Annotated in this window: 56 protein-coding genes, 1 tRNA gene and 1 CRISPR repeat array (1 of these 58 running past the window's edge); of the genes, 51 read left to right on the top strand and 6 right to left on the bottom strand. The window is 38.1% G+C overall.

Features of this window, described 5'->3' with window-relative positions; all coding sequences use genetic code 11:
- The 4 genes from Hs30E_RS00290 to rpsR all read left to right on the top strand — a co-directional run.
- A protein-coding gene (locus Hs30E_RS00290) for a MutS-related protein (protein WP_172207056.1) crosses the window boundary here: on the top strand, nucleotides 1-1,178 show its 3' portion. It extends 490 nt beyond the left edge of the window; 1,178 of the gene's 1,668 nt are visible here — the last part of the coding sequence; its start codon lies off the left edge, out of view; it ends in the stop codon at nucleotides 1,176-1,178.
- Between the two features lie 215 nt (nucleotides 1,179-1,393).
- Nucleotides 1,394-1,687 carry a 30S ribosomal protein S6 gene (rpsF, locus tag Hs30E_RS00285; RefSeq protein WP_172207054.1) on the top strand — a complete coding sequence of 98 codons (294 nt, stop codon included), beginning with the start codon at nucleotides 1,394-1,396 and terminating at the stop codon, nucleotides 1,685-1,687.
- A 96-nt stretch (nucleotides 1,688-1,783) separates the two neighbouring features.
- On the top strand, nucleotides 1,784-2,293 hold the full coding sequence (gene ssb, locus Hs30E_RS00280; RefSeq protein ID WP_172207052.1) for a single-stranded DNA-binding protein: 510 nt from the start codon (nucleotides 1,784-1,786) through the stop codon (nucleotides 2,291-2,293).
- Nucleotides 2,294-2,482: 189 nt separating this feature from the next.
- Nucleotides 2,483-2,728 carry a 30S ribosomal protein S18 gene (rpsR, locus tag Hs30E_RS00275; RefSeq protein WP_003140392.1) on the top strand — a complete coding sequence of 82 codons (246 nt, stop codon included), beginning with the start codon at nucleotides 2,483-2,485 and terminating at the stop codon, nucleotides 2,726-2,728.
- Nucleotides 2,729-2,796: 68 nt separating this feature from the next.
- Here rpsR and Hs30E_RS00270 read toward each other — a convergent pair whose 3' ends face one another.
- On the bottom strand, nucleotides 2,797-3,108 hold the full coding sequence (locus tag Hs30E_RS00270) for a DUF960 domain-containing protein (protein WP_172207050.1): 312 nt from the start codon (nucleotides 3,106-3,108) through the stop codon (nucleotides 2,797-2,799).
- A gap of 381 nt (nucleotides 3,109-3,489) precedes the next feature.
- Between Hs30E_RS00270 and Hs30E_RS00265 the strand changes: the two genes are divergently transcribed.
- From Hs30E_RS00265 to Hs30E_RS00255, 3 genes are all read left to right on the top strand, one after another.
- Nucleotides 3,490-4,725 (top strand): esterase/lipase family protein, encoded by a 1,236-nt coding sequence (locus tag Hs30E_RS00265; RefSeq protein ID WP_228461950.1) that lies wholly within the window; start codon nucleotides 3,490-3,492, stop codon nucleotides 4,723-4,725.
- A gap of 90 nt (nucleotides 4,726-4,815) precedes the next feature.
- Complete coding sequence (locus Hs30E_RS00260) at nucleotides 4,816-5,388, top strand: TetR/AcrR family transcriptional regulator (protein ID WP_172207046.1); 573 nt, start codon at nucleotides 4,816-4,818, stop codon at nucleotides 5,386-5,388.
- 76 nt (nucleotides 5,389-5,464) lie between these two features.
- Nucleotides 5,465-6,172 (top strand): pseudouridine synthase, encoded by a 708-nt coding sequence (locus Hs30E_RS00255; RefSeq protein ID WP_172207044.1) that lies wholly within the window; start codon nucleotides 5,465-5,467, stop codon nucleotides 6,170-6,172.
- Here the strand turns inward: Hs30E_RS00255 and recX are convergent.
- Complete coding sequence (recX, locus tag Hs30E_RS00250; protein ID WP_172207042.1) at nucleotides 6,169-6,963, bottom strand: recombination regulator RecX; 795 nt, start codon at nucleotides 6,961-6,963, stop codon at nucleotides 6,169-6,171. The two genes, Hs30E_RS00255 and recX, sit on opposite strands and share 4 nt — an antisense overlap.
- A 169-nt stretch (nucleotides 6,964-7,132) precedes the next feature.
- Between recX and cas10 the strand changes: the two genes are divergently transcribed.
- The 23 genes from cas10 to Hs30E_RS00135 all read left to right on the top strand — a co-directional run bounded on the left by cas10 (nucleotide 7,133) and on the right by Hs30E_RS00135 (nucleotide 29,718).
- A complete protein-coding gene (cas10, locus tag Hs30E_RS00245; protein WP_172207039.1) occupies nucleotides 7,133-9,415 on the top strand; it encodes a type III-A CRISPR-associated protein Cas10/Csm1 in 2,283 nt (760 codons plus the stop codon).
- Nucleotides 9,415-9,804, top strand: coding sequence for a type III-A CRISPR-associated protein Csm2 (csm2, locus tag Hs30E_RS00240; protein WP_172207037.1), 390 nt, complete (start codon nucleotides 9,415-9,417; stop codon nucleotides 9,802-9,804). The genes cas10 and csm2 overlap by 1 nt, the downstream gene beginning before the upstream one ends.
- On the top strand, nucleotides 9,804-10,463 hold the full coding sequence (gene csm3, locus Hs30E_RS00235) for a type III-A CRISPR-associated RAMP protein Csm3 (protein ID WP_172207035.1): 660 nt from the start codon (nucleotides 9,804-9,806) through the stop codon (nucleotides 10,461-10,463). The genes csm2 and csm3 overlap by 1 nt, the downstream gene beginning before the upstream one ends.
- A gap of 1 nt (nucleotide 10,464) precedes the next feature.
- On the top strand, nucleotides 10,465-11,358 hold the full coding sequence (gene csm4 / locus Hs30E_RS00230) for a type III-A CRISPR-associated RAMP protein Csm4 (RefSeq protein WP_172207033.1): 894 nt from the start codon (nucleotides 10,465-10,467) through the stop codon (nucleotides 11,356-11,358).
- Nucleotides 11,355-12,635: a type III-A CRISPR-associated RAMP protein Csm5 gene (csm5, locus tag Hs30E_RS00225; RefSeq protein WP_172207031.1), complete on the top strand. Its 1,281-nt coding sequence runs from the start codon at nucleotides 11,355-11,357 to the stop codon at nucleotides 12,633-12,635. The genes csm4 and csm5 overlap by 4 nt, the downstream gene beginning before the upstream one ends.
- Nucleotides 12,636-12,955: 320 nt before the next feature.
- Nucleotides 12,956-14,185 (top strand): type III-A CRISPR-associated CARF protein Csm6, encoded by a 1,230-nt coding sequence (gene csm6 / locus Hs30E_RS00220; protein WP_172207029.1) that lies wholly within the window; start codon nucleotides 12,956-12,958, stop codon nucleotides 14,183-14,185.
- The gene (cas6, locus tag Hs30E_RS00215) at nucleotides 14,182-14,928 is read left to right on the top strand and encodes a CRISPR system precrRNA processing endoribonuclease RAMP protein Cas6 (RefSeq protein ID WP_172207027.1); all 747 of its coding nucleotides are present in this window, start codon (nucleotides 14,182-14,184) and stop codon (nucleotides 14,926-14,928) included. The genes csm6 and cas6 overlap by 4 nt, the downstream gene beginning before the upstream one ends.
- 505 nt (nucleotides 14,929-15,433) lie before the next feature.
- The gene (locus tag Hs30E_RS00210; RefSeq protein WP_172207025.1) at nucleotides 15,434-15,640 is read left to right on the top strand and encodes a hypothetical protein; all 207 of its coding nucleotides are present in this window, start codon (nucleotides 15,434-15,436) and stop codon (nucleotides 15,638-15,640) included.
- Nucleotides 15,628-15,927: a type II toxin-antitoxin system RelE/ParE family toxin gene (locus Hs30E_RS00205; RefSeq protein ID WP_172207023.1), complete on the top strand. Its 300-nt coding sequence runs from the start codon at nucleotides 15,628-15,630 to the stop codon at nucleotides 15,925-15,927. Before Hs30E_RS00210 ends, Hs30E_RS00205 begins: the two co-directional genes overlap by 13 nt.
- A gap of 41 nt (nucleotides 15,928-15,968) precedes the next feature.
- Nucleotides 15,969-16,286: a CRISPR direct-repeat array (repeat unit 36 nt; unit sequence AAATAGCCCCATTCCTCGTTAAAAGGGGACGAGAAC).
- 48 nt (nucleotides 16,287-16,334) lie between these two features.
- On the top strand, nucleotides 16,335-17,672 hold the full coding sequence (gene rlmD, locus Hs30E_RS00200; protein WP_172207021.1) for a 23S rRNA (uracil(1939)-C(5))-methyltransferase RlmD: 1,338 nt from the start codon (nucleotides 16,335-16,337) through the stop codon (nucleotides 17,670-17,672).
- Complete coding sequence (locus Hs30E_RS00195) at nucleotides 17,669-18,166, top strand: GNAT family N-acetyltransferase (protein ID WP_228461949.1); 498 nt, start codon at nucleotides 17,669-17,671, stop codon at nucleotides 18,164-18,166. The genes rlmD and Hs30E_RS00195 overlap by 4 nt, the downstream gene beginning before the upstream one ends.
- Before the next feature lie 57 nt (nucleotides 18,167-18,223).
- On the top strand, nucleotides 18,224-18,475 hold the full coding sequence (locus Hs30E_RS00190; RefSeq protein WP_172207019.1) for a DUF1912 family protein: 252 nt from the start codon (nucleotides 18,224-18,226) through the stop codon (nucleotides 18,473-18,475).
- Nucleotides 18,476-18,545: 70 nt separating this feature from the next.
- A tRNA-Leu gene (locus Hs30E_RS00185) sits at nucleotides 18,546-18,631 on the top strand.
- Between the two features lie 55 nt (nucleotides 18,632-18,686).
- Complete coding sequence (locus Hs30E_RS00180; protein ID WP_172207017.1) at nucleotides 18,687-18,986, top strand: YbaB/EbfC family nucleoid-associated protein; 300 nt, start codon at nucleotides 18,687-18,689, stop codon at nucleotides 18,984-18,986.
- Between the two features lie 212 nt (nucleotides 18,987-19,198).
- Nucleotides 19,199-19,837 carry a TetR/AcrR family transcriptional regulator gene (locus tag Hs30E_RS00175; RefSeq protein ID WP_172207015.1) on the top strand — a complete coding sequence of 213 codons (639 nt, stop codon included), beginning with the start codon at nucleotides 19,199-19,201 and terminating at the stop codon, nucleotides 19,835-19,837.
- A 131-nt stretch (nucleotides 19,838-19,968) separates the two neighbouring features.
- Nucleotides 19,969-21,243, top strand: coding sequence for an MFS transporter (locus tag Hs30E_RS00170; RefSeq protein ID WP_172207013.1), 1,275 nt, complete (start codon nucleotides 19,969-19,971; stop codon nucleotides 21,241-21,243).
- A gap of 301 nt (nucleotides 21,244-21,544) precedes the next feature.
- Nucleotides 21,545-22,348, top strand: coding sequence for a hypothetical protein (locus Hs30E_RS00165; RefSeq protein ID WP_172207011.1), 804 nt, complete (start codon nucleotides 21,545-21,547; stop codon nucleotides 22,346-22,348).
- 358 nt (nucleotides 22,349-22,706) lie between these two features.
- Entirely contained in the window at nucleotides 22,707-23,918 is a 1,212-nt protein-coding gene (locus tag Hs30E_RS00160) for an ATP-binding protein (RefSeq protein WP_172207114.1), read from the top strand.
- A 51-nt stretch (nucleotides 23,919-23,969) separates the two neighbouring features.
- Nucleotides 23,970-24,371, top strand: a complete 402-nt coding sequence (locus tag Hs30E_RS00155; RefSeq protein ID WP_172207009.1) for a hypothetical protein — start codon at nucleotides 23,970-23,972, stop codon at nucleotides 24,369-24,371.
- Nucleotides 24,372-24,600: 229 nt separating this feature from the next.
- A complete protein-coding gene (locus tag Hs30E_RS00150; RefSeq protein ID WP_172207007.1) occupies nucleotides 24,601-25,113 on the top strand; it encodes a hypothetical protein in 513 nt (170 codons plus the stop codon).
- Between the two features lie 35 nt (nucleotides 25,114-25,148).
- Nucleotides 25,149-27,815 carry a valine--tRNA ligase gene (locus tag Hs30E_RS00145; protein WP_172207005.1) on the top strand — a complete coding sequence of 889 codons (2,667 nt, stop codon included), beginning with the start codon at nucleotides 25,149-25,151 and terminating at the stop codon, nucleotides 27,813-27,815.
- A 153-nt stretch (nucleotides 27,816-27,968) separates the two neighbouring features.
- Entirely contained in the window at nucleotides 27,969-29,180 is a 1,212-nt protein-coding gene (locus Hs30E_RS00140; RefSeq protein ID WP_172206995.1) for an AAA family ATPase, read from the top strand.
- Complete coding sequence (locus Hs30E_RS00135; RefSeq protein ID WP_172206993.1) at nucleotides 29,173-29,718, top strand: RloB family protein; 546 nt, start codon at nucleotides 29,173-29,175, stop codon at nucleotides 29,716-29,718. The genes Hs30E_RS00140 and Hs30E_RS00135 overlap by 8 nt, the downstream gene beginning before the upstream one ends.
- A 40-nt stretch (nucleotides 29,719-29,758) precedes the next feature.
- On the opposite strand, the gene Hs30E_RS00130 is transcribed toward Hs30E_RS00135, so the two are convergent.
- Nucleotides 29,759-30,469: a TraX family protein gene (locus tag Hs30E_RS00130; protein WP_172206991.1), complete on the bottom strand. Its 711-nt coding sequence runs from the start codon at nucleotides 30,467-30,469 to the stop codon at nucleotides 29,759-29,761.
- The gene (locus tag Hs30E_RS00125) at nucleotides 30,459-32,765 is read right to left on the bottom strand and encodes a Xaa-Pro dipeptidyl-peptidase (RefSeq protein ID WP_172206989.1); all 2,307 of its coding nucleotides are present in this window, start codon (nucleotides 32,763-32,765) and stop codon (nucleotides 30,459-30,461) included. The genes Hs30E_RS00130 and Hs30E_RS00125 overlap by 11 nt, the downstream gene beginning before the upstream one ends.
- Before the next feature lie 149 nt (nucleotides 32,766-32,914).
- Between Hs30E_RS00125 and gla the strand changes: the two genes are divergently transcribed.
- Complete coding sequence (gla, locus tag Hs30E_RS00120) at nucleotides 32,915-33,805, top strand: aquaglyceroporin Gla (RefSeq protein ID WP_172206987.1); 891 nt, start codon at nucleotides 32,915-32,917, stop codon at nucleotides 33,803-33,805.
- A 108-nt stretch (nucleotides 33,806-33,913) separates the two neighbouring features.
- Here gla and Hs30E_RS00115 read toward each other — a convergent pair whose 3' ends face one another.
- The gene (locus tag Hs30E_RS00115; protein ID WP_172206985.1) at nucleotides 33,914-34,636 is read right to left on the bottom strand and encodes a CPBP family intramembrane glutamic endopeptidase; all 723 of its coding nucleotides are present in this window, start codon (nucleotides 34,634-34,636) and stop codon (nucleotides 33,914-33,916) included.
- Between the two features lie 100 nt (nucleotides 34,637-34,736).
- Between Hs30E_RS00115 and Hs30E_RS00110 the strand changes: the two genes are divergently transcribed.
- A complete protein-coding gene (locus Hs30E_RS00110) occupies nucleotides 34,737-35,405 on the top strand; it encodes a sortase domain-containing protein (protein WP_172206983.1) in 669 nt (222 codons plus the stop codon).
- Here the strand turns inward: Hs30E_RS00110 and Hs30E_RS00105 are convergent.
- Nucleotides 35,402-36,301 carry a sulfite exporter TauE/SafE family protein gene (locus Hs30E_RS00105; RefSeq protein ID WP_172206981.1) on the bottom strand — a complete coding sequence of 300 codons (900 nt, stop codon included), beginning with the start codon at nucleotides 36,299-36,301 and terminating at the stop codon, nucleotides 35,402-35,404. The two genes, Hs30E_RS00110 and Hs30E_RS00105, sit on opposite strands and share 4 nt — an antisense overlap.
- Before the next feature lie 185 nt (nucleotides 36,302-36,486).
- Here Hs30E_RS00105 and Hs30E_RS00100 point away from each other — a divergent pair, with 185 nt between their 5' ends.
- The 19 genes from Hs30E_RS00100 (at nucleotide 36,487) to Hs30E_RS00010 (ending at nucleotide 57,456) form a co-directional block, all read left to right on the top strand.
- The gene (locus tag Hs30E_RS00100; protein ID WP_172206979.1) at nucleotides 36,487-37,149 is read left to right on the top strand and encodes a CppA N-terminal domain-containing protein; all 663 of its coding nucleotides are present in this window, start codon (nucleotides 36,487-36,489) and stop codon (nucleotides 37,147-37,149) included.
- Nucleotides 37,146-38,111, top strand: a complete 966-nt coding sequence (locus Hs30E_RS00095) for a serine hydrolase domain-containing protein (protein WP_172206977.1) — start codon at nucleotides 37,146-37,148, stop codon at nucleotides 38,109-38,111. Before Hs30E_RS00100 ends, Hs30E_RS00095 begins: the two co-directional genes overlap by 4 nt.
- Nucleotides 38,112-38,222: 111 nt before the next feature.
- A complete protein-coding gene (locus Hs30E_RS00090; RefSeq protein WP_172206975.1) occupies nucleotides 38,223-38,528 on the top strand; it encodes a TIGR04197 family type VII secretion effector in 306 nt (101 codons plus the stop codon).
- On the top strand, nucleotides 38,528-38,869 hold the full coding sequence (locus Hs30E_RS00085; RefSeq protein ID WP_172206973.1) for a DUF3958 family protein: 342 nt from the start codon (nucleotides 38,528-38,530) through the stop codon (nucleotides 38,867-38,869). The genes Hs30E_RS00090 and Hs30E_RS00085 overlap by 1 nt, the downstream gene beginning before the upstream one ends.
- Before the next feature lie 15 nt (nucleotides 38,870-38,884).
- Complete coding sequence (locus Hs30E_RS00080) at nucleotides 38,885-40,459, top strand: CdiA family toxin C-terminal domain-containing protein (RefSeq protein WP_172206971.1); 1,575 nt, start codon at nucleotides 38,885-38,887, stop codon at nucleotides 40,457-40,459.
- Between the two features lies 1 nt (nucleotide 40,460).
- The gene (locus Hs30E_RS00075) at nucleotides 40,461-40,856 is read left to right on the top strand and encodes a hypothetical protein (RefSeq protein WP_172206969.1); all 396 of its coding nucleotides are present in this window, start codon (nucleotides 40,461-40,463) and stop codon (nucleotides 40,854-40,856) included.
- A gap of 110 nt (nucleotides 40,857-40,966) precedes the next feature.
- Complete coding sequence (locus tag Hs30E_RS11045) at nucleotides 40,967-41,794, top strand: CdiA family toxin C-terminal domain-containing protein (RefSeq protein ID WP_228461948.1); 828 nt, start codon at nucleotides 40,967-40,969, stop codon at nucleotides 41,792-41,794.
- A gap of 10 nt (nucleotides 41,795-41,804) precedes the next feature.
- Nucleotides 41,805-42,191: a ribonuclease toxin immunity protein CdiI gene (cdiI, locus tag Hs30E_RS00065; RefSeq protein ID WP_172206967.1), complete on the top strand. Its 387-nt coding sequence runs from the start codon at nucleotides 41,805-41,807 to the stop codon at nucleotides 42,189-42,191.
- Between the two features lie 104 nt (nucleotides 42,192-42,295).
- Nucleotides 42,296-43,117: an EndoU domain-containing protein gene (locus tag Hs30E_RS00060; protein ID WP_172206965.1), complete on the top strand. Its 822-nt coding sequence runs from the start codon at nucleotides 42,296-42,298 to the stop codon at nucleotides 43,115-43,117.
- Between the two features lie 247 nt (nucleotides 43,118-43,364).
- Nucleotides 43,365-46,478, top strand: a complete 3,114-nt coding sequence (locus Hs30E_RS00055) for a DEAD/DEAH box helicase (RefSeq protein ID WP_172206963.1) — start codon at nucleotides 43,365-43,367, stop codon at nucleotides 46,476-46,478.
- A 94-nt stretch (nucleotides 46,479-46,572) separates the two neighbouring features.
- Nucleotides 46,573-47,280: a hypothetical protein gene (locus Hs30E_RS00050; RefSeq protein ID WP_172206961.1), complete on the top strand. Its 708-nt coding sequence runs from the start codon at nucleotides 46,573-46,575 to the stop codon at nucleotides 47,278-47,280.
- 137 nt (nucleotides 47,281-47,417) lie between these two features.
- The gene (gene murC / locus Hs30E_RS00045; protein WP_172206959.1) at nucleotides 47,418-48,752 is read left to right on the top strand and encodes a UDP-N-acetylmuramate--L-alanine ligase; all 1,335 of its coding nucleotides are present in this window, start codon (nucleotides 47,418-47,420) and stop codon (nucleotides 48,750-48,752) included.
- A gap of 78 nt (nucleotides 48,753-48,830) precedes the next feature.
- A complete protein-coding gene (locus tag Hs30E_RS00040; RefSeq protein WP_172206957.1) occupies nucleotides 48,831-49,322 on the top strand; it encodes a GNAT family N-acetyltransferase in 492 nt (163 codons plus the stop codon).
- Between the two features lie 196 nt (nucleotides 49,323-49,518).
- Nucleotides 49,519-50,454: a class I SAM-dependent methyltransferase gene (locus tag Hs30E_RS00035; RefSeq protein WP_172206955.1), complete on the top strand. Its 936-nt coding sequence runs from the start codon at nucleotides 49,519-49,521 to the stop codon at nucleotides 50,452-50,454.
- A gap of 106 nt (nucleotides 50,455-50,560) precedes the next feature.
- Nucleotides 50,561-51,748 carry an acetate kinase gene (locus Hs30E_RS00030; RefSeq protein WP_172206953.1) on the top strand — a complete coding sequence of 396 codons (1,188 nt, stop codon included), beginning with the start codon at nucleotides 50,561-50,563 and terminating at the stop codon, nucleotides 51,746-51,748.
- A gap of 476 nt (nucleotides 51,749-52,224) precedes the next feature.
- Nucleotides 52,225-52,953: a UMP kinase gene (gene pyrH, locus Hs30E_RS00025; RefSeq protein ID WP_172206951.1), complete on the top strand. Its 729-nt coding sequence runs from the start codon at nucleotides 52,225-52,227 to the stop codon at nucleotides 52,951-52,953.
- A 23-nt stretch (nucleotides 52,954-52,976) separates the two neighbouring features.
- Nucleotides 52,977-53,534 (top strand): ribosome recycling factor, encoded by a 558-nt coding sequence (gene frr / locus Hs30E_RS00020; RefSeq protein ID WP_172206949.1) that lies wholly within the window; start codon nucleotides 52,977-52,979, stop codon nucleotides 53,532-53,534.
- A 384-nt stretch (nucleotides 53,535-53,918) separates the two neighbouring features.
- The gene (locus tag Hs30E_RS00015) at nucleotides 53,919-55,682 is read left to right on the top strand and encodes an ABC transporter ATP-binding protein (protein ID WP_172206947.1); all 1,764 of its coding nucleotides are present in this window, start codon (nucleotides 53,919-53,921) and stop codon (nucleotides 55,680-55,682) included.
- Complete coding sequence (locus Hs30E_RS00010) at nucleotides 55,675-57,456, top strand: ABC transporter ATP-binding protein (RefSeq protein WP_172206945.1); 1,782 nt, start codon at nucleotides 55,675-55,677, stop codon at nucleotides 57,454-57,456. The genes Hs30E_RS00015 and Hs30E_RS00010 overlap by 8 nt, the downstream gene beginning before the upstream one ends.
- Nucleotides 57,457-57,671: the final 215 nt, after the last annotated feature.

The raw sequence follows: 57,671 nt of genomic DNA, 5'->3' as shown, positions 1-57,671 counted from the left end.
TTTACATCTTTTGTGCTTGTTTGCCTTTTGTAGCGATGCTATCAAGGGTTGTTTTGCCACTAGAATTTGCTGTGCTACTTATACTTGCTTCATTGGTTTTCAATATCTGTTATTATCAATTCAAAAAAGTTGCTTTGGAAGTTGAACTTAATAGTATGGCATACTTGGTGCAAACGGTCTCAATTGCTAGGAAAATCAGCAAAATTCAGACACCATTTCAAACAGAATTACAGCAAAATCTGACAACAATTCGCTCAATTTCAAAGTTTGGCTTTTCTTTCCGTGTAAAATCAGAGTCGGAAATGGAAATTCTTGTTGATTATCTGAATGCGATTATTATGTTGCCGTTTATTTCCTATCATCTCGTTTTGTCGAAAATCATTCATCACGATAAAGAGGCGCAGGCTGTTTGGCATTTGCTTGGCGAGCTTGAGGTCGCGCTTGCCGTTTTGAACTTGCGACTGTCAAGCAACGTTGCTATCTGTCAGCCGACCTTTACAGAAAACTTTCAGGTACTTGCTGAAAATGTCGCCCATCCACTTTTGACGAATCCTGTTGCTAATCCCGTCAACTGGCGGAAGAATACGCTGATTACAGGCTCGAATGCTTCTGGCAAATCAACTTATGTTAAGGCGATTGCGATTAACTGTATTTTGGCAAATACGATTAACTTAGCATTTGCCAGCCATATCAGTTTGCCGAGAGCCACTGTGCTGACTTCTATGGCAATAGAGGACGATATTTTTGCGGGAGATAGCTATTTTGTGGCGGAAATCAAGTCTGTTAAGCGCGTGCTTGATTTAGTGGCGAGCGCTCAGCCGTGCTTGTGCTTTGTTGACGAGATTCTCAAAGGCACGAACACGATTGAGCGAATTTCGGCTTCAAGCGGTATCATTGAGTGGTTGTCGAAACACAAGCAAACTCTGGCATTTGTCGCAACGCACGATATTGAATTAACAGAAATTTTATCTGAAAATTGTGAAAACGTTCATTTTGAGGAGCAAGTGACCAAGGAAAATGGCGTGACTTTTGACTATTCTTTACGTCAAGGTCCTGCGACAACACGTAATGCGATTGAACTTTTACAAGTTTTGCAATATCCAAAGGAGATTGTACTTGAGGCAAAAGTCATGGCAAAGTTTTTTGATGAGAATCGAAAATGGCAAGTCTTGAAATAGCATGGTTTTGATTAAATAAAATAGGAAATATTAGAAAAGTGCTATTCCAATTGCTTGTCATTGAATTTGTTTTAGGTGTGAGTGTGACGATATAGTCCATTTAATAAAAAAATTTGCCAAAATCCTAGAAAGTATGATATAATTAATAATTGTGAGTATCCCTCACTTACTCGGGGAAATGCCTCGAGTCATTAGACCAAAAGGAGGAAACATCAATGACTAAGTACGAAATTCTCTACATTATTCGTCCCAACATTGACGAAGATGCGAAAGCAGCGCTTGTTGAGCGTTTTGACGGTATTTTGACAGAAAATGGTGCCACTATTTCTGAATCAAAAGATTGGGAAAAACGTCGTCTTGCGTATGAAATCAATGATTTTCGCGAAGGTTTTTACCGCATTGTGACATTGGAAGCTGAATCAACTTCTGCTGCAACAAGCGAGTTCGACCGTCTTGCGAAAATCAATGGCGACATCTTGCGTCACATGATTACTAAAGTAGAAGCTTAATTAGGAAGCGAAAAAAGCCTGTTTTGGCTTGTTTGTTAGAAGTCAAGGCTTTATCGCACTGATTAGCTTCCTCTAGGAAATCAGGAAGGACAAAACATGATTAATAATGTTGTTTTAGTGGGTCGTTTGACCAAGGACGTTGAGCTTCGTTATACCCCGCAAAACCAAGCGGTTGCGACATTTACCTTGGCGGTAAATCGCACGTATAAGAATGCGCAAGGTGAGCGGGAAGCCGATTTTATCAATGTTGTCATCTGGCGTCAATCAGCAGAACTGTTGGCAAATTGGGGTAAAAAAGGTGCGCAAATTGGGATAACGGGTCGCATTCAAACGAGAAATTATGAAAATCAGCAAGGTCAGCGTGTTTACGTGACTGAGGTTGTCGCTGATAATTTCCAAATGCTTGAAAGTCGTGTGCAACGCGAAGGCGGCGGGACGGGTGGTGGCTATGCGCCAACACCGCCTCAACCTAATACATCAAACTTCGGTGGCAATCAGCCATCACAAACTCAAAGTTCACCTGCAACGCCCGATTTCGGTCGCGACAGCGATCCGTTTTCTGGTGGCACACCCATGAACTTGAGTGATGATGATTTGCCGTTTTAATCACAGGTTGGAAAGCTGAAAAAACAGGCTTTCCAAGAATAATAAAAACATGATACTGAAAAGCGGTGCGCCCAAGGCGCAAACTTTCGTAGAAAATTAGTGTTTTGCCGTAAGGGAGCGTAGCTCGTGCGGACAAAACGTCTATTTTGCTAGAAAGTTAGCTTGAAGTTCAAATAAAGGAGAAAACACATGGCACAACAACGTCGTGGTGGCTTTAAACGCCGCAAAAAAGTTGACTTTATCGCAGCTAATAAAATCGAAAACGTTGACTACAAGGACACTGAGCTTTTGAAACGTTTCATCTCTGAACGTGGTAAAATTTTGCCGCGTCGCGTGACGGGGACGTCAGCTAAAAACCAACGTAAAGTGGTAACAGCTATCAAACGCGCACGTATCATGGCTTTGCTGCCTTTCGTAGCGAATGATTCTGAATAAGAATGATTGAAAGTGGGTTCTTTAGGGAACTTGCTTTTTTTGATATAAAAAAAGCTGATGACAGGTCATCAGACTTCCATAGGTGTCATAATTGTTTCACGCCCCATATTGTCAACAGCATGAAAAAGTCGTGGCCAAGCACTATCAAATTTATAGTTGAAATCAAAGATAATCGCTGTGTTTGGATCGTCATCTTGTGAGAAACGAACAGTAAGCAAGCCTTGATGATTGAGTAATTCAAAATTCAGCACAGGTTCTAGCGCAAAAACACCCTTGAGATTGTTGTCAATGATGCGCCAAAAAGTGTCAATAATTTCACTAGGGATGGACTCAATTGTGCCAAAACTCGCATAACGCGCAGTTGTATTTGTAAAAGCCATAGTTTGCCTCGCTTTGCATTTTTATACTCGTTCAAAAATGCAAGATTTTGAGATAGGACAGCCTTATCTGTTTTATTTTTATGCTTGAACGAGTATATATTTAGATTATATTTTAAAAGTCAGAAAAGGTCAAGGGATAAGATTACTAGGACAGTTTGATTCTTATAAATTCTAAAAATATAATAAAAATATAAGAAAATCGAAAACAAAAGAGATTCAATAAAATAACGTAAAGAAAAAAAGTTATTTAATAACAAATGATTTGAAAAATGATATTTTTTTGATATAATAGGTATAACTAGTTAATAAATAAACGTAATTCGGATTACAAAAGTGTTATTTTAAATAAAATAACTAATAGAAAGGAAAGATTATAAAACGATGGCATTATTCTCTAATGTAACGAAGCAAAAATCAAAAATTTTCTCATTGAAATGTTTATTGGTTGCAACTTTATTTTCATTTGGCTTTTTGAATGAAGATAAAGTTCAAGCAGACAATTCTGATCCTAATATATTTGTCCATGGTCTGACAGGTTTCGGACATGGTGAACTCGGAGAGGACTTGTATTATTGGGGAGGAACGACTCAAAATATTATTGGCGATTTGTCTGATAATGGCTATCAAAGTTTGGAGGCTGTTGTCAGTCCCTTTGGTAGTAATTGGGATCGTTCAATCGAGTTGTATTACTACATCAAAGGTGGCACTGTTGACTATGGTGCTGCTCATGCTGAGGAACACGGTCACGCACGATATGGCAGAACTTTCCCAGGAATTTATCCGACTTGGAATGCAGAAAACAAAATTCATTTGATTGGTCATAGCCAAGGTGGTCAGACAAGTAGGATGCTTGAAACATTGCTCCGCGAGGGAAGTCAAGAAGAAAAAGAGTATGCACAAGCACATGGGATTGAGTTGCCAGAAATTTTTTCTGGTAATAAAGAGTGGGTGCGTAGTATAACAACTATCGCAACACCTCACAATGGCACGCAAGTTGCTTCGCTTGCTAAAGACTTACTTCATGAAGTTATTTATGGTTCAGCTTTTATTGCGAATGGTAGTCTTGTCAATTTGTCTTATGATTTTAAACTAGATCAATGGGGCTTACGCCAATTGCCGAATGAAAGCAGTTTGGCTTATTTGAAACGTGTCTTTAGTAGTAGTATTTGGAATGCTAACGAAGATATTGTTTTGTATGATTTGACAACTGAAGGCGCTCAGAAATTGAATGAGAAAACAAGTTTGAGTGATGATGTTTATTACTTTTCTTATTCAGGAAATGCAACTTATAAAGGGGTATTATCATCAAATTATTATCCTTCTCTCACAATGTTCCCGCTTTACTCTATTTCCGCCGCTTATATCGGTGCAACTGGCGGAAAAGAATGGCGTAGTAATGATGGTCTAGTGCCAGTTATTTCAGCACTTTATCCGCAAGGTCAAGCCTTTAAAAATGCTGATGGCAACCCAACAAAAGGTGTCTGGTATGTCGAACCAACAATTGAAGGTTGGGAACACATGGACTTTGTTGGACAAGATTATGTACAAGCACCATTACTTAAAAATAAAGTTAAAGCATTTTATCAAAATATTGCGATTAGGAATCAAGGTTTGTAAAGTTTTGAAACATCCTTTTAAAACATATTTGATATTTTAAGTATACTTTAATCAAGTAGAGAAATGTGATAAGGAGATTAAAGGAATAAAGTGGTTCGGACTAAAAAAATTTTTAAAGAGGATATTCTTGCTGGTGCAGAAGAATTTGTTATAAAAGAGACTGCTGAGAAGTTTACAGCTAGAGCTTTAGCAGAACATATGGAAATTTCAACGCAACCTCTCTATCAAGAATTTAGTAGTATGGATGAATTAAAAGAGGCTGTTTTGCATAGAGTTTTGGGCAAGGTACAAGATGATATTTTTAATAAAAAACATCATTCAGATTCTTTGATAAATTTAGTGATAAATTATATAAAGTTTTCTAAACATAGCCCAGAGCTTTTTACTGCGGTTTATTCAAAGAATTTTTGGCATCCTGACTTAGTTAATGATTTTTCTCAAAAAATTTTTCAAGGTGCAATAAATAAAGACGAAAAATACAGAGAGTTATCTCATGAAAAAAGAGAATCGTTGTCCAAATGGTTTAGTGTTATCTCTATGGGAATTTCTCAAATTGTCGCAAATGATGACCTTCAGCTTAGTTTGAACGAAATTATCGATTTTTTTGAAAGAGTGCTAGGTGTACTTGAACAGATATGGCAAGAAAACACGTCCCAAATTTAACATTTGGGACGTGTTTTTTGGTAAAATTATCTTATCATATGTTAAAAATTAGAAAGCTTAAAAATGGCTAATTAAGATGAGAATAGATGATGTTTTAGTCAATTTTGGCAACGTGCCAAAGTCGCAAGTCAAGAAAATGCTACGCGAAAATCGCGTGACGGTAGATGATAAAAATATTAGAGCTATGAATTTTCAAGTTGATTCGGCGGTCAATGAGGTCAAAATTGATGAGAAAAAAGTGAGTTTTCCAGCTCACAGATACTATATGCTCAACAAGCCGATTAGAACGCTGTCGGCTAATTTTGATAGCGAAAAAAAGGTCGTTTTCGACCTCTTTTCTGCTGATTTTGACCGCACGAGCCTTTATATCATTGGTCGGCTGGACTTCCTCTCGGACGGCTTATTGCTCATTACCGATAATGGTAAGTTGGGGCGCAATATGCTCAAACCAGAGGCGCACGTTGCAAAAGTTTACGAGGTTGAGACCAAGGAGCCTCTCCACCCAGACGACAGCCAAAAATTCCGCCACGGTCTTCTGATTGACGGCACTGTCCAACTAGCCCCAGCCAAACTCATCATCACAGCACCACACACCGCCACGGTCACAATCAGCGAGGGAAAAAATCGCCAAATTCGCAAAATGTTTTTGAGTCTTGGGAAACTTGTGACTAGACTGACACGCAAGCAAATTGGCCCGATTGTGCTAGATGAAAACTTGACATCTGGCGAATTTCGTGCATTGACAAGAGCAGAAATTCAAAAACTTTCAAGCTATTTTAATTAAAAATCAATTTCTCGCAATTCCCGATTGATGACGTCAAAATCAAACCCTTTTCGAGCAAGCGCATTGGTCACACGTTGCTTGAGGTCGTAGCCGTCATATTTTCGGCTGTATTTGCGCATGATTTTGTCTAACTCTTTCTGAAAAAGTTCAGACTCATTGTCAAGGTCAGCATCAAGTTCGAGCCTCTCAATAGCGATTTTACTGATGTCGTAGGAAAAACCCTTGCTCGTTAGACTGGTCGTGATTTTCATCTTGAGCGCCTTGAGTGGCAGCCGACTATATTTGCTCATGACCAGCTTTTCGGCGATATGACTTGCCACCTCAACTTGCGCGTCATGGTCGTAAAATTCTGCCAAAACGCTTATAATCAGCGCCTTGTCGACACCCTTTTCACTCAATTTCTGCTGAATGTTGTAAGGACCAGTCGATTTGCTAGATATCTTGCCACGAACGAATGATTCAGTATAGTTTTGGTCGTTAATGTAGCCCATTTTTGTCAAATCGGCGATGATTTGGCTAATCTGAGCATTTGGAATCTCATGTTCCGACAAATAACGGCAGACTTCTTTTTTTGTCCGTTGCTTGAAAGACAGATAGTAAAGCCCCAGATTTTTTCCTCTGGAAAAATCAGCAAACTCAGTTATCGCAACAATCTGTGAGTCATCAAAATATGCCCCTTTTGACAAAAAGAACCGAACAATCGTATCCTCAGTCACATAAATCGTGCGCCCATCATCAAAAACGACCTTGTAAAGTCGTTTCTTTTTTTCAAGTGAAATAATTTTAGCCATACTTTATTATACGTGAAAAATGAGGATTTTGCTGAATGAAAAGTTAATCAGGGCGACTGGAGTTTAAACCACACTATTTGGTTAAATTATTATATAATGAATTATGACAATTTTATATTGACAAGGTGTCAAATAGTATCCTTTGCTAAAAAAGGTAGAAAGCGCTTTCATGAATAAAATTAATTTAATATATGGTTCACTTTTGCACGATATTGGTAAAATAAATTATCGTGGCACAAGTGAGCGTGCCAAGCACTCTAAACTCGGTGGTGATTTTATCAAATCGTTTGAGCAGTTTAAAATAACGGATCTAACGGATTGTATTCGTTATCATCATGCACAGGAGATGACATCAGTTAAGTCATCTAAAAAAGAAAATGCCTTGTTTTATTTGACTTATATGGCTGATAATATTTCATCTGGGATGGATAGACGTCCAGATTTGGAAGAAGGTGAAGACGGGTTTTCTTGGGATAAAAAGGTCGCGCTTAGCAGTGTTTTCAATGTTTTGCATGAAAAAGAGAAAGGTCGTCAAACTTATTCCTATCCTTTTGTCGCTAGAACGCATGAGCAAAAAGAGCCATTAAATTTTCCAAATGATGCTCAGAATCAATACACTAAGGGTTATTATGATGGTCTGATTAGTGATATGAAACCTGTTTTAGCAAAACTGATACCTGATAAGCAACACATTAATTCTTTGTTGCAAATGATGGAGAGTCTGTGGTCTTATGTGCCGAGTTCGACTGATAAAACTCAGTTAGTCGATATTTCGCTTTATGATCATTCAAGGACGACAGCTGCGATTGCAAGCGCGATTTACGATTATTTTCAAGCAGAAAATATCACGGATTATCAAAAAGAACTCTTTGATGACAATGCAACAGAATTTTATGAGAAAAAAGTTTTCTTGATGATGAGTTTTGATATGAGTGGCGTGCAGAGTTTTATCTATAATATTTCTGGTAGTAAAGCCCTAAAGTCTTTGCGGGCGCGCAGTTTTTATCTGGATATGTTGCTTGAATACCTCTCTGATAATTTACTTGATAAACTTGAACTTTCTCGTGCCAATCTAATCTATTCTGGTGGTGGTCATGCCTATCTTTTACTTTCTAATACAGAGGCAACAAAAAAGATTTTGTCTGATTTTGAACAAGAATTAAAAGCTTGGTTTCTTGATAAATTCAAAATAGATTTATTTTTGGCAATGGCTTATACCGAAGTTTCTGGCAATGATTTAATGAATAAAAATGGACACTATCGGGATATATATCGTCGTTTATCGAAAGAAATATCAGCTAAAAAAGCTAATCGTTACACTGTCAAAGAAATTTTGGCGTTGAATGGCGGTGGTTCAGAAAATGAACGAGAATGTCGAGAATGTAAACGTAGTGATTTATTAATCAAAGAAGATGATAATAAATATATTTGCGGGCTTTGTCATGATTTACAAAAAATTTCGTCACATTTGATAGAAGAAGATATTTTTGTGGTCGCAAATGAGGGTGTGCTTGATTTGCCGTTTGGTAAGAAAATGTCAGCGCTTTCTTATACAAAAGCTGAAAAAATTAAGCAGAAAGAATCTGATGCTAAGCTTTACACGAAGAATATTTCAGAGACTGGTCGAGATTTAGTAACGAAGATTGATATGGGAGATTATACTTATTCTTCGGATTTCCAGAAAATGTTACAAGAAGTTGAAAAAGGAATCAATCGGCTTGGTGTTCTGCGGGCTGATGTTGATAATTTGGGTCAAGCATTTATAAATGGGATACCCGATGATTATTTGTCGATTTCTCGAACAGCAACATTTTCTCGTGCGATGAGTCGATTTTTCAAAAATTATCTGAATCAACTTTTGGAAGAAAAACATTATAAAATCAATGTTATTTATGCTGGCGGTGACGATTTGTTTATGATTGGGGCATGGCAAGATATTTTAGATTTTTCACTCGAACTTAAAGCAAAATTTGCTGAATTTACACAAGGAAAATTGACACTTTCAGCAGGAATTGGCATGTTTCGAGAGAAGTATCCAGTGGCTAGAATGGCGGCACTTACTGGAGATTTGGAAGATGCGGCAAAAGACTATAAGGTTCATGAAAATGATGACAAGGCGACTAAAAATGCTGTGACTTTATTTGATTCTGAAAATGTCTTTTCATGGGAGACACTTGAAACTGATATTTTTGTCAAAATTGAGTTACTAACTGAAAAATTTGCAACATTTGATGAAACGGGCAATACTTTTATTTACCGCTTGATTGCCTTATTACGTGGTGTAAAAGACGATCAACAAATCAATATTGCCAGACTTGCTTATACACTTTCGAGAATGGAAGAAAAAATTGGTTCAGAATTTGCACAAAAGCTTTATGACTGGGCAAATTCTGATAGAAAGACTTTGATAATGGCACTTGAAATTTATGTGCTGAAGACGAGGGAGAGATGATGGAAATTACAAAAACAAATTTCGGAGATTTAGCTAAAGAAAGAATAGAAGAACTACACGCAAAAAATTTCAAGTTTGAAAGGAAAGAACTGACGACATCTCAAATTCGTGGTATCTTGGATCTTGTCAATAAGGTTTATAACCGAGTGGCAACTGACTCAGAAGAAAAATTGTCATCAGATGTTTTGTCAGACTTGGCTTATATTAAGGTTAAGATTGCTTATTCATCAGGTCGTTCGTCAGTTGTTAAAAATTTCATTACTCATACTAACTTTACAGAGAATTTGTCTGATGTTTTGAAAAGTGAGTCTAAAACAAATTTCTTACTATTTGCACGGTACGTAGAGAGCTTGGTTGCCTATTTTAAATTTTACGGAGGAAAAAATTAATGAAATTAGTCATAAAAGGAACAATCGTTATCAAAACAGGTATGCACATTGGTGGTTCTAGCGATTTTTCAGCAATTGGAGCAGTTGATAGCCCAGTTGTTCGTGATACTTTGACACGTTTACCGATTATTCCTGGGAGTACACTTAAAGGAAAAATGCGGTATTTGCTTGCAAAAGAATTAAATAATGGTGTTCTACTTAATAAACCAAACGAAGATAAAGAAGAAGTTCTACGACTTTTTGGTTCCTCAAAAGAGGAAGAAAATGATAAAATTGTCCGTGCGAGGCTTAAATTTAATGATATTAGGCTGTCAAATAAAGACTATCTTGATAGTAGGAATGTTGTTTCTACTGAAATAAAATCTGAAAATACCATTGATAGGCTTACAGCAGAAGCTAATCCACGTCAAATTGAGAGGGTAATTGCTGGAAGTGAATTTGCTTTTGAAATTTTTTATGACCTTGATAATGACAGAAAAAATGATGAAGTTGCAAAGGATTTTGAGAACATTAAGCAAGCTTTTGATTTATTGGAATACGATTATCTCGGTGGTAATGGGACACGTGGTAGTGGCAGAGTTAAATTTAAAGATTTAAAAGTTGAGGTGAAATTTGGAGAATTTGGTATAGAACCTCTTAACGAAATCTTAGGAGCTTGATATGAAAATTGTAAAATTACATTTTGAGAGTCCAGTTCATTTCGGTGAAAAACGTCTATCTGAGAGTAAGATGACTTTTTCAGCAGACACTTTATTTTCAGCCTTGATGATTGAGGCAGTTGGACTTGGGAAAGAAGATGAATTTTATCAGCTAGTTTCAAGTGATGTCATCAAGTTTTCTGATGCTTTTCCCTTTATTGAACAGTCTTATTATATACCTAAACCAAATATCAAAATTGACCTAGAAAATGAAGATGAGCGTTTGCGTAAGTCTTTCAAGAAATTGACTTATATTTCGACAGACGTTTTAGGTAACTATTTATCTGGTCAATTAGACGCATTTTTTGAACGTGAAAATTTTGATTTAGGCAAATCTAGTTTGTCTGAAAAAGTTCGTCAGCATGATTTTAAAGATTCTGAACCTTACAATGTTGGGACGTTTACTTTTAAAGAAAATACAGGTCTATATTTCTTTGTAAAGCAAGTTCATCCCCTGTTAGAGGAGTTATTAGAAACTCTCCAATATTCTGGAATTGGTGGTAAGCGGTATTCGGGTTATGGCAAATTTAACTTTGAAATTCTGGAAGATAATGAACTCAATGCGCTATTTTCGGCAAAAGGGAATCGAAAAATTTTGCTTTCGGGTGCTTTACCAAAAGATGATGAGCTTGAGCAGGCAACAAAAAATGCCTCGTATCTTTTAGAGCGCCGTGGTGGTTTTATTCAGTCAGACAATTATGAAACATATCTGGTCAAAAAACAAGATTTATACGTTTTTAAAAGTGGTTCAACTTTTGAAAATGGTTTTGAGGGTAGCATTTATCAAGTCGGGAAAAAAGGGAATCATCCAGTTTATAAATATGCGAAGTCGTTTTTCTTGGAGGTGACTGTATGAAAAGTGAATTTTTAAAACGATTTAAAATAACTTTAATGACTGAAGGGCCTCTTCACATCGGAAATGGGAATACCTATACCAAGAAAGAGCTTTATTTTGATGGAAAAAGTGTTTATGTGCTAGATATGAAAAAATTTTACTTGGGGTTAAATCCAAAACTACAAGTGGCTTTTGAAGAATTTGTATCTGGGAATCCCAAAGAGCAACTTTCGACTTGGATTAAAACTAAAAGACTGGAAAATTTTGCTAAAACTAATAGTAAGTATCAACTTCCGTATTCGGTACAACTTCGATATGATGGAACTATCAGAAGTCAGTTAAATGAGGTTCATGAGTTTATTAAGGATGCTTTTGGTAATCCATATATTCCCGGAAATTCACTTAAAGGTGCGTTAAGAACTGTTATTCTATCAAAGCTGATTGAAGATAAAATAAATGAAGAAGCTGATTTTAGGCAAAAATGTTTATCTAAAATAGAAGATGCTATGAAAAATAAGGCTAAAACTGTTGATAAATTTTTAATAGATGACTTATTGGCAACTTTAATTTTAGATGATAAAAATGAAAAAGATGCCAAGAATGATATTTTACGTGCCTTGAGAATTAGTGATAGCTTACCTTTGAAAACATCTGACTTTATTTTTATACAGAAGAAAGATAAATTAGGGGAAGGGACACGAAAAGGAGATAAGGGGCATCAAATATCTACTTACAGAGAATGTCTGAAACCGGGTACTAAAATAGAATTTGATGTCGTTATTGATACGAGTATTTTTGAAAAACAGCCAGATGACGTATTTAATTTGTATGAATTTTTCAAAAAGCGTAAATATAAAACAAAGTCTGGAGAAGAAGTAAAATCTTCAAGACTAGAAGTATATCTGAGAAAAAGCTATCAAAAGTATAAAACAGAATATTTAAATAAATTTGGAATAGAAGAAAAAACAAACGGTATTAAAATTTATTTAGGTGGTGGTATAGGATTCTTGTCCAAGACAGTATGGATAGCGCTTTTGGAAAAAAAAGAACGATATAGAAAAGTAAATGAAGTTTTAAATTCACAATTTGGTGACAGAAATACTAAAGTATATAGGGATAACCATAGGGAAGTGATAGAGTTTGAAGGTGAAAAATACATAACAAACCGAAATGGAAATAAAGCTTATTATGTAAATGATGAATCTCATCATGGTGCTAGTCCAAGAACACTTAAAATTTCTGATGATAATAAAGAAATCGGAAAAACTGAAATAAAAATTGAAGAAATATGCTCATGATACAAAGTATAGGGCATCTCTAAAAACTGCTTTTCCAAAATTTTAGATAGATTTTTTAACCGCAAGGAAAACCGACGACGGCTTGTGACTGCGGTTACTCGTCACAAATAAGTGCTGGTGCACATGTACTTTCTGTGGCGAGTAATCGCAGCCACAAGGCTAGGAGGATTGACGTAGAATTTGGAAAATCTAGCACATCTTTTCCTGTTAGCGATTTTATGAGCTAACAAAATTTGGGAAATCTGAGTTTTTAGAGATGCCCTATAAAACCAACGCTTTCCATGATAGTCATATCTTGAATATTCTGACAAGGAGTTAAAATGCAAATACTAATCTCAGCCGTAGGGGACACAGATCCAATACGTAATTTCCACGATGGACCATTGCTACACATTGCAAGAGTTTACCGACCTGAAAAAATTGTGTTAATTCATAGCGAAAGAAGTCTTGATAAACACGAAAAGGTTGTTAAGGCTTTACAAAGTATCAAAGATTACGCACCAGAAATCGTTCAAGATGACCTCATTTTGAAAAATGATGAAGTTTCTATTTTTGATACCATGTATGCGACTTTATCAAATATCGTTGGTAACTATATGTCTGATGAGAATGACGTTATTTTAAGTCTGACGAGTGCGACACCACAAATTATCAGTGCTATGTTTGCGATTAATCGAATCTCTGATTTTAATGTGAGAGCTGTTCAAGTTGCAACGCCACAGAAGTCATCAAATGAGGGGATTGGATATGATAACGAAAAAGATATTGATGTCTTGATTGAGACAAATTTGGATAATCAGTCTGATTTTGAAGATAGGACACATGAAGATAAAGGTATCAATTTTTCTCAAGATTTGACTAAACGGAATTTGAATATTTTGCTTGCTAACTATGATTATGAAGCAGTTTTTAAGTTGCTTGATAGTCAGAAAGGATTTCCAAATATAAAAAAACTTAAAAAAACTTTAGAAAATATTTCTGAAACAATTAAAATACAAGGAATCCCAGAAAAAATTGCCAACTCTAAATTGTCAAGTCAAGCACAAAATGCCTTAAATTCCTATCTGAATATCGAACGCAATTATAAACAAGGCAATATCGCAGAAGTGTTAATTCGGTTAAAATCTCTTGTTGAGTATATTTTAGAAAATTATCTGAATGAGCAGTTTAATATTATTGTTTACACTGACAACAAACCTCACTTGAACGCTGAGAAATATCCTGATATTTTAGCGAAATTTCAAGAAAATGCCAAAAACAAAGGTCAAGAGTATCATGATAATATTCTGAATTTGCTTTATTATATTAATATTCTCGAATTTTTGGAGCCTAAGCACGACCTATTAAACTACACTGGTAAGATTAAAGAAATTAATAACGTCAGAAATCAAGTCGCACACAGTTTGCAGGCTTTTGACAGGAAAAATTTGAAAAATGTTTCTAGTGCAGTTTATGCCAGCAAGCAAATTTTATTAGCCTCTTTTAATATTGATAATCATTGGTTCTCGTTTTACGATGACCTCAATCAAGAAATAAAAAAACTACTATGATAACAAAACTCAAATACAAAATCAATCTACCAAAATCACTCCGCACACAAAATATTGGGAGCAGTCTCCATGGCGTTTTAATGGAACTGCTACCTAGTGAGCTTGTTGAACGACTTCATACTTTAACCTACAATCCACTTCGTCAGAGATTACTTTTTGAAAAAGAGGAAGTGATTTGGGAAATCGTTGGTCTGCATAAAATCATTTCTGAGGCGCTAATCAAGCTTGATAACTTAACAGAAATAACGATTAAACAGGCAAAAACAACTGTTTCTTTAGCCTTATTTACAAAAGAGGTCATCAAACTTGATGATTTTGTCAGTCAAGAAATGACTCATGAGAATGGTAGTCGAATCATCTCACTTGATTTTACAAGTCCGACCTCCTTTAAGTCAAATGGCTATTACGATATTTTTCCAGATATTCGGAAAATTTTCCGTTCCCTGATGATGAATTTTGATTTTTTTAGTGAGACAATCAAAGTTTACGATTATGAAGTTCTGGATTACATTGAAGAAAAGGTTCATATCATCAGTTACAAGTTGATGACGAAAAATTTTCATCTTGAAAAAATAAAAGTTAAAGGTTTTCAAGGTCAGATAACACTTAAAATAACTGGTGCGAACCAGTTTGTAAAATTAGTACTGCTTATGATAAAATACGCGACTTTCGCAGGCGTTGGCACGAAAACCAGTCTTGGTATGGGAGGCGTTTCTATCAATGAGGGACATCGTTTACGTTGAAAATTTGAATGTAAAAACTGACTATCTACGGTATTTGAGATAGATTTTTAGGTAAAATTTTGATATAATTGAGGAGTAGTCATAACTGACTAGCCTTGCTTTCAAATAGACCCAAAATAGTCACGAAGTAAATTGTTTTGGTCGTTGTTTGACCAAGATATTAGTGGTAAGAAAGCGATGTCTAATGCGTTTGCAAAGTTCTCTAAATAGCCCCATTCCTCGTCAAAAGGGGACGAGAACATACCATGGATCATCTTTCATCATATAATGGTGATTAAATAGACCCATTCCTCGTCAAAAGGGGACGAGAACCCAAGAGATTGATATAGTTTTTGGCTATATCTTCCTTAACCTAAATGATTTAAAGTGACTAAAACCTTCATCATTTGTTTGCTTGATTTTTTCTCTTTATGTAACTGAAAGTGTCGTAAAACAGGTGTGACTCCTGTTGGTTGCCGAAAAGTATTAAAGGTAGTATAATAAGATAAACAGGAGGTACGAAAGCATGATGAATTCAAAATTTATTGAGCATGATGAAGATGTTGTCATTTTAGCTAAAAGTGAATATGATGAACTACAAAAAGAGCTTGCAAGATTGCAAGCTAAAGTTAAGTTGTTTTCTGTTATGGAAGCATCAACGTCAAAAGTTTTCAATGGAGGCTCAGACATGTCTTATGATACTTTTAAACAAAAAGTAGGGTGGCAAAGTTAATGAGAATGCTGGTTACTGATTCTTTCTATGAAGATTACAATGGTATTATCAAATTTTTAATTGAGAATAATGCGACGCAAAAGTATATCGCAAAAGTCGAAAGTGAGATTAAACAGGCTTTAGATTCTATTGAGGAAAGTCCATATGGAAATCCTAAAATTGAAGATACGCCGTTTAGGAAGAAAATTAGATTTAAGTATATTACTTTATATGTAATATATGATGAATTTGTTCGTGTCGCTAGAGTTTTTCATGAAAAAGAAGATTGGATAAATGAATTGGACTGAGTGATTAGAGAAATATGGTGGGGAAATCAATTGCTTACTATGAAATAGCCCCATTCCTCGTTAAAAGGGGACGAGAACTTTTAGTAGTAGCGAATATGAGTTACATTCACTAAAAAATAGCCCCATTCCTCGTTAAAAGGGGACGAGAACTCAAATACTACGGCTTTATTGGATGATAAGTCTAAATAGCCCCATTCCTCGTTAAAAGGGGACGAGAACGTCATAAAGTGATACAATGTTTTGAGCGCTTCAAATAGCCCCATTCCTCGTCAAAAGGGGACGAGAACTTGTTGAACTTGCGGTCTGAAAAGTTATCAGGGCTTAAATAGCCCCATTCCTCGTTAAAAGGGGACGATAAAACCGACAGAAGTCGTGTTTTTTATTGACAAAAAATGGTAAAATGAAGTATGACTTTAAAAATCAAGCAGAAAATTCCGCTGAAAATAAAAAAAATCGGTATTAATGGCGAAGGCGTTGGCAATTTTAAGGGGACGACGGTTTTTGTTGCGGGTGCGCTCAAGGGCGAGGAGGTTTACGCCGAAATTGTGACAAGCGAGCGCAATTATGCGACGGCGAAAATGCTCAAACTCAATAAAAAATCGCCTCATCGGGTTGTGCCGATGTGTGAGAGTTATAAGCAATGTGGTGGTTGTCAAATCATGCACCTAGCTTATCCGCAGCAGTTGCTGTTTAAGCAAGATTTGCTCCGCCAAGCGCTTCAAAAATTTAAACCGCAAGGCTATGAAAATTATGAGGTGCGCAAAACGATTGGCATGAAACAGCTGCAACATTATCGGGCAAAATTGCAGTTTCAGACACGTTTTTTAGGCGAAAAAGTTCGTGCGGGTCTTTTTGCGGAAAATTCTCACAAATTAGTCGAAATCAAAAATTGTCTCGTCCAAGATGAGACGACACAGAAGATTATCAATGAAGTCACAGAATTGCTGACTTTTCATCGGATTCCCATCTACAATGAACGAAAATTCGACGGCGTGCGCACAGTTATGGTACGTCGTGCGCACAAAACGGGGCAAGTGCAGCTGATTTTTATCTCGTCTGCGCCGATTGAACTCAAACTTACGATTGCCAGTCTGACCGAAAAATTCCCTGAAATCAAGACGATTGCGCTCAACATTAACCGCAAACAGTCTTCTGAGATTTATGGCGAGCATACCGAAATTCTTTGGGGCGAGCGTGCGATTTTGGAGGGCGTTTTGGACTATACTTTTGAGCTGAGTCCGCGTGCCTTTTACCAGCTCAATCCCAAACAGACCAACGTTCTTTATCGTGAGGCACTCAAGGCAATGGGAGCGAGGGCAGACGATGATTTGATTGATGCGTATTCGGGGACTGGGACGATTGGTCGGGCTTTTTTGGGCAAGGTGCGCAGCATTCGTGGCATGGATGTGATTGCCGAGTCGATTGCTGATGCGCGACTTAACGTGCCAGACGGTGTTTACGAGGTCGGAACGGCTGAAAAACTGATACCGCAATGGGTCGCAGACGGTTTCAAAGCCACAGCGCTGATTGTCGATCCGCCACGAACAGGGCTCGACGACAAACTGCTTGACACCATTGTTGCCACAAAACCTAAAAAAATGGTCTACGTCTCCTGCAACGTCTCGACTTTGGCGCGCGACTTGGTCAAACTGGCGCAAGTCTACGAGGTCAGCTACATCCAGTCGGTCGATATGTTCCCGCACACAGCGCGGACGGAGGCGGTCGTGAAGTTGGTGCGCAGATGATGAGACAGGCGACTTTGGCTGATTTGCGGGCAATTGTGGCAGTGATTGAAAATGCGCGTGCTTTTCTGAAACGTCAGGGCATTGACCAGTGGCAGACGAGTAGCTACCCGAATGTTTCTGACGTGAGCGCTGATATTGAAACGGGTGTCGGCTATGTGTTAGAAATTGACGGCGAGATTGCGGGTTACGCAGCTGTTATCACTGGCTTTGACCCCGCCTATGACAAGATTCAAGACGGAGCTTGGTTAAATGACAATCGAGACTATGTGACAATTCACAGATTAGCTTTGTCTGACCAGTTTCGCGGGCGCGCACTTGCTCAGCAATTTTTCCGTGCTATTTTTGCTGAGTTCAGCTCTTATCACGATTTTCGTTGCGACACGCACACGGAAAATCAGATTATGCAACATATTTTAACGAAACTCGGCTTTGAAAAATGTGGGATAGTTCTATTTGAAGGCGCACGGCTTGCATTTCAGAGCGTTGGGAAATGATGAGAAATCATCTATTTTCCTAGAAAATTAATTTGAAGTTCAAAGAAAAGAGAAAACATGACATACGAACAGGAATTTTTAAAAGATTTTGGTGATTGGGTGGCGACACAAGTTGCTGTTCATCAGATGGCAATGGTGGCGGCGCAAGAAGAGATGGCTAACGGCGATGAGCGCGCAAAAGATGCAGTGATTCGCTATGAAAGTCGGCTTTCCGCCTATCAATTTTTAGCGGGGAAGTTTGAGAATTATCAAGCTGGTAAAGGTTTTCATGACTTGCCAGATGGCTTGTTTGAACAAGTCAACTACTGATTTTTTGAAAAAAACTTGCAAAACCTCTTGACGATTTACGCATACTTTGATATACTAATAAAGTAGTTTCGCGGAGATGGCGGAATTGGCAGACGCGCAGGATTAAGGATCCTGTGACCTATTTTGGTCGTGAGGGTTCAAGTCCCTTTCTCCGCATTATTGCTGAGCCATGCGCTCGGCTTTTTTATTAGAAAAAGGAGATTTATTTATCATGATGAATATGAAGAAAATGATGCAACAAGCGCAAGATTTGCAGAAAAACATGAAAAAGGCGCAAGCTGAAATCGAAGAGACGACATTTTACGGCACATCAGCGCAAGATTTGGTAAAAGTTGCTTTCACTGGCGATCGCAAGCTGACTAATCTTGACATTTCGGCTGAGTTGATTGACCCAGAAGATGCTGAAACGCTGTCAGATATGATTGCCCAAGCTGTCAATAATGCTTTGGTTGAGATTGATAAGACGACTGAGCAGAAGATGGGGAAATTTACTAAAGGTTTGCCGTTTTGAGCGTGAGGGAAATTTGTGAGGAATCGCAAGTTTTTTTTATTTGTGCTTGACAAAAGTGGCATAAAGGTGTATTCTTATTATAAACAGACTGTCGGTTTGTTTTAGGGAGTAGCTACTCCAACGCCTAAGCGGTAAAATCGCAAAAGAACGTTGTAGATGGCAAGACCCTAAATTCTTCGTCACTTTGTTCCTCAATCATTAAGGGAGTAGCTATGGTCAGAAATAAATATCCAGAAAAAACGGTTGATAGCATGTTACAAGTTGCACAAAAGTTATTTTTTGAAAAGGGTTACGATAATACAACCATGCAAGATATTGTCAATAGTGGCTTTAGCAAGGGGGCGATTTATTATCATTTTAAGTCGAAAAAGGAGATTTTTAATCGAATCATGTCGCAGATTGATACGACGGCGGATGATTTGGTGCGTTTGAAAAATGATGCTAGTCTGACTGGACTTGAAAAAATTCAACAGTTATTTGAGTTGACTTTGAAAAATGACACGAAAATCAATCTCATGCGTTCAGCTAAATCGCTGTTCAATGAGCCTAAGGTTTTCGGTGAAATTTATCTAACAAATATGCGCGATCAAGCGCCTAAAATTGCAGAATTAGTGCGAATAGGCATTGAAGATTCGTCAATCATGACTGATTTTCCAGATGAACTTGCTGAGCTGATTGTTGAATTTTTCAGTATTTGGTTAGGGATGAGAGTTTACTTTATCACTACTGAACGTTTTTACGGGAAGTTGGCTTTCTATCATAAAATCTTTAGAAATCAAGGAGTGAAGTTGCTAACTCCCAAGCTATTAGAAAATATCAAGCAATATTATCGCAAAATTAATGCTGACTAATCAGCTTTAATTTTTATGTCAAACAGACTATCGGTCTCAAAAAGAGGAGGAATTCATGTATTCACTAATCAAAATTGAAAGCGATAAACTTTCAAAACGTAAACTTAAATTTAAAGGAGAGGATTATTAAAATGGAAAAAAGGTCACTTAAACAGTTGAGAATTTCACTGATTTCAACGACTGTTGGGGTTTTTGGTAGCTCAATTTTCTCATTTGGCTTGGGCTTGCTTATTTTGCGTGAGACTTCAAGCGCTATGAATTTTGGTATGACACAAATTATTGGACCGATTGTCAGTTTGATATTGCTGCCGATTGTGGGAACGCTGATTGACAAACATAGTCATAAAAAAATAATTATCGCAAGTCAAATATTCACGATTCTTAGTCTTGCTATTTTTATCGTACTTTATCGTCTAGTTGACACGCCTATGCTTAGCGTGATATTTATCATTACCATGCTTAAAATCAGTGATTTGTTCACGGGAAATGCTTATCAGGCTGCGCGTGTTCATCTTGTTTTGGCTAAGGATTTGCAAAAATTTCTGGGCTATACGCAGTCAGCGCAGAGTTTTTCGGGACTTATATCGCCTATTTTAAGTGCGATTTTGTTTACAATTTTACCTTTTGAATTATTTGTGATAGTTGAGATAGCGACAGAAATCGTCACATTAATCTTGACTTTTAGCTTGGATTTTGACTTTAATCAGCAAGAAAAGGCTGAAAAAAGTGAAGAAATGTCTTATTCTTTTAAAGATGGTCTTGTCTATTTCATGTCGAAAAAATTACTTTGGGGAATGATATTAATCAGCGCACCTGTCAATTTCTTCTTCGGTGCGATAACTATTGGTATGCCTTATATGCAGATTCACGTTCTCGGATTCTCAAATCTCATGTATGCCACAGTTGAAATTGCGATGACGCTCGGTTTTTTCATCGCTGGTATCAGACTCGGCAAATCAAAACAACTGCGCTATCCTGTGTTGAAGAGCATGAAAAGCCTGACTTTGCTAGTTGTTTGTCTCTTTTTGGCGGGGTTGATTCCCATTGTCACAAAAACGCTATACCTTGCGCTGAGCCTGTACGTGATACTCATGCTGGTGCTTGGCGTGGCGCTCGTCTACACGAATACCCCACTGTTTGGCTGGATTCAAAAGGTCGTGCCTAGTCATCTGCAAGGGCGCGTTTTCACGCTAATGGGGACGATTTCTCAGCTGTTAATGCCGCTGGGTGTGCTTGTTTTCGGCATGATTTATGATTTGAAAGTGGCTAAAATCTCGTTAAATTTTATAACAGCAGTGACTTGTTCGGCGCTTGTTATTTTTTGGACGATAGGCGTGAGTTGGTTTCTAAAACTTGACTTTAAATTGGCTGAAGTTGATGAAAATGGGGTGGCTAAAGAAATTTGACGGTAAGCGCTTATTTTGGTAAAATTAAGAAAACGAAAAGAGTTTTGTAACCCCGCATTTTCAAAGAGAGTAGGAAGTCGCTGAAAGACCTATAAATGCGCTTATAATTGTTGCTTTTTGACAAACCGAATAAATCAATTGAGTGTCTAGGAAAATTTTCTAGGAATTTAGGTGGTACCACGTGAAAGCGCCCTAATCTGTATGGATTTTGGGCGTTTTTTTGTAGAAAAAACAAGCGGTGCGCCATAGGCGCTAACTTTCATAGAAAGTTAGCTTGAAGTTTAAATAAAGGGGAAGTAAGATGGAAAAAAGAAAACAAGCTAAAAAAGGCGATACAAAACTTAGAACAATTTTTGTTATCTCGGGTGTCGTCATTCTGGCGATTGTTTGTCTCGTCATTTGGAATGGGCAAAAATCGTACGTCAAAATCGAAAATGGTACAGCACCAAAAAGTAGTAGCCAGTCAAAAGGGACGGCATCGGAAAATCAGTCAGACGAGACAAGTGAATCAGAGGCTACTTCTGAAACATCAAGTGCTGAGAAGGAAGAAGATGAGGATTACTACATTCAAGAGGGCGCTTGGCAAGGGAAACATTATCCAGAGGAAACAAAGGCAAAAGGTGAGTATGCTTATAATTATGCTGCTTATCACAAAACGGTTGCTTATATGGCAGAATTTGGTGCTGATTTGCTTGCTGAAAATAGCTTGTATTTGCCGACGGCCTCAAATACGGACAATAGAGGAGTTTTGTTTTTGACTCCTGATTATCGGGTCATTGTGTTGACGACTCATGTAACTGCTGATGGTGCGTTTGAACTTGCTATGGAGACACATTCTCTTGAAAATAATCAGCTGTTGACGCAATATTCGGTTGGTTATGAGAGTGGTCAAGACAATGAATTTTCACAATTATCAGATACCGAACGTTGGCAGTATATCTATGACCATTATCCCGATTTTCAAGCTGTTGAACGTGTACCAGATACCATTAATATTGGTTCAGATACGGCATTTATGGTTGGTCAGCAAGGCATGGTCAGTATTGAGGGGCATGAGGAGTTTATGCTTGCTTTGTATGGATCGTTTGGTGCGCCTAGGGAATGATATTTCAGTCTATGAAAAATAGTTTGTAATGTTGTTAATTTTATGAAATTAAGGGCAACTCTAAAAACTGCTTGACCAAATTTTAGATAGATTTTTTAACCGCAAGAAAATTCGACGACGGCTTGTGACTGCGCAATGCTCGTCACAGGTAAAGCACATACACTTTCTGTGGCGAGTAATCGCAGCCACAAGGCTAGGAGGATTGACGCAGGATTTGGGCAATCTGAGTTTTTAGAGATGCCCTTAACATAAATCGAAGAATCTTAAAAATTAACGAGTGAAGATGAAAATTTCCTTTATAATGGAAAAATATGCAAAAAAATGATATAATTCCCTTATAAGGAGTTTAGTGAAGGATATGATTAATCGACCGCTATATTTAAAACAGATTATCCCTGTGATTGATAAAGACATCATTAAAGTCATTGTGGGCTTTAGGCGTTCAGGAAAGTCAATATTATTAAAGTTAATTCAAGATTATTTGCTTGAAAATGGCCGAGCGGAATCGCAATTTATTAAGATAAATTTTGAAGATTTCTTTTATTATGATTATCGTGACCCGAAACAATTACATGACTTTTTAAAGGAAAAAATCGCTGCTATCAATGGAAAAGCCTACTTGTTTTTAGATGAAATACAGGAAGTGACAGGGTTTGAGCAAGTCATCAATTCCTTACGTGTATCGGAGAATGTTGATATTTATATCACAGGTTCAAATTCAAATTTACTTTCAGGTGAACTAGCAACTTATCTTGCTGGGCGCTATATTCAATTTTTTGTCTATCCTTTTAGTTTTAAGGAATATATTTCTGCAAAAGAAGAGTTGGGGGAAAGTAAGGGGATTTCTGATTATTTTTTAGCCTACATTCGTGAGGGTGGGATGCCTTTTGTCGTCACGCAAAATCTGCCCCTTCAAATCAAAGAAAATTATTTAAAAGATATTTACCATTCAGTTGTTTTGAAAGATATTATCGAAAGAAATAGTATTCGTGATGTAGCACTTTTAGAGCGTGTGATTCGATTTGCTTTAGCCAATACAGGACAAATTTTTAGTGCAACTAGCATTTCAAAATATTTGAAAAGTCAAGGTAGAAATGTCAAAGTGGATACGCTTTTAAATTATTTGAAGTATTGTGTTGATGCGCTACTGTTTTATCCGCTGGCTAGAAATGATTTGAAAGGAAAGAAAATCTTTCAAACAAATGCCAAATATTACGTTGTCGATCACGGTCTACGCGAAACGCTTTTACATGATAATGAAACTGAAATTCAGATGATTTTAGAAAATATTGTGGCACTTGAAGCGTTCCGTCGTGGTTATGCTGTTACAATTGGTTATGTGGGAGATTATGAGATTGATTTTGTGATTGAAAAAGAAGGCCAAAAAATATATTTGCAAGTTACTTATCTTTTAAATGCTTCTAAAACAATTGAACGAGAATTTCGTTCCCTATTAAAATTAGCAGATAATTATCGGAAAATTGTCTTATCAATGGACTTGGTCCTGCAACCACGTGAGGGAATCGAACATTTGCGTGTTGAGGAGTTTTTGTTGCGTGAGGATTGGTAATTTGAGTTATTGAATGGTGTTATAAAAGAATTTATCTTAAGGAGCTAAGCAATGACTAAAAAAATTCCTCAATGGAAAAATGAAGATTCAGTGAATAATTGGGTTAATTCGCAGTTAGAAAAACTTGGTTTGGTGCGTGATCGTGATTTTTTCACTGAATCAAATATGAGTCTTAAAATGAGAGAAAGTTTGAGGGGGTCAGCGAAAACAGCTAAAAAAACGAATTTTGGAAAACCTGATTTTCATACAGAAAAATATCGTCTAGCTGATCGTCAAAAAATAATTTTACCAGTAATTATTGAAAACAAGATTAAGCATGCTAAGTTGATTGCGGAAAATAAAGATGGCATAAGATTTGATGATGTATTTATTGCTGGGAATGCTGTCAATGGTGCGTTGTATTACGCTAGAAATATGATTTCATCTGGGATATATATGGAAAAACTCCGTTGACTTCAAATTCTTCAACTGAGAATGAAATTATGGGGTATTCAAAGTTAAAGGCTTTAAATAAAGGGAACGTTTTAACTGTTTCTGATACAACAATTGGTGCTGAGACGATGTTCTATCAAGAAAAATTTCATAGGTTATTCACATATACAAAATCCGAAACCGAAATTTAAAAATTTTAATAAAAAAATTGCTAGGATGATAATTTCAGCGACACAAGTTGCAACCTAAGATGGAAATTAATCCTTTAAAATTAAATGAGCTGTCTATTTCAGATAAAAAGAAATATCCATTTTATGGTCAGGCAACCATTAATAAAGGAATTATAGGCTATTTTGATTTAGAAAAAAATCTTTTAAACAATAAGAAGAATAAACCTACGATTTTGATACATTCAAATAATCAAAATATTGTATATTTAGATACGCCATTCTATTTAAAGGATGGTCATGGAGCAACAAGTGTTTTGCAAGCAGAATGGTTGAATAAATTAACAGGATTTTATGTAATTTCTGCAATTGATAAAGCTATAAGAGAGCGTTTTTCATATAATGCAAAGGCTACAAAAATTGTATTGAAGAATACAATAATTAAACTTTCAACAAAAAATAACAAACCAGACTATGATTTCATGGCACGTTACATCAAAATCATACAAAAACAAGTCATCAAAAAATTAGCCGAATGGACTCAAAAAGAAGTCGTAGCAACAAAAGAAATTTTAGATAAGGATATATTATCTTAACTAGTAATTGATATTTAAGACAAAAGGAAAAAAACATGACAAACCAACTATCAACAAAATTCAACCCAACAGAAGTAGAAAACGGTCGTTACGAAAAGTGGTTAGCGGCGGATGTTTTCAAGCCATCTGGCAATCCAGATGCTGAACCGTACAGTATTGTCATCCCACCACCAAATGTGACAGGTAAACTCCACCTTGGACATGCTTGGGATACAACGCTCCAAGACATCATTATCCGTGCTAAACGCATGCAAGGCTATGATACTTTGTGGCTGCCCGGCATGGACCATGCGGGGATTGCAACTCAAGCTAAAGTCGAAGAACGTTTGCGTGAACAAGGCATTTCTCGCTATGACCTTGGGCGTGCGAAATTCCTAGAAAAAGTTTGGGAATGGAAAGACGAGTATGCAGCCACTATCAAGGAGCAGTGGAGCAAAATGGGGCTGTCGCTTGATTATTCACGCGAGCGTTTCACGTTGGATGAGGGGCTGTCGAAGGCGGTCAAAAAAGTTTTTGTCAAACTTTATGAGAAAGGTTTTATCTATCGGGGGGAGTTCATCATCAACTGGGATCCCGTTGCTCGCACGGCTTTGAGCGATATTGAGGTTATTCACAAAGAGGTTGAGGGTGCTTTTTATCACATCACTTATCCGCTTGCGGACGGCTCGGGTTCGGTTGAAATTGCGACAACGCGTCCAGAAACTTTGCTTGGCGATGTGGCGGTTATTGTCAATGCTAAAGACGAACGTTACAAGTCGATTGTTGGGAAAACGGTCATTGTGCCTTTTGTCAATCGTGAGATTCCAGTCTTGACTGATGAACATGCTGACATGACAAAAGGGACGGGTGTCGTCAAAATCACGCCAGCGCATGACCCAAACGACTTTGACGTGGTTGAACGGCTCAATGCGCAAGGTCACAATCTGTCAATGATTAACGTCATGAATGATGACGGGACGATGAATGACCTTGCGGCTGATTTTGCCAATCTGGATCGTTTTGAGGCACGCAAGCAGATTGTGACTCAGCTTGATGACTTGGGGCAACTTGTCAAAATCGAGAAAATGGTTCACAGTGTTGGGCATTCTGAGCGTTCGGGTGCTGTCGTTGAGCCACGTCTGTCAACGCAATGGTTCGTGAAAATGGACGAGTTGTCCAAAAATGCGATTGACAATCAAAAAACAGAACAGGCAGTTGAATTTTTCCCGCCGCGTTTCAATGAGACCTTTACGCAGTGGATGGAAAATGTGCATGACTGGGTCATTTCGCGCCAACTTTGGTGGGGACATCAGATTCCCGCATGGTACAACGCAGACGGCGAGATGTATGTGGGTGAAACAGCGCCCGAGGGGGACGGTTGGACACAGGATTCTGACGTGCTGGATACGTGGTTCTCATCGGCTTTATGGCCTTTTTCGACGATGGGCTGGCCTGATGAAAATGCGGCTGATTTCAAACGTTATTTTCCGACGTCAACCCTTGTCACTGGCTACGACATCATCTTTTTCTGGGTAAGTCGCATGATTTTTCAAAGTTTGGAGTTTACAGGCGAGCGTCCCTTTAAAAATGTGCTGATTCATGGGCTGATTCGTGATGAAGAAGGGCGCAAGATGTCTAAGTCGCTCGGCAATGGGATTGATCCGATGGATGTGATTGAAAAATATGGTGCGGATGCGTTGCGTTGGTTCTTATCAAATGGTTCTGCACCTGGTCAAGACGTACGTTTCTCCTATGAGAAAATGGATGCTGCGTGGAATTTCATTAACAAAATTTGGAACATTTCGCGTTATATTATCATGAACAAGGAAAATCTAACAGCTGAGACGACTTTGGCAACGATTGACAAGGTTGCGGCTAAGGCGGTTGGCAATGTGACTGACCGTTGGATTCTCACGAAACTTAACGAAACGATTGAAAATGTAACCAAAAATTTTGATAAATTCGAATTTGGCGAGGCGGGGCGTAGTCTTTATAACTTTATCTGGGAGGATTTTGCCAACTGGTATGTTGAGCTGACCAAAGAAGTGCTTTATGGCGAAGATGAGGCGGAGAAAGACGTGACGCGTAGTGTGCTTGTTTATGTGCTTGACCAGATTTTGCGGCTACTCCATCCAATTATGCCGTTTGTGACAGAAGAAATTTCTGAAAATCTTGGTTTGCTTGCTGGTAGTCTCGTTGTTGCCAAATATCCAGTGGTTAGAAAAGAAATGACAGATGACGTGGCGGTTCGTGGTGTTGAGGTGCTAAAAGAGATTATCAAATCAGTCCGTAATATTCGCGCTGAGGTCAATACTGCGCCGAGTAAGGCTGTGCCGATTCTTATCAAGACGGAAAATGCTGAAATTGAGGCTTTTCTCAAGGAAAATCGTAATTATTTGACCCGTTTTACTAATCCAGAAACGCTTGAAATTGGTGCTGATACCATTGCGCCAGCGCAAGCAATGACGGCTGTTTTAACAAATGTTGATATTTTCTTGCCACTCGCTGGTTTGATTAACATCACAGACGAAATTGCGCGCCTGACCAAAGAACTCGCCAAATGGCAAAAAGAGCTAGACATGGTAACGCGCAAGCTGTCAAATGAGAAGTTTGTGGCTAACGCAAAAGCCGAGGTTGTCGCAAAAGAAAAGGCGAAACAGCTTGATTATCAAGCAAAATTTGAAACTACGCAAGCTCGAATTGCTGAGCTTGAGAAATTGTGAGCTTGAAAAAGTCGGAAGTTGTTTCGGCTTTTTTTGTTAAATATGACAGGTAAGAAAAAAATTTTTGAGATGACATTTACTTTCAAGTATGCTACAATATGCTTATATACAAAAAAATGTTTTTAAGGATATTGGTGTGATATGTTATTATCAATGAAAATCAAAAATTTTCGTTCTTTTAAAGAAATGGTCAATATTTCTTTTCAAATGCCTGAAAATACAAAGATAGATGTGGCGCGACGTTTTGAAATTAATACTAAACAAGGAAATATTCGTGTGCTTAAAAATGCTTTTATTTTTGGCGGAAATGCTAGTGGTAAGTCAAATATTTTTAAAGCCTTTTTGTTTTTTAGTGGTATGATTTTGCAGCCTACTATGAGTGATGTGCAAGGTTTACCAGTAGATACTTTTGCGAGAAATCAAGAAAATACGAGATTTGAAATTAAATTTATCAAAAATAATTCTGTTTATATTTATACATTAGAATATAAAAAAACAGAAATTGTGTTTGAGAAATTGACTAAAGATGATGTTGTGGTTATCGAACGTAAAGGTCAAGATTTTATAACAATGCCAGACTTATTATCTGACACGCGATTTCTTAAAACAATTCGACCAACTACCACAGCTTTATTTTTTGCACAAAGTAATAATGATGCTATTAGCAAAGAGGCATTTTCGTGGTTTTATGATGTTCGTTATGGCAATAAAGAGAATCTTGCTTTGAAAATTAAGGAAGATAATGACTTTAAAGAAAAGATATTGTATGCACTGAAATTTGCTGATTTTAACGTTGTTGACATTGAAATTGAAGAAGTACTGCGTCCATCAAGGGGATTAAATATCAAGCAAGTTAATGAAGAGATTCAAAGCGTCGAACCAGTAACCGAATTCCCAAAAATATTGCAGGTGTTTTTGGTACATGAAAATCAAGGCAACAAGTATAAGATTCATCTCAATAATGAAAGCCTTGGGACAATTCAATATTTTAATTTTATTATGGCAGTTTTTAATGCGCAACATAAGCATGAACATCTGATTTTAAGTGATGAATTTGGTCAGTCGCTGCATAAAAAATTAGCAGAGAGTATTGTTAATCTACTAAATAGTGACAATAATCATATCCAGTTTATTGGTATAACACATAATAGTGAGATGATGAATTTATTGAAAAAACATCAAATCTATTTTGTGGAAAAAAATAATGCTGGAGAGAGTGAGATTTTCAAGTTATCTGATTTTGAGGAGGATAAGACTCGAAAAGATGCCAATTATTCTAAAAAATATGAGAATGAGCTATATGGTGCTAGTCAAGTTGTAAATGAGGCGGGGCTTCTTGCTTTGCTAGGTGAAAATAATGCCTAGACCCAAAAAGAAGATTTTTAAGATTTATGTTGAGGGAAAAAGTGAAGTGCTTTATTTTGGTGCTTTAAAGCAACTTGATGAATTTAGGAGTTCAGCTTACAAACTTGATATTGAAGACTGTAAGGGTTTAGATAATCTGCTCAAAATATTGTTAGAACCGACAAAGAAAAAGAAAGTTGAACTCGAAAAATTTGCTAAAATTGCTTTTATTTTTGATAAGGACGATTTGACATTAGAGCAATTTAATAAAATTAATCGGCTACATCATACCTATCAGATAGGATTTTCTAATCCCAAATTTGAATTGTGGCTTTTAGCGCACTATGAATCTTTAAATGCCAATAATGGTTCTGTTGATGATAAGTTAAAAAAGCATTTTCCAGAATATAAGAAAGGACATTTTAAAATTTCTGATTTGGCTAGAAATTATCAAACAGCTATTGATAACTCAAAGGATATAAGACAGGTAAATTTCAAGAGTGAGTGTACAAGTTTGGTAGCTGTCATTGAAGCAATTTTGGAACAGACCACCACGTAAAAACGCCCTAATCTACATAGATTAAGGCGTTTTCAAACAGTTAGAGTAAAGTACGAATGACCACTAAAATCAGCAAATGTGCGGGATAATAAGTGTAGAAGAAGTATTTCATGGACTTGCCACGCTCGCCATTGTAATTGAGTAGTAAAGGAATTGTTGCTGTACAACCGATAAGGGTGTAGAGAATGTTAGGCATTAATGTTAGTAGCGTTTGACCTGAATTTATATCTACTAAAAGGACAAGTGATGTTAAGATTAAGGGAAAGAGGAGTGGGAGGGCGACACGTTTGACGGGAGTTTTGATAGTGTGATAGCATAAAATCATGGGTACGCCCATAAGTGGCCAATCACAAAATGATGTTAGTAATGTGATACCTATAAATGCGAACCAAAAGCCCACTCGGTTGTTCATGTGGTCATACAAGTAAATCACAATCAAGCCAAATAGCAAGGTAAATAGAACATTTAGCATAGGTAGCTCGGCTACTAAAATAAATGGTATGAGTGCCACCAAGGCAAAAATTAGTAATCTTTGACCGTATTTTTTGACATCATGTGTATGCCGATAGCCTTCGGTTAGTAGAAATGCCATGATTGGAAAGGTCATACCGCCTGGGGCAAAGAGAATCATGCGTGCGATAAGTGGTAGCTGATCTTCAAAAACGTTGCCGATATGGTCGGAGGTCATGGCGATAATCGCGATGATTTTTAGGGTGTAGGCGTTAAGTTTGTAAGTGGGTTTAGTTGTCATTTTTCTCCTTTTCAGTTGGGGTAGGCACAAAAATCCGTGATTTCTCCAAATCAATCTCATAGCGCACCTCACGATTGTCGCGCACGGTATGCTCAAAGTCTGTGCTATAAATCACAAGGCGCAGTGTATCGCCACTCGTAAGCTCGTAAATCGTGGGTTGTAGGCGCATTTCAGCGCTCAGCCACTCATTTTTTGGCACGGTGACACGCTCGGTCAGCCGCTTGCGATTTTGCAGATTGAGAAAGCCTTTGGTCACGACTTGATAGGGCTTATCAGCCATTGTCAGCTCGTTCAGGTCGTCAAGCATGAAGTTTCGACCTCGGTCAATGGTCTTGATATCTAAAATGCTGCTGACATTATTTAAACGTTTTTTCTTTCCGAAATCTAAGATTTGAGCGGATAATAAGCCTTTGGTGTCGTTGATTTTGACACGTAAATCAAGTACAATCTGACCATTTATCCGCATATTTTTAGAAATTGGCACATCAATGACTATTGCATTTGCTTTGTTTTCAAATAAATCAGCCTTGAAAGTTTGGAAATTTTGAGAATAGCTGTCGAAACAATCAGCTGAATAATGATTGTCAAAACTGGCGATTTCACAAGCACCACCAAGTGTCAACCTCTCAATATCATGCGCGCCAAATGTTGCTAAACTTTCAAATGATTGGGCAACTGTATTTTTTTGCCAAATAACAGGTGGCAAGTCAAGTGTCAACTCACGTGCTAATAATTTTGCTGTGAAATAGGCATTTATCGTTTCTGAAAAGTCGATTGACTGCCAATTATTCATGTAAATGTGACTGCCTTGGTGTAAAAAGGCGTGTTTAACCACATGTTTGGGAAGTGCTTGCCAAAACTTGAAAGCGTGCGAAGTGGTCACGTTGAAGTCTTGCAAGCCGTGAACGATTAGCACGTCAGCCTTGACTTTATCAGCATTTGGTAGGTAATTTCTAGCATGCCAGTAACTGTTATAATCGCCTGAGTTTCGAGTTAGCGACTGGCTCATATCAGCGAGCTGTTTTTGGTAAGCAGTATTATTTGCCAAAAAATCAGCTGCATCAAGGTTTCGCGTATAAGTCAGCTCGGCGAGAACGTCTAAATCTTCGCCTGAAAAGCCACCAGGACTGCGAATGAGCCCGTTTTCGCGATAATAATCATACCAGTTGGTAATGCCAGCCTCGGCGAGAATGACGTCAAGTCCACTGATACCAGTCGTTGCAGCGCCATATGCCAGCGTGCCGAGATAAGATTTGCCGGTCATTGCAACGTGACCAGTCGCCCAATCAGCCGTTACTAGCGCCGTTTTTTGACGTGACGTAAAGGCGCGAGCGCGACCATTGAGCCAGTCAATGACCGCTGTAACACCTGCAATCTGCTGATAATCGCCTGATGTTTGGAAACCATCAGAACCACGTGTCCCAACGCTTGCGACATAAATAGAGGCGAAACCGCGCGCTAGAAAATAATCGTTGAGTGAGTAAGTCCAAGTATGCGTGAAATGCTCAGTCGTTTCAGAGTTTGGTAGCTCTGTTTTTGGATAAGTTTTCAGTGCCAGTTTTGTGTCAGAAATCTCGATAATTCCCAGCGGTTTCTCGGCTAAAGTAAGGGTCATATCATGCAATTTTTTATCATTTGCCACACCATTTGTGCCGAAATGATAAGGACTTGCGGTCATGATTGCGGGTAATTTACCGTCAAATTTCGGGCGAATAATGTCAACTTTTATCAAATCGTATGTGCCACGGTTCTGCGTGTCAACCGCACTTTCAACGTAAACAACTTCGCGAATCAGTTGAGTGGTATCAAAAGTTGCAAGTGTTTTATCATTGAAAAAATGGTAGCAGTTGTCAAGCGGCAACAGATTTTCTGAGACCCAATGTTCAACCAAAGTCATGCCATTTTTGCGGCGAGTGTTCATGAGTAAATAGATAGCAGATAGAACGTTTTCAGACGATAAGTCGCAAGTTGTATCAACTAATGGCAGATTAACAGAACGCGCAAAGTCAAGGGAATCTGTCAGCTGAAATTCAAAATTTGCCACAAAATCAAGTAATTGCAGACTAATCGCATAAAAGATGTGCCAAGTTAAATCGTTATCAGAATTTAGAAATGCTAAAACGTCCTGTTTACCATTGGCCGCCAAAGTCGTCAAGTCAATCGGTGCATGCAAAAGCCAGTTTTTGAGATTGCGCTTGGCGCTGAACTGTGTCTCAAACTTGAACCCAAGCGCATGCAAATCGGCGAGTTTTTCTTCAAAAGGTTTATCAATAATCGAAAAGTGGTTAAAGCGCATAAAATCTCCTTTAAAACAAATTATAACAGAAAAATAAACTTAAATAAAACTGAAATTTCAAGGAAAAGGTTTATAAATTCTTTACACAAGCGTTTTTTTCTGATAAACTTGTAAAGTACTTATAAATTTAAAGGAGACGACAACAAAAAATGGAAGTAACATGGATGACTAAATACATCGCCGAATTTATCGGAACGGCGATTCTTGTAATTCTTGGTAACGGAGCGGTCGCAAACGTTGACCTTAAAGGAACTAAAGGCTTTGCTTCGGGCTGGATGACGATTGCTTGGGGCTACGGCTGTGGCGTGATGATACCTGCTTTGATGTTTGGCAATGTTTCAGGTAACCACATCAACCCAGCTTTCACGCTAGGTCTTGCAGTCGCAAAACTTTTCCCTTGGGCGCATGTTGCGCAATATATCGTAGCACAATTTCTTGGCGCTATCGTTGGTCAAGCTATCTTGGTCATGATTTATCGCCCTTATTATTTGCAAACAACTAACTCAAACCATATCTTGGGGACATTTTCAACGATTGACAATGTTGACGACGGTAATGCAGCGACACGCGGTGGTGCATGGCTCAATGGTTTCTTGAATGAATTTGTAGGCTCATTTGTTCTGTTTTTCGGGGCGCTTGCTTTGACGAAAAATTTCTTTGGTTCAGAACTTGTTGGTTTCATTACTGAAAGTCTTAAACAGCAAGCAGCACAAGCAAATATTGCTGAAACATCCACAGAATTTATCACTGCTCTGAAACAAGGGACGCTTAACTATACCGCGGGTTCGCTCTCAGTTGCGCATTTGGCGCTTGGTTTCCTTGTGATGACACTTGTTGCCTCACTTGGTGGTGCAACAGGTCCAGCGCTCAATCCAGCGCGTGACCTTGGTCCGCGTCTCTTACACGCGATTTTGCCGAAATCAATTCTTGGGGACAGCAAAGCTGACAGTAAATGGTGGTATGCTTGGGTTCCAGTCATTGCACCAGTTTTGGCGGGTATTGCCGCAGTTGCGACATTTAAGATTCTTTTCTTGAAATAAGCGATTGAAAATCTCTGACTTTTTGTTCGGAGATTTTTTGTTTACTTAGCATGCGTGAAAATTAATCTAAAAATACCTTTGATAAAATGAAGTCAAAGGTATTTTTAGTTATTTCGATGACATCAGAAAAACGATGACCGCAAGGCTGTTCCATAAAAAGTGAACAGATGAATTGAGATAAAAGTTACGATATTTATAGTAAAGACCAGTCAGGACAAGGCTCATCGAGCCATAGGCAACAAAGCTTGCAAAGTTAGTTGGCACATGTGCAAGCGTAAAGAGCAAGCAAGACATGATAGCAGCGATTTTTGGCCACTTGTTAAATAGGAGTTCAAATAAGCCAACACGAAAGAGCATTTCCTCGAAAAATCCCGCACCAGTTGTAGCGATAAAATAGACGATAACAGGTAAACTTTTACACATTTCATTGAGCGCTTCTTGATTTTCCGTGTTGGTCACACCTGTGAGGCGCATGACGAGACTTGAGATAATCCCCACTGCAAACATCAAGGCAAGCCCTATGCCGATTTTGCCAAATGGGAAGAGGCGCCAATGAATTTTGGGAATCAAGTTATGTTTGCGTGCCCAACGATAGCTTAAACAAAGACAGACAAGGAAAATGGCTAGAAATAAAGCGATTCGCCAAAATGAAAAATGTTGCTGCTTGTTAATCGGAATCCCAATCGCTTCTCTTTGAATTTGCCAAAGTAGCAGAAACCAGATAAAAGTTAAACGAGATTTCCAAGTCTGAACTTTCGGCTCATGATTGTCTGGAAACTCGATTTGAGGTGATGATTTCTTTTCTTGTTCAATAATTTCAAAATAATCCATGGTTACATTATAACATATTTTGTATATGGTTCACAAAGAATGAAAATATTTGTTAAAATGAAAGTAGGAGATTTTAAACTTGCCAAAGGAGGCAAAGGTAGTGACAAACGCAAAGAAAGAAAATAGTATTTGGTTTTTAATTCTAGGTCTACTTGCGATTATTGCTGTGCCGATTTGTGGTTATTTTATCTATCAGCACAATCTGACGGCTCATATTTCTGATAAACAACTGAGAAGATATAATGCAGATATTGTTAAAGGGCTTTACGGGCGCTCATTAGCGGACTATACAGGTGATGAGTTTACCAAATCTCATGATGATAGCAACAGTTATTTACCTGAGACAGCAACGACATTGCAACGCAAGATTATGATTAGGGGGAAATATTATGATTATAAAGACGGTGGTCTAGCCAAAGGTCAAGAATTGATTAATGACAATCCCGCCACGATTTGCTCAACTTGGGGTGGTGTGACCGTCAATAATGTGGCAGATAAGCGCTCAACGCACTTTATCGGACACAATCCAGGTCTTTTTTCGATATTGCCGACAATGACTTTAGGCGAAAAAATAACGGTGTACGATTATAAAGGACAAGAACGCGAGTACAAGGTTTCAAAAATAGTCAAAATTGATGACAATGCTTTTTCAGTTAAAGCACCAAAAAAAGATTATTGGCCAACAATTGTTCAGCCTGGCAAACGTGAACAAGTTGTTTTTGAAACATGTTTGGATAAAACAACGAATTTATTGGTAATTTGTGATTAGTTTTTTTCTTTTCCAAACGACGAACGAATTAGCATAATTCCTGTATAGATAACGATGACAACCATTGCTTTTTTTAGCAGTTCAATATCAATATTTGTAATCACCTTGGCAGCAACAATGACGCCGAAAATGCCACCAATCATCATGCCCAATAGGCCATTCCAATAGACGCGATCTTTTTTGATGAATTCTTGAGCAGATGAGAACATAATCATTGCTGCATCCAACATCATCACGGGTAAGGCAATCATGGGATTGACACCAGCTAGCGAGAAGAAAACGAGTTCAGGCGCATAATTGCCAAGCCCCATAGTCATCAATACGCCCAAAACGAAGTTAAAAGAGACACCGACAATAAGTAAAATACCATGCAGACCATGCGAGCTAGTTGACATATCAGCGCCAATATTGAACAAAAGCCGAGTCGCCATGATAATTGCCGCAATTACCAAAAGAACGCCAAGAACGCGTTGTACGAGCTTAGCAGGCCAATTTTTGGTAATGCGCGTGCCAGTAAGTGCGCCGGCAATCGCCGCTGAAGTCATGGGAATTAGTGTCATCATCTCAACTTTGACCGCTGTGATGAAAAAAAGCGCCTCAATCAAAACGGCAATCGCATGCCCAACATTCATCGTACCAGGTAATTGACTATCGTCATTATCATCAATAAAATGTGTCAGCTTGAAGAAAGTTGTTGTTGTAGCAAATGACCCAATTCCCCAAGTATCCAGCAAATCAGTAATAAAACCAATTCCGAAAGCAGTTAGAAATTTTTTCGGTGTGCCAATGATGTTAATTTTTTGGCGTCTTGTATGAACAAAAATTTCAATCGCAAGAATCAGAATCGAGGTGATGAGTAAAAATTTTATGAGATGGAGCATTATTGTTTCAGTCATTTTGTATAGAGTTCCTTTTTGTAATAGTATGTCTCTATATTTTACAGAAAATTCTTAACATTGTAAATACCAAGAGATGACAAAATTTTTGTAAAAATTGAAATAGTTGATTATAATAGTATTAGCGCAGTTTATAAAAGTGTAAATAGTTCGCAAAAACAAGAGAAAATGAGAGACTCACAACAATGAAAACAGTTTTTGAAAATGTAACAAAGATGATTCCCGTTATTCGTGTCAACAATCGTGATTTGAATCTGGCGTTCTACAAAGAAGTGTTAGGTTTGAAAGTGATTGTTGAGGAAAATGCCTTGGCTATTTTGGGCGGAAAATCAGCAAAAACACGCGATGAGGCGTGCCTAATTTTGGAAGAATCTCCTAGTATGCGAACTCGTGCGGTCAATGGTGCTAAAAAATTGCGTAAAATCGTGCTTGAAAGTCCTGATTTTACCGAAGGTTTTGAGGCAACATCGCCTGAGGGAGACTTGTTTGAAATCGTACCAAGTACAGGTGCTAACGTGATTTTGACCGAAATTCAGCTCAATACACCAAATATTAAAAATAGCCTTGGTATTTATGTTGAAGGCTTTGGCTTGTCTGAAAAACATAACTCGGTCAAGTTGCCTTTTGGTAAAATCTCTTATTTTATGGCAGAGGGAGCAGATTTATTGGTTGCTCCTGACGGTGTTTGGGATTTGGAAATTATTGAGTTTAAGGTACCAAAAGAAGTTGATTTGACAACAGTTTCTGAGCAATTTGATGCGCTTGGTCTTGCCTATTATGTTGATAAAAAAGGTAAAATTTTGACCTTGACAGATGCACAAAATATCGAACTTTGGTTCGTGAAATGAGACAAGACGTTCTTGAAATGGTAAAAGCATACATAGCATCTGGAATTTTTCCAGGTGCTTCTTTTGCTATTGTCAATGGTTCAGAAATAGAGAAATATGTGATAGGCAATGACAGTTTAAAACCCGAAATTCGACCTTTGCAGCCTGATATGGCTTATGATTTGGCGAGCGTTTCCAAAGTTGTCGGGACTGGGACGGTGGTTATTAACTTGATATTTTCAGGCAAGTTAGCGCTTGATGCCTTGTTGACGGACTATTATCCTGATTTTGAAGGCGGTCAAGTCACGATTCGCCAGCTTTTGACACATACATCGGGTGTTGACCCTTTTATCAAAAATCGTAATCGTCTAGCTTACGACCAACTTCGTGTGGCGCTTAATCAGGTCAAGATAACTGACGATAAATCATTTCATTACTCGGATGTTAATTTTATCTTGCTTGGTTTTATGCTGGAGACAATTTTTCAACAGGATTTGGATGTGATTTTGCAAACGCAAGTTTTTCAACCTTTTGGTATGACACGAACAAGTTTTACCGCACCAAAACAGACAGTTAGAACAGCTTGGGAGCTACCTAGAGGCGTGGTGCATGATCCGAAAGCGCAAGTTTTAGGTGTTCATACAGGTTCAGCGGGACTATTTTCAGATTTGGATGATTTGGTGCGATTTTGTCAGGCTTATTTTTCAGATACTCGTTATTTGAAGTTATTGCAGAATTATGCACAGGCTGACGACATGCCACGAAGTTTAGCTTGGGATATACTTGACGAAACGTCTGAAAATGGCGTGCAGTGGTTGATACATACGGGCTACACGGGAACTTTCTTGATGATAAATCTCGTTACCAAACAAGCAGTGATTTTCTTATCCAACCGTGTTCATCTGCACGATGACCGCTTGCAATGGCTTAAAAATCGGAACTTGTTGATAAAATTATTTGTAAATTTGATGAAAATCGTCTGAAATTGCATTTTGTTATGTAACGTTAGTTGCCCATTGATGGTTTATGTGGTATACTTATTGAATACGACGATTTTAAAAAATAGTAAATAATATTATACGAAGGAAAAAACAATGGGAAATACGCCATTAAAAAGTAATGTAGGGACTGCTCAAGCAAAAGCGACAAGTTTGAAAAATGCTGTTACTGACATCTTAGAATTTTGTGTTGTCACTCAAGATAGTCAAACAACTGTGTCAGGTAATATGACTGCTTACGAAGCGATCCAAAAAGAAGATAGTCTCAGTAAACAAGTTGGCTTAGCAGTTAAATCAGCTTCAGAGAATATACATTCTGTGGCGATAGAATTTGAGGCGTTGGATAAAGAACTTGGTAATATTTTTAAACCCAATTATGATTTATTAGGAGATTTGAAATAATGGATGAATGGGAAGAATTATACGTTAAGGAACGCTATTTACAGCAACAAGAAGAAAATCTAGCCAATGAAAATCGTCATATTGAATTTGTAACAGATGATTTTCAAGATTATCATTATCAAGAACAGCAGTTTTTCACTGAATTAAGCGAAAAATTTTATCATAATGATAGTGTGTTATCAAATTTCATGAATGGCAAATTGTCAGATGTTTCTTATAAAACAAATCGATTTTTAAGTAATTTAGAAGAAACTTATGAGGAAATTCAATCTAAAAGACAACAAATTAGCTATGATATTGAAGAACTTAGCTACGAAAGACAAAAATTATCATTTGACTAAAGCGAGGAAAAAAGCATGAGTATTGATATGTATTTATCAGATTCCGAAATGCAAGCCGAAAGTGTTGCTAGACGTTGTGATAGTCGAATTGACGGCTATCATTCATTACAAAGAGCAATCAGCGATTTTTACTTTAACAGTGCGGATTTGAGCGGTAAAACTTATGATTCTGCTAAAGAATATTTTATGACCGTTTTATATCCTTTGTCAGAGGGCGGTATTTTGCTTGCCGAGGCTGTTAAAGAGGCGGTCAATAAATTTCCCGAAGAATATAAAGCTAGAGTTGATACCTGTGATTGGAAAGAATCGGAACTTGTGGAAACGATTGATCGCTTGGATAATCAAATTCGAATGTTATATGACATTCGCGATAATATAGACTTTTATTTAATGCCTGAGTTTGCTAGATATTCCCTCCTCTCAATTAATGAGGAACAAATTGAATTATATGAGGAAATGAAAAGCGCTTTTTTAGAAAAATTAGACAGTTTACGAGAATTTAACGCTTTTTCTCCAAGTATTTTCTCAGAAATTGAGATTTTGGAATCGTCAATAAGTCAAGGTCTTTCACAAGTTAAAGAGTCTTGGAATCGGTCTAGTGGCACTTTTATTATGCCGAAAGACTTGTCATGGCGAACTGTCGTAACTAATAAAATTAAAGAAAAGGAAGAAAAGTATCACAAATCGAAAATAAAAGAGTTAGAGAAATATAACATTTATGCCATGCCTTATGAAGATCCGAAAACCAAAGAAGTTAAAATCATGTGGTTTATTGACAAGGACGGTGTGCGTATTTTTGATGAGGAACTACAAGATTACGTTGAAAAATATGGTAAAAACTTTGTTGGTATGTATGAAATTGTTGGTTGGGAGAAGATTTATGAGCTAGACCTTGCGGCAAGGCGGCGAGGGGACGGCAAAAATTATCTTACGGACGGTCAGCTGCCTAGTGGCTGGGAAAAGTGGGGTCAAGCTGGAGGCTTTGCGGATTCTATTTATTGGTATAGTTCAAAGAGTGGTTTGCTTGATTTGGCGCTGATTGCTGGACTTTCTTATGCGGCTAGTAAGTCGCAGACTAAGGCTAGTACTGGTGCTAATGTTGCGAATGTTATGGATGATGTGAATGATATTCCGATAGGGGAAAATGCTGTAAATCATTTGAAGAATGTGGAAGGCTTTACGCAACAGAAGGGGATTGTTGGGGGGCATAATTCGTCCAATTTTTATGAAAAGTTAGACGAAGTTGGCGGGCGAGTTGTTTCAGAAAAAACGAATCCAGCAATTTCTGGAGTAAAAGAAATTCAGTATGAAATTCCCAAAAAAGGAATTGACGGACAACCACGAGTTCCAACTGAGTATAAAAGTATTAGAGAACCTAAGACTGTTTATGACACTAACATTATTAGCGATGAGCAGATATATCAATGGGGACAAGAGGCTATGAAGAATGGTAAAATCACGGTTAAACCCAACGGAGACCAAATTATTGAGGGGTATGCAAATAATGGACTAAAATTTAAAGGATTTATCAGAGAAGATAAAATTACAAATTTTTATCCTGAACTTAGATTAAAAATCGAGGAGAAATGATATGGCAATAACAGTTACAGACGAAATAGAAAAAAAATCTTTATTGATAGGATATAAGTGGAATATAAATAAAAGGAGTCTGAAAGCATTTGCTAAAAAATCTGGAGCAGGTGATGGTGGAGGTGGTTATATGGCAATTAGTTTCAAGGAAGAATTTGAAGATGACCCGTATATGGCGGTAGAGCTAGGAATTGATATTAATCAATTTCCTGATAATCAAGTTTTATTGAACGCTGCCCCACCAGCAGCACCAGTGGAAGAAAATCTGTATCTCAATTTTGATGAATTTTATGCTTATTTGGTAGAAGTCGTTAATGAAAGAATTGCCGAGACACCTAGCGATAAAGCAGAATATGAACACCTTTTATCAGAAGTGAAAACAGCTTTAGGTTTGTAAAACTAATTCTATAAATAACAAATAAATTTAGTTCAAATCTTTCGGAAAATAAGGAGGAAATTTATCACAAATCGAAAATAAAAGAGTTAGAGAAATATAACATTTATGCCATGCCCTACGAAGACCCAACGACCAAAGAAGTTAAAATCATGTGGTTTATTGACAAGGACGGTGTGCGTATTTTTGATGAGGAACTACAAGATTACGTCGAAAAATATGGTAAAAACTTTGTTGGCATGTATGAAATTGTTGGTTGGGAGAAGATTTATGAGCTAGACCTTGCGGCAAGGCGAAAAGGGGACGGCAAGAATTATCTTACGGACGGTCAGCTGCCTAGTGGCTGGGAAAAGTGGGGTCAAGCTGGAGGCTTTGTGGACTCTATTTATTGGTATAGTTCAAAGAGTGGTTTGCTTGATTTGGCGCTGATTGCTGGACTTTCTTATGCGGCTAGTAAGTCGCAGACTAAGGCTAGTACTGGTGTTAATGTTGCGAATGTTATGGATGATGTGAATGGTATTCCGATAGGCTCGAATGCGGCTAATCATTTGAAGAATGTGGAGGGAGTTGGAAAAAAAGGTATTAGTGGTGGTCACAATTCAGATGCTTTTTTTGAGAGTTTAGATGAAATTGGTGGGCAAGTTGTTTCAGAAAAAACGAATCCAATATATCAAGGAATAAAAGAAGTTAAGTATGAAGTCCCTAAAAAAGGAATTGATGGAAAAGCACTTCCAGATGAGTATAGGGGCATTAAAGATCCTAAAACAATATATGACCCTAATGTTATCAGTGATAAGCAGATATATGAGTGGGGACAAGAGGCGATGAAGAATGGAGTTATAAATGGACGTGAAATTATTGGAACAGCAAATAATGGTTTGAAATTTAAAGGATTTATTGAAGATGGAAAAATAACTAATTTTTTTCCAATGTTAAATTAAGGAGAATGAAATGGCATTGATAGTTACTAATCAAGAAGAAAGACATATTTTATTAAGAACTTATGCAAGTAATATAAACAAAAATAGTCTAAAAGAATTTTCTAAAAAATCTGGCTATGGTGACGGTGGAGGTGGTTATATGGCAATTTTTTTCAAAGCAGATTTGGAAGAAGACCCGTATGAATTTCAACAGGAATTATCCGAAATTAAAGATAATCAAGTTTTATTGAATGCTGATCCACCAGCAGCGCCAGTAGAAGAAAATTTATATCTCAATTTTGATGAATTTTATGATTACTTGGTTGAAGTCGTTAATGAAAGAATTGCCGAAACACCTAGCGATAAAGCTGAATATGAACACCTTTTATCAGAAGTGAAAACAGCTTTAGGTTTGTAAAACTAATTCTATAAATAAATTCAAGTTCCAATCTTTCGGAAAGTAAGGAAGAAATTTATCACAAATCGAAAATAAAAGAGTTAGAGAAATATAACATTTATGCCATGCCTTATGAAGACCCGAAAACCAAAGAAGTTAAAATCATGTGGTTTATTGACAAGGACGGGGTGCGTATTTTTGACGAGGAACTACAAGATTACGTTGAAAAATATGGCAAAAACTTTGTTGGTATGTATGAAATTGTTGGTTGGGAGAAGACTTATGAGCTAGACCTTGCGGCAAGGCGAAAAGGGGACGGTAAGAATTATCTCACGGACGGTCAGCTGCCTAGCGGTTGGGAAAAGTGGGGTCAAGCTGGAGGCTTTGCGGATTCTATTTATTGGTATAGTTCAAAGAGTGGTTTGCTTGATTTGGCGCTGATTGCTGGACTTTCTTATGCGGCTAGTAAGTCGCAGACTAAGGCTGGTACTGGTGTTAATGTTGCGAATGTTATGGATGATGTGAAAATTAAAGTTACTAATCCAGATTATTCAGATTTGAAAAATACCGAAAATTTCAAGACGAATACGCCTCAGCATGTTTTGGGCGGAGAGGTTAATAAAAAAGGTAAGGCAGTAGGTTATCATACTGAAAATAACATCCATGATGGTTTAGATGTTGAGTTGAGTAATGTGACTGTACCTGATGAATTTGGCGTTTATAAAGCTAATGTGACAATTAATGAGACGCTTAAAAATGGTAAGAGTTCATTTTTTCCAAAAAATTGGTCTAATCAAAAAATTATTGATGAAGTTGATTATGCTTTTAAAAATATGAAACATAGAACAGGTAGTAAACGGACGGATATTTTTGTGGGGAAAAAGTTTAATGGAATTGATATTCAATTTAAAATTAAGATAAGTTATATTCAAAATGTTTTGTTCTAAATATAAAACTTGAGGCTATGCATACTCTATTTATTGGTATAGTTCTAAGATTGGCTTGCTTGATTTGGTGCTGATTGCTGGGTTGTTTTATGCAGTTAGAGATAAAACGCAGACATCAAGAAAGTTTTTTACTCCAAAGATGTTGATAAAATTATTTGTAAATTTGATGAAAATCGTCTGAAATTGCTGACATTTTACTGGAAATATGATATAATAGTGCAAAATTCAAGACAGGATAAATAAAAAAATGAGTCGTATGATGCCAGCGCGGATTCGTGCTGAAGGTGCAGAAATTTTTGAAAAAGGACTAATGACAAATGTGTCATTTAGCGAGATGAAGCTGATGGCGGATGTTGACGGCGAGCAAGTTGTTTATGATCTTGATGGTCAAAATGACCTGTGTTTTTGTGATGTTTTTCAACATAACAAACGATATTGTAAGCATATTGCGGCAATCGAGGAATATCTGAAAAAGGCTGATAGTGATACTGTCGAGGAAGAAAAAAAAGCCTATGAAGCTGAGGTCGAAAAGTCCAATGAGCTACAAGAATCGGCGGCATTTCTAGCTAAAATTAACGACGAAAAATGGGCGAATACAACAGAAAATCTGAGTTTGGAAGTGGACGTTATAGACGGCGAGTCAATGACACAATTCTATCGTCAAGGCGATTTCCTTGTTTTCACTTTGAAAATTCGTTTATCAAATACGCTGCGACCTTATATTATCAAAGATATTCCGCAATTTATTGAGCTTGTGCGAAAATCTGAGACTTATCTGATTGGTTCATCTCGTTATGTATCTCTTGTGATGTCTCGTTTTGATGCACCAAGTCAAGCGTTTCTGAAGTTTTTATTAAAAATTACACCAAATAGTGAAGAGATAGTATTGACCAATCTTTTCCGTAAAACGGGTAGATACTTGATACCGCAGTCAGGTTTGATACCTGAACTTTTGGCGTTGATAATGCCTTTGCGGTTTTCGATGAAACTTTCTGAAAAAACGATTAAATATTTTAGCGTTTTACCTTTAACTGATGAAAGTGACCTGTATCGCTTTTACATCAAGCCTTTAGATGATGTGATTGAGCTATCTGTCAAGAGAGATAAGCATTTATCGTTTTTTGAGGGCGAAATTATTTATGCCGATCATGTTTTTTACACGCTAGATTCTGAGCAACTTGATATTGCCAAGCAAATTTCACATTTGCCAACGGTTTCTGACGATTTAAAAGTTGTTCATTTTGACTATGATGATAAGGATAAATTGGCGCAGGCTTTGCAAATTTTTGAAAAAATTGGCTATGTTGATGCACCTGAATCCTTTAAAATTAGACGATTTAAGCCAACATTTAAATTTGATATGGCACGTTTTTTGACGTTGAAGATTGCTTTTGACTATGGCGATTTTCAGATTACGACTTTCCAAGACTTGGAAACAGTTGGTTTTTCCCGTGATTTGCGTTTGGAAAAACAAATTTTTGATTTGCTCAAACGTGTTGGCTTTTCCAATGGTTTTGAGAGCAAAATTGACCGACCACAAGGCGAAGCGATTTATGAGTTTTTCACAAAAGTCATTCCTGAATTTGCTAAATTGGGCGATGTGACTTTGTCTGAAGTTGTTCAAAGTCTACAAGTTACGGAAAACTTTGATATTGATGTTGACCAAAATGGTGGTCTTTTGGACATCAGTTTTGATTTGCCGCATGTTCCTGAAAAAGAATTTTCAAAACTTGTTAATCGCCTGCAATCACATGCGGCATATTATGTGACAGGTGATGGTCGTTTAATCATGCTAGATGAGCAATTTGACCCTGTTAAACGTGTTTTGGATGAGATGGCAGACACGGTTCAAGTTGCTGATGGTAAAATTACGGTACCAGCTTTCAAAACTTTTCAATTATCCAAGATTTTTGATGAGACGGATACCGTTTCTTTCTCTGATAAATTTGATAAATTATACACAGATTTAACACATCCGCATGATTTTCCTTATGAAAAACCGCAAAATATTAGTGCTGAGTTGCGCCCTTATCAAGAGGACGGAGTGCGTTGGATGAACATGCTGAGTTCTTACTACATGGGCGGCGTTTTGGCTGATGATATGGGGCTTGGCAAGACTTTGCAGTCAATTACTTATCTGGCGGGAAATCTCAAAGTGGGCGAAAAAGCGTTGATTGTGTCGCCGTCGAGCTTGGTTTATAACTGGTTGAGCGAGTTTGAGAAATTTGCGCCAGACTTGTCGGTTGTCGTTGTTGATGGTAGCGCCGATGAGCGTGGTAAGTTGCGCCGAGACAAAAAGGCGCAGATTTTCATCACAAGTTATGGCAGTTTTTTGAAAGATGAACATGCTTACCAGTATTTAGGTTTGAAATATCTTTTTATGGATGAAGCGCAGACCGTTAAAAATTTCAATTCCAAGACAAATAAAGCCTTGGCACGGCTCAAGGTTGACCATATTTTTGCTTTGTCAGGGACACCAATTGAAAATCGCGTTGATGAAATTTGGGCAATTTTTCAGATTATCATGCCAGGTATTTTGGGCGATCGCAAGACATTTCGCAAGCTCAAACATGATGCCATTGCGCGGATGATTCAGCCTTTTATCATGCGCCGTCGTAAGGAAGAAGTTTTGCTTGAATTGCCTGATAAACTTGAGATGATTCAATATAACGAGCTTGACGAAGCACAAAAAATCATTTATTTGGCGCAGTTAGAAGCCATTCAAAGTCGTGTCAGAAGTATGAATGATTATGAATTTTCACGCTCGAAAATTGAGATTTTAGCTGGTATCACACGTTTACGGCAAATTTGTGATACACCGGCTCTCTTTATGAGCGATTATAAAGGCACATCAGGTAAGCTCAAAAGTTTGGCGGAACTTTTGCAACAAATCAAGGATTCTGGTCACAGACCTTTGATTTTTTCACAGTTTCGCAAAATGTTTCCATTTATTGAGAAACAGTTAGAAGAAGCAGGTATTTCAAGTTATCAATTGACTGGTTCAACACCAACTCGTGATCGAATGAAAATGGTTAAGGCTTTCAATGCGGGATCGCGTGATGCTTTTCTAATTTCACTCAAAGCAGGTGGAACTGGGCTAAATCTAACTTCTGCGGATGTTGTTATTTTGATTGACTTGTGGTGGAATCCGTCAGTTGAAGAGCAAGCAATTTCACGAGCTCACCGCATGGGGCAAACCAAAACAGTCGAAGTTATTCGCTTGATTACGCGTGGCACAATCGAGGAAAAAATCATGTCCTTGCAGGATACCAAACGCGATATGGTAACCACTGTGCTAGACGGTGGTGCTAATGACACGGCGATTTCTGAGGATGAAATGAAAACGATTTTAGGGATCTAGGGCAAAAATTGCCGAAAATTTAGACTTTCCGAGATTATTTCTGAAAATTTTGGTACAATATAGATGATAAGCATAAAGTGAAAGTAAGGTAGAGATGGAAAACACTTACCATAAAAATAATGTAACTTTTCCGATTATTCCAGACGGTGCTGTTTTGGTAGCAGATAATCGAGTAATTATGACGAATCAGCAGCTGATTATCAAGAATCCTGATGCGGCGACTGAGCGTTTTGAGTACAATTTTGACGAGAAAACGGTGACGAATCAAACAAGTCAGGCTTATGGACCGATTCAAAATCAAACGTCGCCTATTGAACCAAGGATGCCACAAAGCCGTCAAGAGCAAGCAACAGCAACGGTGCAACCGAAAACGAAATCAAGATATGAACCGTCATCTGACGTTTTTGAACGCTTACGTCAAATGCCGACAACGGCTGGCAAACGCCCATTAAGCGCAAATTCTCGGACTTTATTGGTGGACAAGCCCAAGCGCCAGTCGCCTATTGATGACGCCAAAAAACGTGCGCGTGAAAATGCGATTCCGCCAAAACCAATTAAACCCTACAAACATCCACTTGACACGGCGGATACGGATGAGTTAGGAATTAATAGCTTAGCCAATAAAAAAGTGATGAAAACGCAACATTCACTAGGTAAATCAGCGTCAAGCTACCTTCAAGCAGTGGCGCAGCAACAAGTACAGCCACAAGTCAATAAATCGCCGTTTGATACACCACAACAGGATTATTTCACAAGCAAGCGAAGCAATCGCAGTACTTTTGATGCCGTTGAATCTCAATAAGAATTTAGGAAGGAATGCTTTCTTTATTAGTGAATTTTGTTTTGAAAATGTAAAGATGTAAATTTCATGAAAATTTTCATCTCTTTATTGTATTTCAAGGCAAACATTAGTCAGATAGCTTGAAAAGAAACGATTAGATGTCAGAAAAAACATATCATTTCATAGGAATCAAAGGTGCTGGTATGTCAGCACTTGCGCTCATGTTGCATCAAATGGGGCATAAGGTACAGGGGTCTGATTCGACTGATTATTATTTTACGCAACGTGGTCTTGAACAGGCAGGCATTAAACTTTTGCCGTTTGATATTAAAAATATTACACCAGATGTTGACATCATTGCTGGGAACGCTTTTCGCGATGATAATAATGTTGAAGTCGCTTATGCCGATAAAAACGGCTATAACTACCTACGCTATCATCAATTTCTTGGGGAATTGATGCGACAGTTCACGTCTATTGGTGTTGCGGGTGCGCATGGCAAAACCTCGACGACAGGGCTTTTGGCGCATGTTATGAGTCATATCACAGATACGTCTTATCTGATTGGAGACGGGACGGGTTGTGGTTTGGCTAAGTCAAAATTCTTTGTTTTTGAGTCTGATGAGTATGAGCGCCATTTTTTGCCTTATCATCCTGAGTACACGATTATTACCAATATTGATTTTGACCACCCAGATTATTTTACTGGGATTGCCGATGTTTTTGATGCTTTCCAAACTTATGCCTCTCAAATCACAAAGGGTATTTTCGTCTACGGCGGCGACAAGTATCTCCAAAAATTGACAGCATCTGTCCCGATTTATCGTTATGGTTTTTCTGAAAATGATGACTATATTGCGAAAAATGTGATGCGCACGCCAAAAGGTTCAGAATTTGAAGCTTATTTCCATGATGAGAAAATTGGCTATTTTAGTGTGCCAACTTATGGGAAACATAATATCCTCAATGCTTTGGCAGTTGTTGGCGTCACACATCAAGGTGGATTCAAGGCAGCTGATGTTGCCAAATATATGGCGACATTTGCAGGTGTCAAACGTCGTTTTGCTGAAAAATTCTTAGGCGATCAAGTCATTATTGATGATTTTGCACATCATCCAACGGAAATTGAAGCAACAATTGATGCGGCTAAGCAGAGATACCTTGATAAGGAAATTGTTGCGGTCTTTCAACCGCATACTTTCACACGAACGATTGCGCTAATTGATGATTTTGCAACTTCTTTGAATCAAGCAGATGCGGTTTATCTAGCGCAGATTTACGGGTCAGCGCGTGAAGTTGATAATGGCGATGTTAAAGTCGAAGATTTAGCAGCTAAAATTGAAAAAACAGCTAAAGTGATAACGGTTGATAATGTATCACCACTTCTTGACCACGATAATGCCGTCTATGTTTTCATGGGTGCAGGTGACATTCAAAAATATGAGCAAGCCTTTGAAACACTTTTGTCACAATTGACAAATAATGTGCAATAAAAAAGCCATTGGCTTTTTTATTTTAGAGATGCCCTAGAGTATAATGAGATTGTATATCGAAAAATAGAAGGAGAAGCCATGTTAATCAGAAATGTAACAAGTGCAGATTTGAACGAGATTTATCGGATTGAATCGGAGAATTTTGCACCTGAAGAGGCAGCGACATATGAAGCAATGAAATGGCGTATTAGCAAGATTTCAGATACTTTTTTGATTGCTGAAATTGGGGGTCAAATCGCGGGTTATATCGAAGGACCAGCGATTAGCGCACGTCATCTAACTGATGATTTGTTTGAAACAGTTGTTAAAAATCCTGCAACTGGTGGTTTTATTGCTGTGACAAGTCTGTCAGTTGACTTGAAATTTCAAGGAAAGGCTGTTGGTACGCGCTTAATTTCAGCGCTAAAAGCCGTTGCATGCGAGCAAAAACGTGATGGTATCAATTTGACCTGCCATGATTATCTGATTGCCTATTATGAAAAGTATGGTTTTATTAATGAGGGCAAATCTCAATCTACTCATGGTGGTGCGAGTTGGTATGATATGGTTTGGGAAAATTCAGAATTATAAATAGACAAAAGTGTTATCTTCTAGTTTAGACGCGTATAACACAAAAAAACAACCGAGTTAGGAAGTCTCGGTTGTAAAAGGGAGTTTTTATGAAAAATATTTTAGGAATGAATACATTATAACGTGGCAACCTTAAATTAACCTTAAACTAAAGGGAGATTTTAGAGAAACTCTAAATTATGGTATAATTAGTTTTATGACTATGGAAAAAATTGAAACAGCGTTTGGCTTACTTTTAGCAAATGTTCATCTGCTCGAAACACGTTTGGCAACCCACTTTTATGAGGCTTTGATTGAGCAAAATGTTGGTTATCTAGGACAGGCGATCTCAGATGATGTGCAGCAAAATAACGATAACTTGCGCTCGCTCAAGTTGACCAAATCGGAATGGCAAAAAGTTTATCAGTTTGTACTTATCAAAGGCGCTAAGGCTATGCACTTGCAAGCCAATCATCAGTTGACACCTGATGCGATTGGTTATATTATCAATTTTATGATTGAAACTTTATTTGGTGCGCCCGATTTAGCAATTTTGGAGCTAGGTTCTGGGACAGGCAATCTTGCTGAGACGATTTTGACGGGGATTTCTGATAAAAATATCAAGTATACTGGCTTTGAAATAGATGATTTGATGATTGATTTATCGGCAAGCATTGCGGATGTTATTCAGACAAATGTTGAATTTCTGCAGCTTGATGCAGTTCGACCGCAAGTGACTACGCCAATTGACTTGCTGATTTCAGATTTGCCAGTTGGTTATTATCCAGATAATGCCGTAGCCAAACGTTCATGTGTTGGCAGTAGCACTGAGCAGACTTACGCCCATCATTTGCTCATGGCACAAGGTTTTAAGTACCTCAAAGACGACGGTTATGCGATTTTCCTTGCGCCGAGCAATCTCTTGTCAAGTCCTCAGGCTGATTTATTGAAAAAATGGTTGCAGAACTATGCGCGAGTAGCTGCTGTTGTCACATTACCAGATAACATGTTCACTGAAAATAATCAAAAAGCAATTTTTATCTTACAAAAATCGCAACAAAATAAAGTACCATTTGTTTTTCCTCTGAGAAGTCTAACAAATGCGAAAATTGTGCAAAGTTTTATGACAAAATTTCAGCAAAATATGGTATAATTTAAAGGAAAAAGTGTTTTTAGCACCTCTGTTTGTTTTAATAACAAACGAACTATATTCGATTTAATCGAGTATATATCAAATCGAAATTTAGGAGAAGCATACAATGTCAAAAACGATTGCAATTAACGCAGGTAGCTCAAGTCTTAAATGGCAACTTTACCAAATGCCAGAAGAAACAGTCATTGGTAAAGGGATAATTGAACGTATCGGCTTGCCTGATAGTATCTCAACGGTTAAATTTGGTTCTAAAAAGCAAGAAACAATTAAGGACATCAAGGATCACACTGAGGCTGTCCAAATTTTGATGAACGATTTGATTGATCTTGGCATTATCGCAGATTATGCTGAAATCACAGGTTCTGGACATCGTGTTGTTGCGGGTGGTGAAATTTTCAACGACTCTGTTGTAATTAATGATGAAGTGGCTAAGCAAATTGCTGATTTGGCTGAATATGCGCCTTTGCATAATCCTGCCAATGCTGCGGGAATCCGTGCTTTCATGACACTTTTGCCGAATGCAACACATGTTGCGGTGTTTGACACTGCTTTCCATTCAACAATGCCAGCGGTTGCTTATCGTTATCCAGTGCCTGATAAATATTATACTGAACACGGTGTCCGTAAATATGGGGCGCATGGTACGAGTCACATGTACGTGAGCCAAAAAGCAGCTGAAATGCTTGGTAAACCGCTTGAAGAGTTGAAAATCATCACTGCCCATATCGGTAATGGTGCAAGTATCACAGCGGTTGATGGTGGCAAATCAATTGATACGTCAATGGGCTTTACGCCGCTTGCAGGTGTTATGATGGGGACACGTTCGGGTGACCTTGATCCATCTATTATCCCATTTATCATGGAAAAAGAGGGCATTGCAGATATTACTGAGATGATTAGTATTCTCAACAAAGCGTCAGGTTTGCAAGGTATCAGCGGTATTTCGAGCGATATGCGTGAGATTACAGCGAGTTGGGAAGCGGGCGAAGCACGTGGTGTTTTGGCGTTTGAGATGTTTGTTGACCGTATCAAGAAATATATCGGTCAGTATTTTGCTGTCTTAAATGGTGCAGATGCGCTTGTTTTCACAGCAGGTATCGGCGAAAACTCATTTTTTGTCCGCAAGGCTGTGATTGATGGGTTAAGCTGGTTTGGGCTTGATATTGTAGATGACCTCAATGTTGTAGGCGCTGATGGTATCATCTCTTCTGAAAACGCAAAAGTTAAGGTGCTCGTCATTCCGACGGATGAAGAGCTTGTTATTGCGCGTGATGTTGAGAAATTGAAGAAATAAGTTTGAAATGGCTGCCTTTGTGTGAGGCGGCTTTTTGTTTGGAATGGCTGAGTTGTCTACACATGTAAAATGACGATGTTCATGTTGAAAACTTAATTTTAGGAGGAAAACGTAGTGAAAAAAATGGAAAATAGGTCTAACGTTGATCATGGCTATTGTCATGAGATTTGGTGTTTTCTGGTTTATAAATGACTTTGCTAGGGGAAATTGTAGGTGTTGTTGTTGAGATTTCGGGAATAAAAAGATAAACGATTGATAGCTTTAGCTATGAAACGTTTAGGAAAGTAGTGTTATACAACGTGGATAAGTGGTTTACGACTTAGCCGTTGACACATTTTTCTGAATCTTATGTTTCATTTTTATACATCTTAAATTTGGATTGTCATAAAAAGTTTCTAATTTAGCTTTAAATCGCCTCATTCCTCGAAATTTATGGTAAAATAGATAAAAGAAAAAATGTTTTAGAAAGGTGACTTATGTCTCAAGTAAAATATAAACGTGTTCTCATCAAACTTTCTGGAGAGGCGCTTGCAGGTGTGCGTGGTGTTGGGATTGATATTCCGACGGTGGAGGAAATCGCTAAAGAAATCAAGGAAGTTCATGATTTGGGCGTAGAGATTGCGCTTGTTATCGGTGGTGGTAATCTTTGGCGAGGCGAGGCTGCTGCTGCTGCGGGTATGGAGCGGGTGCCTGCTGACTATACGGGTATGCTTGGTACGGTTATGAATGCGCTTGTTATGGCGGATGCGCTTGAGCGTGCGGGTGTGATTACACGTGTGCAAACGGCGATTAACATGCAGCAGCTTGCTGAACCTTATGTACGTGGTCGGGCTTTGCGCCATTTGGATAAAAATCGCGTGATTATCTTTGCTGCTGGTACTGGCTCGCCTTATTTCTCAACTGATACGACGGCTGCTTTGCGTGCCGCTGAAATTGATGCTGATGCCATTCTCATGGCGAAAAATGGTGTGGATGGTGTTTACAATGATGATCCGCGTACCAATAAGGCTGCGATTAAGTTCGAGGAGCTGACACATATTGAGGTGCTTAAACGTGGGCTGAAAATCATGGATTCGACGGCTGCGAGCTTGTCTATGGATAATAATATTGACCTCGTTGTCTTTAATCTCAATGAAACTGGCAATATTAAGCGCGTGGTGCTTGGCGAAAATATCGGTACGACCGTTTCAAATGACTCTAAATAAAATAAGAAAGGTAGTTTAATATCATGGCAAATGAAATCGTAACAACGGCGAAAAGTCGTATGACACAATCTATTGAGAGCTTGCAGCGTGAGTTTGGCAGTATCCGTGCGGGTCGTGCCAATGCGAGCCTGCTTGACCGTATCACGGTTGACTACTACGGCGCGCCAACGCCTTTGAATCAGCTTGCGGGTATCTCTGTACCTGAGGCGCGTGTGCTTTTGATTACACCGTTTGATAAGACGATTATCAAGGACATTGAATCGGCGATTAACGCCAGTGATTTGGGGATTAATCCACAATCTGATGGTAATGTGATTCGTCTGGTAATTCCTGCATTGACTGAAGAACGTCGGAAAGAATTGGCAAAAGAAGTGAAAAAAGCAGCAGAAGGCGGCAAGGTTGCCATTCGCAATATCCGTAAAGATGCCATGACTGATGCCAAAAAGTCTGAAAAAGCCAAAGAAATCACGGAAGACGAGCTGAAATCGCTTGAAAAAGACATCCAAAAAGTGACCGATGAGGCAGTTAAGGAAATTGACCAACATACGGCGCGTAAGGAAGAGGAGCTTTTGGTAATTTAAGTTTTTGTGTTGGTAGAAAATTGAAATTGTATCTGTGAGGGGTGCTTTTTTAATCAATTGTCAGATGATAAAAAGAGTGATAAGAAAACAATTATCATTCTTTTTATTTTGCAAACTTTGTCTATCCGATTTGCGAAAAATGACCATTCTATTTCGTGGCAATTTGCATTAAGATAGACAATGGTTAAAGAAATTATTTTTTAGTACAGGGCATCTCTAAAAACTGCTTTTGTTCATTTTTAGATAAAATTTTCTTAGACTAGGAAATTCGACGAAGGCTTGCTGGTGCAAGTCAAGGAGGATTGACGACGACTAAGGAAATTTTAGCAAAAATGGGCGAATCTGAGTTTTTAGAGATGCCCTACAGTTAAAGTAGGAGGAAAAATGGCTAGTATCAAATGGGTTTGGCAGTACGCGAAAGTTTACAAGTGGCGCATTATTTTTGCAACCTTGCTTGTTATTATTGCGTCTGGTTTGTCTATCGTTTTCCCATTGTTGGGTGGTATGTTAGTTGACACGGTCATTGACAAAGGAAAAATCGGGATGTTGCTGCCGATTTTGGCAGGTATGTATGGTATTGTCGTTCTGCGGATTATCATGCGTTATACTTATCAGATTTTATTTGAGACGATTGGGCAGAATACGTTGTATAAGATTCGCGAGGAGTTGTATGACAAGTTGCAAGAGATGGATTTTGGCTTTTTCAATCAAACACGAGTTGGTGATATTATGGCGCGGATGACGGGCGATACGGATGCGATTCGGCATTTTGTTTCGTGGGTTGTCTACACTTTGCTTGAAAATATGCTGCTATTTATCGCTGCGGTGTCAGTTATGGCAACGATTGACTGGCGGCTTATGCTGGCGCTGATTGCGGTCACGCCATTAATTGCCTATCTGACCATGCGCATGTCAAGTCAAGCGCGTCCGTTATTTTATGAAATTCGTGAAAGTTTTTCTCGGCTAAATTCTATGGTTGAGGAAAACATTAGTGGCAATCGTGTTGTCAAAGCTTTCACACGTGAAGCGTTTGAAATCGAGAAATTCAATGCCCACAACAACGATTATAGGCAGCGCAACATTGATTCGGCAAATGTTTCACGCAAATATCTGCCAATTCTTGATGCGCTAGCGAGTTGTTTGACGATTATTACCCTTGTTTTAGGCGGTTATTTTGTTATCAATGGTCAGATGACCCTTGGTAATTTGGTAACATTCAATGGTGTGCTGTGGATGTTAAACATGCCAATGCGGATGAGTGGTTGGTTGATAAATGACGTTCAACGTTTTATTGCCTCATCTTTTAAAATTCGAGATATGTTGGATTCGGAAACGCAAATTCCTGTTATTTCAGAAAAATCAGCAGAAAATCTGAAAGGTTATGTTGAATTTGACGATGTGTCCTTTCATTTTGCAGATGATCCTGAAACGGAAGTTTTGTCACACATTTCCTTGAAAGCTGTACCAGGACAAACAATTGGGATTCTTGGCGAAACAGGTTCTGGCAAATCAACCTTGGTCAATTTGATTGCGCGTTTTTATGATCCGACGTCGGGTGTTGTCAAGATTGACGGTGTGGATGCACGTAAATGGCATGTGCGGGAGTTGCGTGATCACATTGCACTTGTCATGCAGGATATTTTCCTATTTTCTGACACCATTGAAGAAAATATTGCTTTTGGTGTGCCAGATGCGGACAGTCTGGAAGTTCAGAAAATGGCGCGGATTGCTGATGCGGATCATTTTATTACACAAATGCCTGAGGGCTATGAAACGATTGTCGGCGAGCGTGGTGTTGGCTTGTCGGGTGGGCAGAAACAGCGGATTTCTTTGGCGCGAGCGCTGATGAAAGATCCGTCGATTCTGATTTTGGACGATACGACTTCGGCTGTTGATATGGAAACGGAGACTAAAATTCAAGAGGAGCTTGACCAAATCACGCATGACAAGACGACTTTCATCATTGCGCACCGCATTTCGTCGGTCAAGGAGGCGGACGAAATCATTATCATGGCGCATGGTAAGATTGTTGAGCGTGGTAATCATGAGACTTTGCTTGCGAAAAAAGGTTATTATTATGAAGTTTATAATAAACAATTAGGAAATTTTGATATTGAGATTGGAAATGGAGGTGAGGTCAATGGCTAGAAATAAATTTGATGTTGATGAAGAACTTGAAGAACAGTTCAATGCTGCTTATTTCAAGCGTTTGCTTAACTACGTTTTACCTTATAAAACAGCGATTTCAAAGACTTTTGCGGTCATTTTCTTAGCCAATATCGCCTCAACTTTAGGGCCTTATTTCACAAAACTTGTGATTGATGATGTTATTCCTAAGAAAAATTTACCGATGCTTTGGTTGCTTGCGATTGCCTTTGTTATCTCGATTATCGTTGGTGCTTGGTGTATGCGTTATCGGATTCGCTCAATTACGATAATTGGGCAAGATGTGTTGAAAGATATGCGATTTGATATTTTTCAACATTTGCAAAAACTGCCCTTTTCGTATTTTGATAGTCGACCGCATGGGAAAATTCTGATTCGTGTGGTTAATTATATCAACTCTTTGAGTGATTTGTTGTCAAATGGTTTGATTAATCTGATTTCTGATATTTTGAGTGTTATCGTAACTTTGATTTTCATGTTTGCGATTGATTTCAAGCTGACTTTGTACAGTTTGATGTTACTACCGTTTTTGTTCATCTTTGTCATGATTATCAAAAATGCGCAAAGAAAAGCTTACCAAAGATTAAGTAACAAGCAATCTAATATGAATGCCTACATTCACGAAAGTATCTCGGGGATAAAAGTCACGCAGTCTTTCTCGCGCGAAGATGAAAATTTCAAGATTTTTTCAGAAGTTAGTGGCGAGTACCGCACGTCATGGATGCGGGCGATTTATATCCAGTTTCTGATGTGGCCTGGTGTGCAAAATATTTCTGTTTTGACGACTTGCTTGATTTATTTTATGGGAATTAAGGGCATTGGTGTTGAGGTGTCAACGGGGACGCTGATTGCTTTTATCGGCTATATCAACAACTTTTGGAATCCTGTCATCAATATCGGTAATTTCTATAATTCATTGATTACGGCGACGGCTTATCTGGAGCGGATATTTGAAACCTTGGATGTTGCGCCTGATATTCAAGATGCGCCAAACGCTTTTGAGTTGCCAACGATTAAGGGCGATGTTGTTTTCAATCATGTGACTTTTGGTTATGAAATGGGCAAGGAAATCTTGAAAGATATGTCATTTCACGTCAGCTCTGGTGAATCTATTGCGCTGGTCGGACCGACTGGTGCAGGTAAAACGACTGTTATTAACCTTTTGAGCCGATTTTATGATATAAATGACGGCGAGATTCTGATTGACGGCACGGATATTCGCAAGGTAACACTCAATTCTCTGCGCAAGCAAATGGGGGTTATGCTCCAAGACACATTTATCTTTTCGGGGACGATTCTGGAGAATATTCGTTATGGTAAACTGGATGCGACTGAGGCTGAAATTATAAGAGCTGCAAAAGTTGTGCGTGCCCATGACTTTATTGTTGAACTGAAAGACGGTTATCAGACAGAAGTTAAGGAACGTGGCAGTACGCTGTCAGCGGGACAACGGCAGCTGATTTCATTTGCTCGTGCGCTTTTAGCAGATCCGAAGATTTTGATATTAGACGAGGCAACGTCAAGTATTGATACGAAAACGGAGAGTTTACTCCAAGACGGTTTAGACAAATTGTTAGTCGGACGGACATCATTTATCATCGCCCATCGTTTATCAACGATTAAAAATTCTGACCGCATTTTCTACATTGATAAAGGAGATGTGCAAGAATCGGGTAGTCATGAGGCGCTTATGGCTTTACGTGGCAATTACTATCACTTGTATCAGTCGCAGTTTGATTTGTTGCAGCAGGTTTAGGGGAATCCATTAGACTTCTCCCAAAAATAAAAAAATTTGTTATACTATAGTCATGAACTATGAATCCCTCAGCAAACTCAGCGATAGCCATTTTAAACGTCTAGTTGGCGTTAAACGTCCAACCTTTGAATCTATGAGCAGTCTTCTTAAGACCGCTTATCATGAAAAACATAACCGTCGAGGTCGTCACAGTAAATTATCAGTTGAAGATATGC

The organism is Pseudolactococcus hodotermopsidis (assembly GCF_011170085.1).
In the GTDB taxonomy this organism is placed as follows: Bacteria; Bacillota; Bacilli; order Lactobacillales; family Streptococcaceae; genus Pseudolactococcus; species Pseudolactococcus hodotermopsidis.
The sequence above is the reverse complement of the archived record's forward strand: the minus strand, read 5'-3'. Positions and strand labels throughout refer to the sequence as shown.

Bases quoted from the DNA above. Each gene is read 5' to 3' on its own strand.
- Hs30E_RS00145 (WP_172207005.1), top strand. From the start codon at position 25,149: ATGACAAACCAACTATCAACAAAATTCAACCCAACAGAAGTAGAAAAC.
- Hs30E_RS00150 (WP_172207007.1), top strand. From the start codon at position 24,601: ATGGAAATTAATCCTTTAAAATTAAATGAGCTGTCTATTTCAGATAAA.
- Hs30E_RS00195 (WP_228461949.1), top strand. From the start codon at position 17,669: ATGATGAGACAGGCGACTTTGGCTGATTTGCGGGCAATTGTGGCAGTG.
- Hs30E_RS00075 (WP_172206969.1), top strand. From the start codon at position 40,461: ATGGCAATAACAGTTACAGACGAAATAGAAAAAAAATCTTTATTGATA.
- Hs30E_RS00085 (WP_172206973.1), top strand. From the start codon at position 38,528: ATGGATGAATGGGAAGAATTATACGTTAAGGAACGCTATTTACAGCAA.
- Hs30E_RS00140 (WP_172206995.1), top strand. From the start codon at position 27,969: ATGAAAATCAAAAATTTTCGTTCTTTTAAAGAAATGGTCAATATTTCT.
- csm4 (WP_172207033.1), top strand. From the start codon at position 10,465: ATGAAAATTGTAAAATTACATTTTGAGAGTCCAGTTCATTTCGGTGAA.
- Hs30E_RS00130 (WP_172206991.1), bottom strand. From the start codon at position 30,469: ATGACAACTAAACCCACTTACAAACTTAACGCCTACACCCTAAAAATC.
- Hs30E_RS00040 (WP_172206957.1), top strand. From the start codon at position 48,831: ATGTTAATCAGAAATGTAACAAGTGCAGATTTGAACGAGATTTATCGG.
- Hs30E_RS00165 (WP_172207011.1), top strand. From the start codon at position 21,545: ATGGAAAAAAGAAAACAAGCTAAAAAAGGCGATACAAAACTTAGAACA.
- rpsR (WP_003140392.1), top strand. From the start codon at position 2,483: ATGGCACAACAACGTCGTGGTGGCTTTAAACGCCGCAAAAAAGTTGAC.
- csm2 (WP_172207037.1), top strand. From the start codon at position 9,415: ATGGAAATTACAAAAACAAATTTCGGAGATTTAGCTAAAGAAAGAATA.
- csm5 (WP_172207031.1), top strand. From the start codon at position 11,355: ATGAAAAGTGAATTTTTAAAACGATTTAAAATAACTTTAATGACTGAA.
- Hs30E_RS00135 (WP_172206993.1), top strand. From the start codon at position 29,173: ATGCCTAGACCCAAAAAGAAGATTTTTAAGATTTATGTTGAGGGAAAA.
- pyrH (WP_172206951.1), top strand. From the start codon at position 52,225: ATGTCTCAAGTAAAATATAAACGTGTTCTCATCAAACTTTCTGGAGAG.
- Hs30E_RS00255 (WP_172207044.1), top strand. From the start codon at position 5,465: ATGAGAATAGATGATGTTTTAGTCAATTTTGGCAACGTGCCAAAGTCG.
- Hs30E_RS00050 (WP_172206961.1), top strand. From the start codon at position 46,573: ATGGAAAACACTTACCATAAAAATAATGTAACTTTTCCGATTATTCCA.
- Hs30E_RS00115 (WP_172206985.1), bottom strand. From the start codon at position 34,636: ATGGATTATTTTGAAATTATTGAACAAGAAAAGAAATCATCACCTCAA.
- Hs30E_RS11045 (WP_228461948.1), top strand. From the start codon at position 40,967: ATGCCCTACGAAGACCCAACGACCAAAGAAGTTAAAATCATGTGGTTT.
- Hs30E_RS00125 (WP_172206989.1), bottom strand. From the start codon at position 32,765: ATGCGCTTTAACCACTTTTCGATTATTGATAAACCTTTTGAAGAAAAA.
- murC (WP_172206959.1), top strand. From the start codon at position 47,418: ATGTCAGAAAAAACATATCATTTCATAGGAATCAAAGGTGCTGGTATG.
- Hs30E_RS00030 (WP_172206953.1), top strand. From the start codon at position 50,561: ATGTCAAAAACGATTGCAATTAACGCAGGTAGCTCAAGTCTTAAATGG.
- Hs30E_RS00055 (WP_172206963.1), top strand. From the start codon at position 43,365: ATGAGTCGTATGATGCCAGCGCGGATTCGTGCTGAAGGTGCAGAAATT.
- Hs30E_RS00095 (WP_172206977.1), top strand. From the start codon at position 37,146: ATGAGACAAGACGTTCTTGAAATGGTAAAAGCATACATAGCATCTGGA.
- Hs30E_RS00190 (WP_172207019.1), top strand. From the start codon at position 18,224: ATGACATACGAACAGGAATTTTTAAAAGATTTTGGTGATTGGGTGGCG.
- Hs30E_RS00175 (WP_172207015.1), top strand. From the start codon at position 19,199: ATGGTCAGAAATAAATATCCAGAAAAAACGGTTGATAGCATGTTACAA.
- Hs30E_RS00010 (WP_172206945.1), top strand. From the start codon at position 55,675: ATGGCTAGAAATAAATTTGATGTTGATGAAGAACTTGAAGAACAGTTC.
- recX (WP_172207042.1), bottom strand. From the start codon at position 6,963: ATGGCTAAAATTATTTCACTTGAAAAAAAGAAACGACTTTACAAGGTC.
- rpsF (WP_172207054.1), top strand. From the start codon at position 1,394: ATGACTAAGTACGAAATTCTCTACATTATTCGTCCCAACATTGACGAA.
- Hs30E_RS00080 (WP_172206971.1), top strand. From the start codon at position 38,885: ATGAGTATTGATATGTATTTATCAGATTCCGAAATGCAAGCCGAAAGT.
- Hs30E_RS00180 (WP_172207017.1), top strand. From the start codon at position 18,687: ATGATGAATATGAAGAAAATGATGCAACAAGCGCAAGATTTGCAGAAA.
- cas6 (WP_172207027.1), top strand. From the start codon at position 14,182: ATGATAACAAAACTCAAATACAAAATCAATCTACCAAAATCACTCCGC.
- csm3 (WP_172207035.1), top strand. From the start codon at position 9,804: ATGAAATTAGTCATAAAAGGAACAATCGTTATCAAAACAGGTATGCAC.
- Hs30E_RS00090 (WP_172206975.1), top strand. From the start codon at position 38,223: ATGGGAAATACGCCATTAAAAAGTAATGTAGGGACTGCTCAAGCAAAA.
- Hs30E_RS00270 (WP_172207050.1), bottom strand. From the start codon at position 3,108: ATGGCTTTTACAAATACAACTGCGCGTTATGCGAGTTTTGGCACAATT.
- csm6 (WP_172207029.1), top strand. From the start codon at position 12,956: ATGCAAATACTAATCTCAGCCGTAGGGGACACAGATCCAATACGTAAT.
- ssb (WP_172207052.1), top strand. From the start codon at position 1,784: ATGATTAATAATGTTGTTTTAGTGGGTCGTTTGACCAAGGACGTTGAG.
- Hs30E_RS00060 (WP_172206965.1), top strand. From the start codon at position 42,296: ATGCCTTATGAAGACCCGAAAACCAAAGAAGTTAAAATCATGTGGTTT.
- rlmD (WP_172207021.1), top strand. From the start codon at position 16,335: ATGACTTTAAAAATCAAGCAGAAAATTCCGCTGAAAATAAAAAAAATC.
- Hs30E_RS00015 (WP_172206947.1), top strand. From the start codon at position 53,919: ATGGCTAGTATCAAATGGGTTTGGCAGTACGCGAAAGTTTACAAGTGG.
- Hs30E_RS00035 (WP_172206955.1), top strand. From the start codon at position 49,519: ATGACTATGGAAAAAATTGAAACAGCGTTTGGCTTACTTTTAGCAAAT.
- Hs30E_RS00105 (WP_172206981.1), bottom strand. From the start codon at position 36,301: ATGACTGAAACAATAATGCTCCATCTCATAAAATTTTTACTCATCACC.
- Hs30E_RS00210 (WP_172207025.1), top strand. From the start codon at position 15,434: ATGATGAATTCAAAATTTATTGAGCATGATGAAGATGTTGTCATTTTA.
- Hs30E_RS00100 (WP_172206979.1), top strand. From the start codon at position 36,487: ATGAAAACAGTTTTTGAAAATGTAACAAAGATGATTCCCGTTATTCGT.
- Hs30E_RS00160 (WP_172207114.1), top strand. From the start codon at position 22,707: ATGATTAATCGACCGCTATATTTAAAACAGATTATCCCTGTGATTGAT.
- frr (WP_172206949.1), top strand. From the start codon at position 52,977: ATGGCAAATGAAATCGTAACAACGGCGAAAAGTCGTATGACACAATCT.
- Hs30E_RS00155 (WP_172207009.1), top strand. From the start codon at position 23,970: ATGACTAAAAAAATTCCTCAATGGAAAAATGAAGATTCAGTGAATAAT.
- Hs30E_RS00265 (WP_228461950.1), top strand. From the start codon at position 3,490: ATGGCATTATTCTCTAATGTAACGAAGCAAAAATCAAAAATTTTCTCA.
- Hs30E_RS00170 (WP_172207013.1), top strand. From the start codon at position 19,969: ATGGAAAAAAGGTCACTTAAACAGTTGAGAATTTCACTGATTTCAACG.
- cas10 (WP_172207039.1), top strand. From the start codon at position 7,133: ATGAATAAAATTAATTTAATATATGGTTCACTTTTGCACGATATTGGT.
- cdiI (WP_172206967.1), top strand. From the start codon at position 41,805: ATGGCATTGATAGTTACTAATCAAGAAGAAAGACATATTTTATTAAGA.
- gla (WP_172206987.1), top strand. From the start codon at position 32,915: ATGGAAGTAACATGGATGACTAAATACATCGCCGAATTTATCGGAACG.